Genomic DNA, 57,671 nt, shown 5'->3' on the forward strand with positions numbered 1-57,671 from the left:
CGTCAAGATTAAATTCCGAAACCCCTATCTGCGCATGCAGGTAGGGGTTTTGTTTTTGGCGCCCCACCCCCCCCTGTAGGAGCGAGCTTGCTCGCGAAAAACCCGAGAGCGCCGCGGGCTACCAGACTTCCCGCGTCATCGTTAACCTCCATCGCGAGCCAGCTCGCTCCTACAAGGTCAATTGTGAAAGAAATCACACGAACCTGACTCCACGCTTTTGCTAAGGTGCAGCTCATTTTTAACGGACTGAGTTTGCGCCCACGGATCGGCATTCTTTTCAAAGAGTTGCTGTAGAAATGCCCGAACCGATTCCCATCAAGGACCACGAAAAAGAAACACGCCTGGTCAACAAGAGACTCATGGCCTGCGCCTTGTTCGTTGCCGCCATTACCTGCGCTCTGGTGGTACGCCTGTACGTCCTGCAAGTGGTCGAGTTCGACTATCACTCGACCATCTCCGAAAACAATCGCGTCCATGTCCTGCCGATTACGCCTACCCGCGGATTGATCTATGACCGCAACGGCGTACTTCTCGCCGACAACCGTCCCAGTTTCAACCTGACCATTACCCGCGAGCGCGCCACCGATGTGAACGCCGAACTCGACGAAGTGGTCAATCTCCTGCACTTGCCTGCTGAAGACCGCTCGCAGTTCGACAAGGTGATGAAGCAGGCACGTCACCCCTTCGTACCCGTAACGCTGTTCTATGAACTGAGCGAAGAACAGATCGCCGTGCTTGCCGTTAACGAGTTCCGCTTGCCGGGCCTCGATGTCGAACCGCAATTCGTTCGACACTATCCGTTGGGCGCACACTTCGCTCATTCGGTCGGCTATGTCGGACGAATCAACGAGAAAGAATCAAAGGCGCTGGATACGATCGAGTACCGAGGCACCCAATCCATCGGCAAGACCGGGATCGAGAAGTTCTACGAGGCGCAACTGCACGGCCATGTCGGTTATGAGGAAGTCGAAACCAACGCCCAGGGGCGAGTGCTGCGCGTGCTCAAGCACACTGACCCGGTGCCCGGCGAAAACATTGTCCTGAGCCTCGACGTCAAGCTTCAGGAAGCCGCCGAGCAAGCCCTGGGCGATCGTCGTGGCTCTGTGGTCGCGCTCGATCCGTCGACCGGTGAAGTGTTGGCCATGGTCAGCAACCCGAGTTTCGATCCCAATCTGTTCGTCACCGGCATCAGTTCCAGGGAATACTCCACGCTACGCGACTCCGTCGACCGACCGCTGTTCAACCGTGTGCTGCGCGGGCTCTACGCACCCGGTTCGACCATCAAGCCGGAAGTGGCCATCGCCGGCCTCGATGCGGGTGTCGTCACGCCACAGACCCGTGTGTTCGACCCCGGTTATTACCAACTGCCGGATTTCGATCACAAGTACCGCAACTGGAACCACAGCGGCGACGGTTGGGTGGATATGGACGCGGCGATCATGCGTTCCAACGACACCTATTTCTATGACCTCGCGCACAAGCTTGGCATCGATCGCCTGCACGACTACATGGCGATGTTCGGACTGGGTGAGAAAGTCTCCCTGGACATGAATGAAGAATCCCCCGGCCTGATGCCATCCCAAGCCTGGAAGCGCGCCACGCGTCGTCAGGCCTGGTTTCCTGGCGAGACGGTGATTCTCGGTATCGGCCAAGGCTACATGCAGGTCACGCCACTGCAATTGGCCCAGGCCACGGCGCTGATTGCCAACAAAGGCGTGTGGAATCGCCCGCACCTGGCCAAGACCGTGGACGGCGTCGCGCCAGTAGATGAGCATCCGATGCCGAACATTCTGCTCAAGGATCCACGCGACTGGGAACAGGTCAACCATGGCATGCAGATGGTGATGCACGACGCCCGCGGGATTGCCCGGGCCGCAGCCGCGGGTGCGCAGTACCGTATTGCCGGCAAGAGTGGTACCGCGCAAGTGGTGGCGATCAAGCAGGGCGAGCGCTACAACCGGGAGAAAACCCGTGAGCGTAACCGCGACAATGCCCTGTTCGTCGGTTTCGCACCGGCCGAGCACCCGAAGATCGTGATTTCGGTGATGATCGAAAACGGCGAGGCGGGTGGTCGAGTCGCCGGGCCGGTCGTACGGGAAATCATGGACGCCTGGCTACTCGATCAGGACGGGCACCTGAAGCCGCAGTACGCAGCGCCCAGCAAGGCGCCAGGCGATCCACACGTCTGAATCATCATGGTTCACAGCACAGGCTCATGGATGCCGGGCACGTGCTGGAAGTTCTCGAGGAACACCGTTTCGACCGGGCCGGTGGCGACCATCGGCACGCTCCGGTCGGCGCGCCTGCAAAAAGCGTCATGCGTAGGCGATGGCTTTTTCTTCCAGCAGTTCCTCATACAACGTCGTCCATTTGCGACCCATTTCATCCGCCGTAAACAGGTTTTGATAACGGGCCTGCGCCTTCTCGCCCATTTGCGCCGCCAGCGCCGGGTTTTCCCAAAGCGTGCGCATCGCCTCGCGAAACGCCGACGGATTGCTCGGCGGCACCACCAGCCCGGTCTCGTCATGGATGTTGATGTAACTGGTGCCCGTGCCAATCTCACTGGAGATCATCGGTTTGCCATACATCGCGCCTTCAAGCAGCGAAATGCCGAAGGCTTCGGAGCGCAGGTGCGACGGGAACACGATGGCGTAGCTCAGTTGCAGCAGCGCTACCTTGTCCTCGTCCCCCAGGCGTCCGAGGAAGTGCACATTGCGTAGACCCAAGGCGGCCGCCTGGGCATGCAGTTCTGCTTCCAGTGGGCCGGCACCGACAATCACGGTCGGGTAGTCCAGGTCCTTCAGGGCATCGAGCAGGATGTGCAAACCTTTGTAGTAGCGCATCACACCCACGAACAGAAAGAACTTGTCGCCCAGCTTTTGCCGCCAGTGAGCCATTCGATCGCTGTCCGGCAGTGGGTAGCCTGCCTTGTTCAATCCATAGGGGATCACTTGGGTCTTGTGCTGAAACTGTTGCAACACATCACTGGTGTGCAGGTAATTGGGCGATGCAGCGACAATCCGGTCGGCGCTGTGCAGAAAGCGATTCATCAGCGGCCGGTAAAGCCTGAGCAGGTGTTTCTGGCGGATGATGTCCGAGTGGTACGTCACCACGCTGGGTTTTTTCAGGTCGCTGGCGAAATGCACCAGGTCCATGAACGGCCATGGGAAGTGGTAGTTGACCACATCGGCCTCGGCCGCCAGCTCGCGAAACTGTTTGAAGACGCTCCAGGAAAACCCTGTGGAGGCGAACTGGATGTCGAGCCTGGCCCGATGGACTTCATGGTGAGCGATCTGCATCGCTGCGGGTGTCGGATCGGCACTGAGTGTCAGCACCTTGCCTTCAACGCCGTGCAGGGCTCCGCTTTCGCAAAGCTGGAATATTACCTGTTCGATCCCGCCGACCGAGTCAGGCAGGTACGTCTTGAAAAAATGAAGAACTCGCATTCAATCTCCCATGGCCTGGCGGTAAGCGCTGGCCGTGACTTGCGCGCAGCGTTCCCAGGTAAAAAGCCTTGCCTGTAGCAATCCGGCTTCCCGGCATGCCTGCCAATGCGCTGGATCCTCGATCAGACGGCTCATTGCATTGCGCAAGCCGTCGGGATCATCAGGTTCAATGTAGTTACCCGCAGGGCCTGCCACTTCGGGCATGGCCGAGCGTCGAGTCAGGATGACCGGCGTGCCGCAGGCCATGGCCTCCAGCACCGGCAGGCCAAAACCTTCGTACAGCGACGGAAAAATCAATGCCCGGGCGCCGGCCAACAATTGCGCAACGTGCTCGTCAGGCAGATAGCCCAGCAAACAGACGTGACCGCTGGCCAGGGCCTGGTGCAATTCTTCGCTGAACTGCTCGCGCTGCCAGCCGGCCATGCCGACGATCAGCAATGGAAAACGCTGACGGACCGATTCCGGCAATCGGGCGTGGGCGCGTAGGGCGAGGGACAGATTCTTGCGCGGTTCAAGTGTGCCGACACAGAGAAAGTATTCTCGCGCTTCGACGCCATGGGCCTTGAGTACGGCGTCGATAGCCTCCGGGGGGCGCGGGTGGAAACGCGCGGCTACACCCAGCGGCGCGACAACGAACCGCTGCGCCGGTAGCCTGAAATATGCCTGGGCTTCGTCGGCAATGTATTGCGAGTCGGTAAGGATCAGGCTGGCCTGTTGCACGCCGTCGGCCACGCGCCGCTCGATCTCTCGCAAGCGCGCCGGTGGCTGGGTTTCGGGATAGTGCAGGTGAGTCAGGTCATGCAGGGTGATGACGGTCGGGCCGTCGAACGACAGCGGCCACAAACTGGGTTCATGGTAGAGGTCGATGGCTTGCGCTCGGCCTTGATCGAAGCGTTTCTGTTCCAGCCACCGCCGGGCTTGATAGGCCCCCGGAATCTGCCGCAGCAAGGGTGTCAGTCGGGAGTAACCGGGCATGGCCGCTTCAGGCAGCACAGAGCTCCAGCCCCAGCCGTGAAACAGCGCCAGTTCAATATCCGGTTCACCCGCCAGGGCGTTTGCCAGTTCGGCGACGTAGTGGCCGATGCCGGTGCGCGGCGCACGCAGAATCCGGGCGTTAAGGGCAATGCGCATGTTGCCTCTCTTGTACGAGCGGCACGTCCGGGAGATTGCGCAGGGTGCGTTCGGCCAATTGCGCACTGGCTTCTCGCCAGCCAATCCAGCGCCATTGCGCGACGTCGCGAGCGGCCGGGAATTGGCCGCTGCTCTCGAAACGCATGACCAGGTCAGCCAGGCTCTGTGGCTCGGCCAGATCGAAGTACGCCATGAACTCGCCACCGATTTCGCGAAAGACCGCAATGTCGCTGCCCATGGCCGGCAGCCCACGCTGCATGGCTTCTACCAGCGGCAGGCCGAAACCTTCCACAAAAGACGGAAACACCAGTGAGCTGGCGTGGGTGTAGGCATGTTCGAGGCTGGTGTCGCTCAGGTCATTGAACATGAACAGTCGTTGGTTGAGCTGCGGGTGATTGCGTATCCGGGCCAGCAGTGCATCGCATTTCCAGCCGACTCGCCCGGCAATGCACAGGCGGGCATTGGAGCCTGCCGCCCAGGCCCGTTCGAAGGCGTCCAGCAGGTAGTCGTGGTTCTTGCGCGGCTCGATGGTACTGACCATCAAGAACACCGGTTCCGGCGTTGCGAATAGCCGGGCAAGACGCGGTTCGACGGCGGCGCTGACTTCGCTCAGATCGAGTTCGGAGCCCAAGTGGAAGTAATCGAACCACAAGGCATTGGCCTTGGCCGGGCCCAGGCGGCGCTGAACCTCTTCACGCACCTGGTCACGCACCGTGGCGGAAATGGCCACGTAGCCATCGGCGGTTTGCGTGATCCAGTCGAACCACTCGTTGAATACCTGCACCAGCCGTGTGTCGTAGAACTGCGGGTGAGTCAGGGGAATCAAATCGTAGATCACTGAAACGATGCCCACACCTTCACGCTTGAGCTGTTCGGCAAACGGGAAAAAGTCGGTGTGCCAGGACGAATCCAGCAACACCAGTTGATCTCCCGGTTGATGCTGCAACGGCGCGCAACGCTTGGGCAGTTGATACTGGTTGATGGCCTCGATCGCACGCAGCGGAAGGCTGAAACAGGTGAGCGCTGTCACCCGGTAGGCCACGTGCAGCAAACGCTTGACCAGCCGCGAGTTGCTTCGGTTGTGCAAGCGCTGATGCAGTTGCCAGAAGCGGTGGGACAAGCGCCCGAGTCGTCCACCAAAGATCATCAAGGCATCGAAAAACGGGATGTTCAGTGCGCCGAGTTTCAGTACCCGATAGAGTTTGCCCTGCAGCAACACAACCGGGATGCATTCAACACCGTCGACCGATTCCGGCAGCTGGTTGACGACGTTGCGCACGACCCGCTGAATGCCGGAATTGACCTTGGGGTGCTGGAATACGTGGGTGCATTCCACCAATAGACGCGTCATGGCGTACTCCCTGAGGTGACCGGCGCGTTCGAGCGCGTAACGGTGGTCTTCGCCGCCAGCCACGAGCAGCCGACAAAATCTTCCTGGCGGTTGTTGATCACATGGAACACCAACCCGTAATCGCGCCACTCGAAGTTGCGGTCCAGGTGCGAATCCAGGCGTGACAGGCTCAACGCCACGGAATAGTTACCCTTGCCCAGTCCCATGACGAAAGCAAAGCGATAGGTCACGCGCTCGCCGGCCTGCAGATCGGTCAGCGCCTGATCCTGGCGATGGGTGTTGATGCCATACATGGCCTGGCCCAGGCGATCCTTGATCATGAAGCCCAGCACCAGCCGCTCGATGTCCTGGCGAACTTCGACATTCACCTCCAGCACCACCGGCTGGCCGACTTCGGCGGCGTCGATGGACCGCTCATGTTTGTCGAGCAGGCGCACGTTGAGGATCCTGGCTTCACCCGTTCCTGAAATGGTACTGAGCTGGCCGCCAGCGAGAGCCTCCTGGCGCACGGTCTGTCCTTCACGCTCGGCGAGCAGGGCGTTGTAGTAATCCATGACGGCTTCGGGGCTGTCGTGCATGGCCATGTGGCCGTTTTCCAGGAGGATCGCCGAGTCGCAGATCGACTGAATCGCCGAGCGGTCATGGGAGACGATCAACAGCGTGGTACCGGCTTTGCGAAAGCTGCGGATGCGGTCGAAACTCTTGTGCTGGAAGTAGGCGTCGCCCACCGACAGCGCTTCGTCGACGATCAGAATATCCGGGCGCCGCGCAGTGGCCACGCTGAACGCCAGGCGCATTTGCATGCCGCTGGAATAGGTGCGCACCGGGTGGTCGATGGCGTCGCCAATTTCCGCGAAACGTTCGATTTCCGGCATCAACGCTTCGATCTCTTCGACCTGCATGCCCAGCAGCTGCCCGGCCATGACCGCATTCTGCCGGCCGGTGAAGTCCGCGTGAAAACCCATGCCCAATTCCAGCAGGGCGGCGACGCGGCCTTCGAGCTCAATGCTGCCGCAGGTGGGTTGGGTGGTGCCGGTGATCATCTTCAACAGGGTGCTTTTACCGGCGCCGTTGACCCCGACGATCCCTACCGATTCGCCGGGGGCGATCTGGAAGCTCACGTCCTGCAGCACCCAGTGCTGGCGATGGCGGATCGGCGAGAACGGGACCAGCCATTCGACCAGTCGACTCCAGCGGGTCGGGTATTGTTTATAGGCCTTGCCCAGGCCGGTGACGCGTATGTGCCCCATCAGAGTTCATCCACCATTTCACCGACCCTCTGCCGAAACAGCCGCAGCCCGATGACCAGGAGCAATACGCTGGCGATCATGATTGGCAGCAGTGAACTCCAGACGGGCCATTGGCCGTACAGGAAGATGTTCTGGTAGCTGGCGATCAGGTTGGTCAGGGGGTTGAGTTGCAGCAGGCGCTGCACCCAGTCGGGCAGGATGCTCATCGGGTAGACGATGGGCGTCAGCCAGAACCAGAATTGCAGGCAGATGGCGAAAAATTGCCCGACGTCGCGAAAAAACACATTCAATACGCCAAGAATGATCCCCAGCCCGGCACAGAACATCACCTGTAACGCCAGCAACGGAATAAGCGCCAGCAGCGCCAGGCCCGGCAGACGACCGGTGATCAACAGAAAGCCGAGGAACAGGGCAATGATGATCGCGAAGTTGATACCGGCATTCAACAGCACGATCACCGGCAGGCAGATCCGTGGAAAGCTGATTTTTTTCAGCAGGTTGGCGTTATCCAGAAACATGTTCTGGCTGCGCACCGTGATTTCTGCAAACAGGCCCCAGGTCAGCAGCCCGGCGCAAAGGTAGATGCTGTAGGCCATGCCGTCTTCGACCCCAGGCAGGCGCGCGCGCATGATCTGGGAGAAAATCACCGTGTAGACAATGATCATCGACAGCGGATTGAGCACGGTCCACAGGGCACCGAACAACGAATTGCGATAACGCGCCTGAAACTCCCGCTGGACGCTACCGAGGATGAACCCTCGATAGCTGCCCAGCGTGCGGTAAAGGGAAAGCAGCATTCAAACCGTCCTGCCGTATTGATCTTCGAAGCGGACGATGTCGTCCTCTCCCAGATATTCGCCGCTTTGCACTTCGATGATCACCAGGTCGATCACGCCGGGATTCTCCAGGCGATGCTTGTGACCGGCAGCAATGAAGGTCGATTCATTCTTGGCCACCAGGTGAGTGCCGGTGCCGTTGTTGGTGACCTTGGCCATGCCTTCGACCACCACCCAGTGTTCATTGCGATGGTGGTGCATCTGCAACGACAGCTTGGCGCCGGGCTTGACCACGATGCGCTTGATCTTGAAGCGCGGGCCTTCCTCAAGCACGGTGTAGGTGCCCCATGGTCGACTGACCGTACGGTGCAGGCGATAGGCCTCGTGCTCCTTGTCCTTGAGTTGCCTGGCCACCCGGCGCACGTCCTGGGCGCGGTCGGCGTGGGCCACCAGTACCGCGTCGGCGGTGTCGACGATGATCAGGTTGTCCACGCCCACGGTCGCGACCAGGCGGTTGTCGCTCTGGACGAAATTGTTGTGGCTGTCGATGAAAATCGACTCGCCGACGGCGCGATTGTTCTGTGCATCCGCCGGTACCAGCGCGGCCACCGCCCCCCAGGAGCCGATGTCGCTCCAGTCGAAACGGGCGGGCACGACGACCACCTTGTCGGAGCGCTCCATCAAGGCGTAGTCGATGGAAATGTCCATGATTTCGCCAAACAGGGCCGGTGACAGTTCCTGTTGCACGCTCCCGGCGTTTTCCACGGGGGCGCTGGCGGCCATGCAGGTTTGCGTCTGCTCCAGCAAAGCGGGCGCATGGATTTGCAGTTCGGCCAGCAGGGTGGCGACCGAGAAGCAGAACATCCCGGAGTTCCACAGGAAGTTGCCGCTTTCCACGTAATGAGTCGCGGTTTGCAGGTCGGGTTTTTCGACGAAACGCCGCACACCGGCAGCGCCCTTGTCGTCCAGTGGTATGCCGGCTTCAATGTAGCCAAAACCGGTTTCCGGAGCGGTCGGTACCACCCCGAAGGTGACCAGGTGACCGCGCCGGGCCAATGTCACGGCATGCCCGACCGCGTCCTTCAGTGCGTCGACATTGACGATCAGATGGTCGGCGGGCATGACCAGCATGATCGCATCATCGCCATGCAGGGCCTGGAGCGAGAGGGCGGCGGCGGCAATGGCCGGTGCCGTATTGCGACCGGTCGGCTCCAGCAGGAAGTGACCGCGATGGCGGCCAAGGTGCGCGTCCCGAAAGTGATCCTTGCTCTGGAAGTAGTACTCGCGGTTGGTCACCGTGACGATATCGCCCCAGCCGTCGAGCAGGTCCGCAGCACGCCGATAGGTCTTGCCCAGCAGCGACTGGCCGTCAGGCAATGCCATGAACGGTTTGGGATGGCCTTCACGCGACACCGGCCACAACCTTGTCCCGGCACCGCCGGAGAGAATCACGGGAATCAGCATGGCCTACTCCTTGGCAACGCGTTTCATGTCCGCATCCATCATCATGCGGATCAAGGCATCCAGATCGGTTTTTGGCTTCCAGCCCAGCACACGCTGGGCCTTGGCCGGGTTGCCGAGCAATACTTCCACTTCGGCCGGGCGGAAGAACGCCGGGTCGATCTTCACGTAGTCGCGGTAGTTCAGGCCGACATGATCGAAGGCGATCCGGCACATCTCGCGCACGGTGGTGGTCACGCCGGTGGCCACCACGAAGTCGTCGGGTTTGTCCTGTTGCAGCATCAGCCACATGGCTTCGACGTAATCGCCGGCAAAGCCCCAGTCACGCTTGGCGTCGATGTTGCCCAGGCGCAGTTCCTGCTGTTTGCCCTGCTTGATCCGGGCGGCGGCGTCGGTAACTTTACGCGTCACGAACTCGATGCCGCGCAGCGGTGATTCATGGTTGAACAGGATCCCGCTGCTGGCGTGCAGGTTGAAGCTTTCGCGGTAGTTCACGGTGATCCAGTGGCCATACAACTTGGCCACGCCATAAGGGCTGCGCGGATAGAACGGTGTGTTCTCGTCCTGCTGTTCAGCCTGGATCAGGCCGAACATTTCGCTGGTGGACGCCTGGTAGAAACGCGTGTGCGGACTGAACTGGCGGATTGCTTCGAGCAGGTGGGTAACGCCCAGGCCGTCGACGATGCCGGTGGTCACCGGCTGATCCCAGGAAGCCGCGACAAAGCTTTGCGCGGCGAGGTTGTAGACCTCGTCCGGCGCCGACTTGATCACTGCGCGCTGCACTGAGCAGGCGTCGGCCATGTCGCCGTCCAGGTAGACGATGTCCGCTTCGACCCCCATCTCACGCAGACGCCAGCGCGAGTCGCTGCTGCGACGCGCGACCAGACCGTGGACTTTGTAACCCTTGTCGAGCAGCAGTTTGGCCAGATAAGCGCCATCCTGGCCGGTGATACCCGTGATCAATGCACTTTTAGTCATTCTTGTCGTACTCGCTTCTCCCAGTCGGACAGGATCGCCCGCAGGGATTGTTGTGTTGTGATTTCAGGCTTCCATCCGGTGATCTCGCTCAGCCTGGCAGGGCTGCCGCACACCCGACGCTGATCGGCGCGGCGAAGTCGCGCAGGGTCCTGGACGAGTTGCAGGTCGACCTCGGCAAGATCTGCCAGTTGTTCGATCAAACTGCGAATGCTCTGCTCGTGCCCCGAGCAAATGTTGTAGACCTGCCCCGGCGTGCCTTTTTCCAGCAAGGCCAGGTAGGCCGAGACCACGTCCCCGACATCGAGGAAATCGCGCGTGACGTCGATGTCCCCGACTTCCAGTTGTGGCGCTTGCAGGCCTTGTCTGATCCGGCAGATCTGACGGGCGGCGCTGGCGATGACGAAGCTGTCTTTCTGCCCGCTGCCGATGTGGTTGAACGGGCGGGCGACCAGTACGGGCCAGCCTTCGCTCAGGCCCCACTGCAAACTCAGGAACTCTGCCGACAGTTTGCTGACGGCATAGGGATTGCGCGGGCAGGGTGGCTGCAATTCGGTGATGGGCAGATCGGTTTCAGTGACCTGGCCATAGACATCACCGGAGCTGACGTACAGAAACGTGCCGGTGAATCCGCGTGCCTTGAGGGCTTGCAGCAGGTTCAGGGTGCCCAGCAGGTTGGTATTGAGGGTGCCCGCCGGATCACTGAAGGCTTGCGGGACGAAAGTCTGGCCGGCCAGGTGAATCACCGCATCGGGCATGTCCGGCCACAGGCCTTCGAGACTGTCCGGCGCAGCGAGATCGTAGCGGCAAGGAGCAGGCAGAAGCTCCCATTGCGAAGCATCAGCCTGCAAACGCGATTGGATGTGTTGTCCGACGAATCCGGTCAGACCCGTGACAAACAGACGTCTTTTCAAACAGCGACCCCTTGGTCATGCATTTCATCCAGTTTCCACAGGCTTTACGGAAAGGTTTCACGAGCCGATAGGATCGCTCGAAAGTCGGGTGAAATGTTTGTTGTAGTTGTTTGGTAGCCAATCTGTGCCATTTGCTCGGCAATTTCAACAGGTCCAATCGTGACCGGTCAGTTCTCGTCGGCGTAGCCCGATTTATTCTCGTCGGGCGGTTCACGAATCCTCGACGGATGTGGTTAGAATGCCCCTCGTCACGATTATCCGGGGTTCGGCAGCGTCGCTTCGAAACTGCGGGAAACTGACCACTAAAACAAGAACGAAGGCGGGCAGGAAGACGATGGGCGAGCACCAGTAGACACTGGCTCGAACCGTATCCTCCCCGTCATGGCGTGAGGCTGCCGGGATGGTGGCGTCACCGTGGGATACCATGAATTTTATTCTTTACTCCGACGTCAACGACAGCTCCATCAGCCAGAGTCTCGGCCGTCCCGAGTACAGTTACTACTTCGTGCTCAAGGCGTATCGCCCTGTGCTCGAAAGCCTTGGGCGAGTGCATGTGGTGTCCTCCACCGCCGAGGTCGATCCGCTCTACAAACAATTGCTGGCCGCCGGCGAAGACAGTCTGTTCCTGTCATTTACGCCACCGCAGAAAACTCCGAACGACCTTGAGTGCCCGACGATCTGCGTGGTGGCCTGGGAGTTCGACTCGATTCCCGATGAACAATGGGATAACGATCCGCGTCAGGACTGGACGCAAATGCTGGCGCGGCATGGCCGGGTGATCACACTCTCCAGTCATACCGCCCGGGCGATTCGCCGGAGCATGGGCGAAGACTTCCCGGTATTGGTGTTGCCGACGCCGTTGTGGGAAAACTTCGCCGACATTCGCAGTCGCCACACCAGCAGCCCGATCAGCGCCGGCTCGACCCTGGACATCAAGGGTTGCATCTTCGATACGCGCACGCTCGGGCTGAGCGCCGATGCCCTGATTCCCGTCGTGCCGACCGCCGAGGAACTGGCGGCACTCGAGGCCGAGCTGGAGGCATTGAAACCGCCACCGCTGACGCTCAAGCGCCGCTTCGTGATTGCTCGCCATTACCTGCATATGTGGCGCCTGGACAAAGGCAAATCGCTGCCGGTTCCGGTGCATCGCACTCATTTTCTCAGCCAGTGGTATTGGGAAGGGATTCGCGACCTGTTGTCGCAAGCCGCCCATGAGCGTCTCGCTGAGTGGTTGCCGGCCATCGCCGGCCCGCAGACGATTGCCGTACCCGAGCCAGAACCGCGCAAGTGGCCGGACACCACCGCCCAGGTCGAAACGCAGGTTGACGGTGTGGTGTACGTCACCGTGTTCAACCCGCGTGACGGTCGCAAGAACTGGCATCAACTGATCAGCGCATTCTGCTGGGCGTTCCGCGAAACGTCTGACGCGACGCTGGTGCTGAAGATTACCCAAAGCGATCTGTCGTCCTACCACGACGAACTGATGACGTTGCTCGCGCAGCTTTCGCCGTTCGCCTGTCGGGTGGTGGTCATGCACGGCTACCTGGACGACCCGCAATACGCCCGGCTGTATGAAGCAGCCAGTTACTACGTCAATGCCTCGCGCTGCGAAGGGCTGTGCCTGCCGCTGATGGAGTTCATGGCCAGCGGCAAACCGGTGATTGCCCCGGATCACACGGCCATGGAGGACTACATCGACGAGCGTGTGGCGTTTGTGGTCAAGTCCAGCGAAGAGCTGACCATCTGGCCGCAGGACACTCGCATCCTCTACCGCACCCTGCGTTACCGGCCGGATTGGGGTTCACTGAAAACCGCTTACGAAAACAGCTACCGCCTGGCCAGGGAACAACCGCTGGAGTATCAGCGCATGTCCCGCGCCGCTGTCGAGCGCATGCACGATTACTGCGCTTTCGCCCCGGTGCAAAAACGCATGGCGGATTTCTTCGGGCTGGCGCCACAGGCTTTGCCGACAGCAACCGTGACGGATAACGCCCCATGCTGATCATCATTCATTCGGAAACCAACCAGCACACCATTGCCCAGAACCTTGGCCGCTCGGAGTACAGCTATTACTTCGTGCTCAAGGAGTACCGACCGGTGCTGGAACGGCTGGGGCGTGTGGTAGAAGTCAGCGACCCGCAGACCGAAGTCGATGCCCTGTACCTGGACTGTCTGTCCCGTGGTGAGGCGTGCGTGTTCCTGTCGTTCTCGCCGCCGCATCGTACGCCGGTCAATCTCGCCTGCCCGACGCTGCCGGTGTTCGCCTGGGAATTCAGCACCATTCCCAACGAACCCTTTGCCGGTGACCCGCTCAATGACTGGCGCACGGTGTTGCGGGCAGCAGGGGCGGCAATTACACATTCCAGCTACACGGTGAATGCGGTGCGCGAGGCGATGGGCGCCGACTATCCGATCATTGCGGTACCGGCCCCGGTTTGGGACCGGTTTTCCGAGCGCGGCGCCCACTTGCAACGCCAGCCCCTGGCCAGTCAGGTACGGTTGAAGCTCAAAGGGTTGCTGGCAGACAGCCGTGAACTCGACTTGCGAGCTTTCGGCCCCGTGGCAACTCGCGAAGGTGTGGGGATTGATTTCCAGGCCCCGCCGAGTGAACACGAACTGGTCCTCGATGGCGTGATCTACACCTCGGTGTTCAACCCCGGTGACGGACGCAAGAATTGGGAAGACATGCTCAGCGCCTTCTGTGTGACCTTTCGCGAGGTGGACGACGCTACGCTGGTGCTCAAGTTGACCCACCACGATGCCGAAGAAGCGCTGACGGACATCCTTCACCACTTGTACAAAAACCAGTCCTACCGCTGCCGGGTCGTGCTGATCTACGGCTATCTGGCTGACGCCGACTATGAGCAGCTGGTGCAAGCCACGAGCTACGTGGTCAACACCTCCTATGGTGAAGGCCAATGTCTGCCGCTGATGGAATTCATGTCCTGTGGCAAACCCGCCGTGGCGCCACGGACCACGGCGATGATCGATTATCTGGATGCCGACAATGCATTCCTGATCGACTCCACCGATGAACTGACGGCCTGGCCGCATGACCCGCGCCGGGCGTTTCGGACCTTGCGCTACGTCACCAATTGGGCGTCGTTGTGCAGGGCTTACCAGGCAAGCTATGACGTGGCCAAGGGTGATCCCTCGCGTTATGCACAGATGTCCGTGCACGCAGTGGCCAGCCTCCGGAAGTTCTGCAGCCAGGCCACCGCCGAGCAGCGGCTTGGGGTATTTTTCGAGCGCCTGTTCGAGCGCGGCGCCGTGGAAACCCCCGAGGCATGATTCGCGCATTGGTCAGACGTTTCTTCCCAGAGACGAAACCCGAGTCCCGGCCCGCGCCGTTGCCGGTCGAGCCATCCCCTGTGTCGCCAAGGGATGTGGGCTTGCACGATGCCATGCATGACGGCTGGTTTTCGGGCGACAGCGGCGAATTGCTCAAGGGCTTTGCCATCACCGCCGACGACACCTTGCTGGATGTCGGTTGCGGTGAAGGCGTGGCGACGTTGTTCGCGATCCGCCAGGGCGCATCGGTGATCTTCACCGACAGTGAGTACGACAAGGTCCGCGAACTTGCCCGGCAAGTGGCCGCACAATCGGACAAAGCCAACCTGGGGCTGGTCAGCAACAGTTTGCCGCTGCCATTGGCCGCGGGCTGCGCCAGCAAAGTCGTGTGCATGGAAGTGCTCGAGCACATCGATCAGCCAGAACCCTTCATGGCCGAACTGGTGCGCATGGGCCGCCCCGGTGCGCTGTACCTGCTGAGCGTGCCATCCCCGGTGGGCGAGCATTTGCAGAAAGGCATCGCCCCGGCCAGCTATTTTCAATCGCCCAATCACGTACAGATTTTCAGTCCCGAGCGCTTCGCCGCGCTGGTGGAAGACGCAGGCCTGGTCATCGAGCATCGCCAGGCATCCGGGTTTTTCTGGGTCATGGGCATGATCTTTTTCTGGGCCAGTGAGCGAGCCGCCGGCCGGGATCTGGGCGGTGCGGTGCGCGACCGGATCCAGGCGCCGTACCCGCCGCTGATGGAGAGCTGGGCGAGAACCTGGCAGGACTTGCTGGCCCAGCCCGACGGATTGGCGATCAAGCGGATGCTGGATCAGTTCATGCCCAAGAGCCAGGTGATCATTGCTCGCAAACCTCACGTCCAGGAGGGCGAATGAGTCACGAAAAACGGATCATGGACATCGAGTTGCTGCGCGGCATTGCGGTGCTGGGCGTGCTGTTTCATCACCTGCAGGACAGCCTGTTCGCGGCGGCCGTGCCATTGCTGCAGAACATCACGCTGTACAACCAGCCGTGGTGGGGCGTGGATCTGTTTTTCGCGATTTCGGGCTTCGTCATTGCCCGCAGCCTGATCCCGGCCTTGCGTCGCTGCACAACGCGTGGGGAATATTGGCAACAGACGCGCAATTTCTGGTTGCGCCGGGCCTTTCGTTTGCTGCCATCGGCCTGGTTATGGCTGGCGCTGATGTTGCTGGGGTGTGTTTTTCTCAACCGCTCCGGCGCGTTCGGCACGTTGCACGCGAACATTCAGGCGACCCTGGCCGGCGTCGCGCAGTACGCCAATTTCCGCTTTGCCGACAGCTTCTATCACTACGAGTACGGCACCAGTTTCGTGTACTGGAGCCTGTCGCTGGAAGAGCAGTTCTACCTGCTGTTTCCGTTGTTGATCGTGCTGTTTCGCAAGCACCTGGTGTGGGCCTTGCTGGCGCTGGTTGCCGTGCAGCTGTTTACCTTGCGCACGCCGATCCTGATGGTGGTGCGCACCGACGCGCTGGCCCTTGGCGTGCTGTTGGCGATGTGGAGCGTGCAGCCTTCGTACCGGCGCTGGGAACCGACCTTCCTGCGTCGCCCATGGGCCGGCCTGTCGGCACTGGTCATGATTTCCCTGGTGCTCGGTTTCATGGCGACGGACCGCTTCACCTTTACCCATTACCGGATCGGTGTGATTGCGCTGTTGTGCGCACTGCTGGTGTGGATCGCGTCCTACAACCGCGATTACCTGCTGCCCAAGGGCGCGTTGAAGAACGTGATGACCTGGATCGGTAGCCGCTCCTACGGCATCTACCTGATCCACATTCCGGCCTATCTGCTGGTCCGCGAATTCACCTTTCGCTTGCAGGCAGCCAACCTGCCGAACCCGGCGGGTCATCCGCTGCCGACGTTGCTCATCGCGTTCGGACTGATCGCCCTGTTGAGCGAACTCAACTACCGCTTCATCGAAATGCCCATGCGTCAGCGCGGTGCCTCGCTGGTACAACGCCTAAGCCCGTCCCGTATCGCCGTCCCATCCTCTGGAGCCACCTCATGCTGAGCCTATTGAAGAAACTCACGGCGGGCACGCCCGCGCCTGTGCAGCCAGAGACACCGCCTGCGCCAGCCGTGGCGGAGAAAGTCGACCCCTATATGCTCGGCCTGCACGACGCGATGCTCAGCGGCTGGTTCAATCAGCAAACCGGCGAACTGTTCACAGGGTTCCCGGTGACCCCTGAGGATACGTTGCTGGATGTGGGCTGTGGCGACGGCGGCAACGTGCATTTCTGCGGGATGCGCGGGGCAAAGATCATCATTGCCGATATCGACGCGGCCAAGGTCGAGGCGACCCGCCAGCGCCTGAGCGATACACCGGCCCGCGATGTCGAATGCCACGTCACCGACTGCAACCCGCTGCCGATTGCCGATGCGACCGCCACGCGGGTGGTGTCGACCGAGGTCATCGAGCACGTGGACGATCCGGCCCAGTTCCTCGCTGAACTGGTGCGCGTCGGCAAACCGGGCGCCTTGTACCTGCTGAGCGTCCCGCATCCCAGCTCCGAAGACCTGCAGAAAGACATCGCCGCGGCCGAGTATTTCCAGAAACCCAACCACATCCGCATCATCAGCGAAGAGCAGTTCAAGGCCATGGTCAGCGATGCCGGCCTGGAAGTGATCAGCCACAGCCAGTACGGATTCTACTGGTCGATGTGGATGCTGTTGTTCTGGGAAGCCAAGGTCGATTTCAGCAACCCGGACCACCCACTGCTGAACCACTGGGCAGACACCTGGCAGGCGATCCTGGCCTCGCCACGGGGCACCCAGATCAAGCAGGCGCTGGATGCCGTGGTGGCGAAAAGTCAGGTGATCATTGCGCGTAAGCCCTGATCAGCGTGCACACCTGCGTGGTTCTGCCCAACGGTCATGGTGTTCATCCCGTGCGTGGGTGGCCTGAGCCACAACGAAGTCGAAGACGTGCTTCCCGAAGATGTGCGCCAGGGTGCGGATGTGTTGCTCAATGCGGTGCTGGCGCGCGCGCTAAAAACTGAATAGACACAATCCCCTGTGGGAGCGAGCCTGCCCGCGATGAACGATAACGCGGCCCACAAGCGCCGTAAGGCACTTGCCATAGCCCTTACGTTAACGTAAAGATTGCGGCAGGGCGCCGACGTATGAAGGCGCAGGGCGGATGACCCGGAGCGCTTGATGACGCTAATAAAAACAAACTCCCCCAAACTGCATCGCGAAGCCCGGCTGGCCCGGGAAAAGCTGCACCTGGAAGGCGAAGTGCCGGATGGCGTCCTGCGTGCGGAAATCGATGCCTCGTGGCGACGCAGCCTGAGCCATGGCGTGCATTTCAATGCCAAGCACGAGCTGGCGCTGGAATCGAGTGCCAGCCTCGACGTGCTGCTGGCCAGCAACCGCTTGCTGATCGATGCCGCGTTGCCGTCGATCGATTACCTGGCCGAGCGTCAGGGCAAGGAAGGGCTGATCATCCTCGCCAACTCCGATGCCACCATCCTCGCCGTCGAAGGCCGCGCCGACCGCCTCAAGGGCAGCGGCTTGCAGGACATCACCCTCGGCGCCTGCTGGAGCGAAGCCGTACGCGGCACCAACGCCCTCGGCACGGCACTGGTGGAAGCCCGGCCGACCCTGATCGATTGCGGCGAACATTACCTGGATCGCCTCAGTGATTTTTCCTGCACTTCGGTGCCGATCCATTGCCCCCAGGGCGACATTCTTGGTGTCCTCGACCTGACCCGCGAAGGCCCGCTCGGCCGCGCCCACGACAGCACCGCGCTGCTGGCGATGGCGGTCAGCCAGATCGAAAGCCGGGTGTTCAACGCCAGCTATCCGGACGAAATCGTCCTGGCCTTCCACAGCCGCCGACAATATCTGGAATCGCCGTGGCAAGGCTTGCTGGCCGTGAGCCTCGGCGGGCAGATCCTCGCGGTCAGTGCCCAGGCCTGCCAGTTGCTCCACGCCGAGCGCTCGGCCCTGGTCGGCCGGCGTTGCGAGGAGTTTCTCGGCGTCGATGGCCTGCAGCTGTTGGCGCGCCTGCATCAGGGCGGGACCGGCAGCCTGCAAACCGCCAAGGGCGAATTCTTCTACAAGACCCTGCGTGCGCCGCAACGCACGATCAACGTCGGCAACCCGCCGCGCACTGCCGCGAAACCGGCCAAGGCGCAACCGGACCTGGAAGCGCTCGCCGGCAGCAATACCCGCTACGCCCGTGCCTTGCGCATGGCCCGGCAAGGCCTGGCCAATGAACTGCCGGTCTTGTTGTTGGGTGAAACAGGCACCGGTAAAGAGGTGATCGCCCGCGCCTTGCACATGGCCGGAACGCGCTGCGATAAACCCTTCGTGGCAGTGAACTGTGCGGCCATTCCCGAAGGCCTGATCGAGTCCGAACTGTTCGGCTATCGCGAAGGCGCGTTCACCGGTTCACGCCGGGGCGGCATGGTTGGGCGCCTGCAACAGGCTCACGGCGGCACCTTGTTCCTCGATGAGATCGGCGACATGCCATTGGCCTTGCAGGCCCGGTTGTTGCGGGTGTTGCAGGATCGCAAGGTCGCGCCCCTGGGCGCTGGCGAAGAGCAGGACATCGACGTCGCGCTGATCTGCGCCACCCACCGTGACCTCAAGCGTCTGGTGGAGGAAAAACACTTTCGCGAGGACCTGTTCTACCGGGTCAACGGCATCAGCGTGATGCTTCCGGCCCTGCGCGAACGCGAAGATTTCGCCGCGCTGGTCAGTCGCATGCTGACGACACTGGGTGCACCCACCGTGGTCCTGCACGACGATCTGAATCGCTTGCTCGGCGGTTATCACTGGCCGGGCAACATCCGTCAGCTGGAGATGGTCCTGCGCACCGCACTGGCCATGCGCGAACCGGGTGAAACCGTGCTGACCCTCGACCACTTGCCCGACAGCATGCTCGACGAATTGACCGCCAGCGAACGGCCCCAGGCCGGCAGCATCCGCGAAAACGAACTGGAGCTGATTCGCCAGTCCCTGGACACCCATCAGGGCAACGTCTCGGCCGCCGCCGACGCCCTGGGCATCAGCCGCGCGACCCTGTATCGCAAGCTCAAACAGTTGCGCTCGTGATGCAACGCCTGATCGTTCGGCTGATCGACAGCCAGAACCCCGAGGCGCTGCAAGCGTCGCTGCGCTGGCTGTACAGCTTCGTACGCCCTCATCGGTTGGCGATTGCCGGGCTGCTGGGTTTGTCGGTCTGCGCTTCAGCGTTGGTGCTGGTGCAACCCTGGCTGACCAAGCTGCTGATCGACGACGGCCTGCTGGCGCGCAACTTCCCGATGCTGGTCATGATCGCCGGGCTGATGATCGTCGCCGGGTTGCTGGGCACGGCGCTGTCGGGCATCAACCGCTACCTGCACACGCGCCTCTCCGGGCGCATGCTGTTTGCCCTGCGCGATGACCTGTATCGGCATCTGCAAACGCTGTCGCCGGGCTTTTACGGGCAGCGGCGCATCGGCGACCTGATGTCGCGCCTTGATGGCGACGTCGCGGAAATCCAGCGGTTTGCCGTGGACTCGCTGTTCTCGGCGGTGTCGAGCGTGATCGGCCTGGTGGTTGCCATTGCGATGCTGTTGACGTTGTCCTGGAAGCTCTCGTTGCTCGCCCTCGTGCTGATTCCCCTCGATGTCCTCTGGCTGCGCTGGATGCGGCGCAAGGTCGAGCGCGATGTGCGGCAGTTGCGCGAGCGTTCGGCGGACATGTCGTCGTTCATGGTCGAGACATTGCCGGTCATGAAGTTCATCCAGTCCGCCGGCCAGCAACAGCGCGAAGCACGGCGCCTCGAGACGCTGGGGCAGGGCTACATGAGCCAGTTGCTGCGCCTGCAGGTCACCGAGTTTTTCACCCAGGCCGTGCCCGGTACGCTGACCTCGCTGTCCCGGGCCTGCGCATTCCTGATCGGCGGTTACTGGGTGGTGCAGGGTACCTGGCAGCTCGGTGCCCTGATTGCGTTTTCCACCTACCTGGGCATGGCCGTGGGGCCGGTTCAGAGCCTGCTCGGGCTCTATGTCGCGATTCAGCGGATGACCGTCAGCCTCGGCCGGGTCATGGAATTGCGCGGCGAACAACCAACCGTGTTGACGCCTGCCACGCCCCGCCCGATGCCCCCTGGCGGCGATCTCTGGTTCGACAGCGTGCACTTCGCCCATCCCGGGCGCCAGTCGACCCTGCGTGGCATCGAAGCGCGGATTCCCTACGGTTTGAAAGTGGCCCTCAGCGGCGGCTCGGGCGTGGGTAAATCGACCCTGATCGATCTTTTGCAGCGTCATCACGATCCGCAATCGGGCCGGGTGCTGCTGGGCGACGTCGATGTGCGCGAACTGGACCTGTTCCAGTTGCGTCGGCGCATTGCCGTCGTCAGCCAGGACATCGTGCTGTTTCGCGGCAGCCTCGCCGACAACCTGGCCTATGCGGTGCCGGACGCCAGCCGCGAGGCGATTGCCGAAGTGGCGCGGCTGGCGCAACTCGACAGCCTGATCGAGTCCTTGCCCGAAGGCCTCGACAGTCCGTTGGGCGAGCGGGGCCAGCAGTTGTCCGGTGGCCAGAAGCAGCGCATCGCGATTGCCCGGGCGCTGTTGCAGGACCCTTTGATCCTGGTACTCGATGAAGCCACATCCGCGGTGGACGAAGCCACCGAGCGCGAAGTCATCGACGCCATCGACCGTTTGTTTGCCGCACGCACGCGCATCCTCATCAGCCATCGCCCTTCAACGCTGGCCGATGCCGATCTGCGTTTCGAGCTGCTCGACGGTGTACTGACCTCGAAAACGGTGCTGCATGAAACCTGAGTTGCGCATTGGTGTGGTGGACAGCGGCCATTCGGCGGCACAACGGCTGCAAGTGATCGCCGGTCGGCGTTTTTCGTTACTTGAAGACGGCCTGGCCGAAGGCGACTTGCGCGACGATCCGCTGGGGCATGGCAGTGCGGTGATCGAGGCCATCGGCCGGCGTGCACCCTCGGCGCTGTTTTGCGTGGCCCAGGTGTTCGACCAGCGGGGCGTCACCAGCGCCCTGCAGATCGCCACGGCGATTGACTGGCTGCTGACGCAAAACGTGCGGCTGATCAATCTGAGCCTTGGCTTGCGTCAGGATCGCAGCCTGTTGCGCGCGGCTTGCGCGGCGGCGGTGGCCCGGGGCGTGTTGCTGTGTGCGTCGAGTCCGGCCCAGGGCGAAGGAGTGTTTCCGGCCAACTATCCGCAAGTGTTGCGGGTGACCGGCGATGCGCGGTGCGCCGAGCAGGAATGGTCGTGGCTCAACAGCGCCCAGGCGGATTTCGCCGCGTGTGTGCAGGGCACCTATCCGGGGCAATCCGGGGCGAGCCTCGGTTGTGCTGCGTTGAGCGGACACATCGCCAGTTTCCTCGCCGAACAGCCCGGTGCCAGTAATGAACAAGTCATCGAGTGGTTGCGTGAACAGGCCCGTTACCGTGGCCCCGAACGGCGATTCGGGCCATGACCGACATCGTCATTCTGGGTGCCGGGCCGGCGGGGGCCGCAGTTGCGCTTGGGCTTCGGCGACTGGGCCATGGTGTCACGCTGATCAGTGAATGGCGCCGGTTTGCGGCGCTCGAAGGTGTGTCCGTGCGGGTGCTGGAAGCCTTGCGCAGCGCGGGCCTGCAGCACGCAATGGCGGATGCGGCGCTGCCGTCCCAGCGCCAGGTCTCGTGGAATGGCCAGCAGCATGCGCAGAACGTTGAGTACTTGCTCGACCGTCCGGTGTTTGACCGGGGCTTGCGCGAGGATTTGCGCCTGGCAGGGGTTGAGCTGATCGAAGGCCGGGTGCTGACGGTTCAATCATCGGCCAACAGCCATCGAATCGAAATCGACGGCCGCGAACCGCTGTTCGCAGCGTTTCTGGTCGAAGCCCGCGGACGGCAGGCTCCGGCTCTCGGCAAAGGCTTGCGCGGCCCCGAGACGGTCAGCTTGCTCAATCGCTGGCAAGGATCGCCAGGCAGCACCGCCAGCGCCGTGGAAAGCCTCGAGGACGGTTGGGCGTGGATGGCGCGGCGCGCCGACGGCCAGTGTTACTGGCAATGGACGGTGGACGTGGCCAGTGCCGGGTTGCCGGGCAAGGCGCAATTGCTCGATTACTGTCGGCAGCGGCGCCATGCATCGACGCTGGCCAACGCATTTTTTGCAGGCCTGGCGGAAGCTGATCTGCAACTGCACGCCCGCAGCAGCACGGCGATCCTGAGCCCGCAGGTGTGTGGCGAAAACTGGATTCGGGTCGGCGATGCGGCAATGGCCGTCGACCCGCTGTCGGGCAACGGCATCTTTCAGTCCCTGTCTTCGGCATTGCAGGCGCCGGTGGTGATCAACACGCTGCTGTGCAAGCCCGAACGAGCGGCCCTGGCCCAGCGTTTCCACCAACAGCGGGTGGAACAGTTGTTCTTGCGTTTTGCGCGGATCGGCCGGGATTTCTATGCCGATGAACAGCGCTGGCCGCAGCAGCCTTTCTGGCAGGCACGACGACACTGGCCTGATGCCGAAGTGGCCCATGCCGAGGCAGATTTCAATGCGCTGAAGATCGAGCGGGCGCCGGTGTTGCGTGATGGCCTGGTCGACGAGGCCGAGGTGGTGATCACGGTGGATCAGCCGTTGGGCATCTGGCATGTGCAGGGGGTTGAGGTGGCGCCGTTGGTGCGGCGGTTGATGCGCAGTGAGCCGGCGGATCAGGTGTTGGCCGGGTTGACGGTGGAGCAGGGGCGGATGGTTCGCGGGTGGTTGTTGGCTCAGGGATTCAAGCCCTGATAGTTGCGGTGACAGGTCTGGCCCCTTCGCGAGCAGGCTCGCTCCCACATGGGAATGCGTTCCACTGTGGGAGCGGGCTTGCCCGCGAAGGCGGCCTAAAGAGCGCTACAAATCACAACTTGATCAACACCGACTTAAGCTCAGTGTAATGCTCGATCGCCGCATACCCCATCTCACGCCCGACCCCGGACATCTTGTAGCCGCCGAACGGCAGCGCCGGGTCCAGGGCGCTGTGGCAGTTGACCCACACCGAGCCTGACTTGATGCGCGGAATCATCCGGTGCACCGCCGCCAGGTCATTGGACCAGATGCTCGCCCCCAGGCCGTAGGGGCTGTCGTTGGCCATGCGCAAGGCATCGGCTTCATCGTCGAACGGAATGGCCACCAGTACCGGGCCGAAGATTTCTTCCTGCACCAGCGAGTGCTTCTGGTCGACGTCGACAATCACCGTCGGCTTGACGAAGAACCCCGGGCCGAACTGCTCACCACCGCAGGCGATGGTCGCGCCGCTTTCCCGGCCCTTTTCGATGTACCCGTAGACACGCTCCTGCTGCCGCGCCGAGATCAACGGCCCCATTTCAACGCTCGGGTCCAGGCCGTTGCCGAGTTTCATGGCATTGGCGATATCGCTGATGTCCGCCACCACATTGTCGAAATGCTTGCGCTGCACATACAGCCGCGAGCCCGCGCAGCAGACCTGGCCCTGATTGAAGAAAATCGCACTGGCGGCCCCGGCTGCGGCGGTCTTCAGGTCGGCGTCGGCCATGACGATGGTCGGCGATTTACCGCCCAGTTCCAGGGTGACCCGGGTCATGGAGTCCATGGCGATCTTGCCGATCTGCTTGCCCACGGCGGTGGAGCCGGTGAAGGTTAGCTTGTCCACCAGCGGGTTATGGGTCAGGGCCGAACCTGCGGTGATACCGGTGCCGGTGACCACGTTGAACACGCCTTCGGGATAGCCGGCTTCCAGCACCAGCTCGGCGAGTTTCAGTGCGGTCAGCGGGGTTTCGTCGGCGGGTTTGAGCACCACGGTACAACCGGTGGCCAGGGCCGGACCGAGTTTCCAGCAGGCCAGCAACAGCGGGAAGTTCCAGGCGACGATGGCGCCGACCACGCCCACCGCTTCGCGACGGATGAAGCTGTGGAACTGGTCGTTGGGCATCAGCGGTGCCGATACGTCGACCGTGGAACCTTCGATCTTGGTCGCCCAACCGGCCATGTAGCGCAGGAAGTCGATGGACAGCTGCACGTCCATCACCTGGGCCACGGCCGCGCTTTTACCATTGTTCAGGCATTCCAGTTGCGCCAGCAGTTCGGCGTCGCGCTGCATCAGGTCGGCGAGTTTCCACAGCAGGTTCTGCCGCTCCCGGGGGCGGGTTCGGGTCCAGGCCGAATCGTCGAACGCCTGGCGGGCGGCGAGTACCGCGCGGTCGACATCTTCTGGCGTTGCCCGTGGCACCACGCACAACACCTCACCGGTGGCCGGGTTGTGCAGGGGCATGGTCTGGCCGTCGGCGGCCTCGACCCAGTCACCGCCGATCAGCATGCGCGGGGCGCGTTGGATGAATGCCGAAGTGGCGGGAAGCACGTTTGGGAGCGACATTGGCGAGGCCTCTTGTTGTTCGTGAGAACCGGGCTTTCGCAATGGCTGTGCCAAGTCCTGCAAAGCGCCGGTCGGCCTTTGCCGGGCGGGTTTTTCCGGCGGCTGGTGCAGGCGGGCGTGCGGGGTGTTTGTCGCAATTCGCGACACCCGGTGAGACGACGAGCAACCCGTTTGCGATCTTGAGAGCACCCCCGGCGAGGACTAGAATTTTCTGGTTGGGCGGGTGAAATGACGGAGCATTTTCCCGGCAGTACCTCTGGCGTGAGGGAGACAGCGATGATCCTTTCAACTCTGGAAATTCAAAACATCATTGAGCACAGTTTTCTGCCATCGATATGCACCTGCAGCGTGGCGCCGGATCAGTCCCTGACCATTCGCGTGTGCGATTGCATGACCGGCAAGGTGGACCTGGTGGCGACCCGCGTTCCGCTGTGGGAGCTGGACACGCCCCACGCGATTGCGACGCTGGTGGTGCAGATGCAACAGGAAATCAACGCGCACAAAGGCGTGCAACCGACGTTCTTCAGTTGAACCGAGCACATGCCGCGCCACGCAGGTGGTGCGGCGCTCGCCCTGGAAAAATCCTCCCCCGGCATTCGCCCGACATACTTTCCTGCTGGCTGGACAAGCCCCGTCGATCGGCGGGCGCCGAGCCGATTCTGGCCGGGCAACTATGCTGTCTCAGACTGCAACAGCTGTCGCGAAACTAGACGCCGTTCATCGCGTCCAGGCATGGCCCAATGCGGTCAAATCAACGCAAGTGATTGATAAAAAAGCTTATCGGCAAGCTGGCACGCTCTGTGTATTGCACATCTCAGACGTTTCTCTTGCCTCCGTCGGCGAATCAAAGCCGACGGCAGAAACCATAAAAACGATAAGCCACAACAATAAGAACGCACCGTGCGAGGTTCGACGTTGATGAAGAGAAAACTCCGATCAGGCATGAGCGCCAGCCTGCTGGCCGTAGCCGCTTGTGTAGCGCTGCATTCGCCTCATAGCCTGGCAGCCCGCGACGCCCAGACCATCCTCAAGGAAACCTGTCAGGGCTGTCACACCCCCGAAGCCGATAACGCCCTCAGCCGCATCAGCCACCAGCGCAAGTCGCCGGAAGGCTGGCTGATGAGCATCGCCCGTATGCAGACCATGCACGGTTTGCAGATCAGCGATGACGACCGTCGTACGCTGGTCAAGTACCTGGCCGATACCCAGGGCCTGGCGCCGAGCGAAACCGACGGCGTGCGCTATGCGCTGGAGCGGCGGCTCAATACCGTCGAGCACTTCGATGACCAGACCAGCCAGATGTGCGGCCGCTGCCACTCCGGTGCGCGGGTGGCCCTGCAACGGCGTCCGGCCCAGGAGTGGGAACGCCTGGTGAATTTCCACCTCGGTCAGTGGCCGTCCCTGGAGTATCAGGCGCTGGCCCGGGACCGCGACTGGTTCGACATCGCCCGCAAAGACATGGTGCCGCTGCTGGCCAAGCGTTATCCGCTGGACAACCCGGCCTGGAAAAAATGGCAGAGCGTGGCGCCCAAGGCCGATGCGCTGGTGGGCGGCTGGAGCTTCAGCGGTCACTTGCCGGGCAAGGGTGAACTGGCCGGTGTCATGACCGTGAGTGCCGATGGCAGCGACACCTTCAAGGTCAGCGTCAAAGGCCAGTACGCCGACGGCAGCCCGTTCAATGGCGACGGCAGCGCGATTCTCTACACCGGCTATGAATGGCGCGGCAACGTGACCATCGATGGCGTGACCATGCGCCAGGTGTTCGCCGCCCAGGGCAATGCGATGCAGGGCCGGATGTTCGAGGCCGAGCACGACGAGCGCGGCCTGGACTTCGTCGCCGCCAAGCAGGGTTCCCAGCGTTTGCTGGCGGTGCAACCGGGCTACGTGAAGGCCGGCAGCGAAACCGAAGTGACCCTGATCGGCAGTGGCCTGACCGGCAAACCGAACTTCGGCAAAGGCGTGGAAGTGGTCGAAGTCATCTCGCAGAGCCCGGAGCAGATCAAAGTCAAACTCAAGGCTGCGGCCAATGCCCAATCGGGGGCGCGCGCGGTCACTGTCGGTACGCTGAAAGGCCCGCAGCTTTCGGTCTACAGCAAGATCGACGCGGTCAAGGTCGTGCCGGAGTTCTCGGTGGCGCGGATTGGCGAGGGCGGCGGCTCGACGCCGAAAGTCCAGGGTCGCTTCGATGCCGAGGCCTGGGGCAAGGGCGCCGACGGCAAGCCGTATCGCATCGGCGTGTTCCCGGCGCAGTGGAAGGTCGAGGCCTTCGACGACCGCGCCAAGGAAGATGAAGACGTCAAGTTCGCCGGCACCATGCAGGCTGACGCCGGCGTATTCACCCCGGGCGATGCCGGGCCGAACCCGGCGCGCAAGATGTCCACCAACAATGCCGGCAACCTCAAGGTGATCGCCGCCGTCGACGACGCAGGAAAATCCCTGACTGGCGAGGGCCACATGATCGTGACCGTGCAACGCTGGAACAATCCACCCATTCCGTGATGTTGAAACGTGAGCTTGGCTGACAACGTTTTCAGACACTTTTCGGAATGACCGCAAGCCCCGCAAAACGGGGCCTGCACAGGAGGTTTGCCATGGGCGCTATCTTGAATCTGGTCGAACGCAACCTGCACGAAGTGCAGGTCGATGCCGACCGCATGCTGTTTCACATCCCCAGCAGTTCGCTGTTCGCCAGCGATGAACTGACGGGTACCATCATCGATACCCTGCGCGGTCCCGGCTGTTCTTCGGACGACCTGATCCAGCGTCTGGACGGGCGTTTCAACGGCGAGGAAATCACCGAGACCCTGCGCGAGCTGATGGCTCTGGAACTGGTCAGCGACGGCTCGCCGCTGACCCCGGACATCGCGACCAAACGGGTCGAGCGCACGGCGATCAACACCGTGGTACTCAACGTCAACACCGGCTGCAACCTGAGCTGCACCTACTGCTACAAGGAAGACCTCGACAAGCCGTCGGCCGGCAAGAAAATGGACGTCGAGACGGCGATTGCCTCGGTGGAAATGCTGCTGCGCGAATCCCCGGACGAAGAGCGTTTCACCGTGGTGTTCTTCGGCGGTGAACCGCTGAGCAACCGCAAGCTGATCGAGTACATGGTCGATTACTGTGAGAGGCGTTTTCGCGAGGCCGGCAAGTTCGTCGAGTTCGTGATGACCACCAACGCCACGCTGCTCACCGAAGAAACCGTGGACTACCTCAACGCCCACCGCTTTGGTTTGTCAGTCAGCATCGACGGGCCGAAAACCGTGCACGACCGCAACCGCATCACCGTGGGCGGGCAGGGCACCTATGACGTGGTGCGGCGCAAGGCCGAGATGCTGCTGTCGCGCTACAACAGCCGTCCGGTGGGGGCGCGGGTGACCCTGACCACCGGCGTGACCGATGTCGAAACCATCTGGGACCACCTGTTCAACGAACTGGGGTTCGCCGAAGTCGGCTTTGCCCCGGTGACCTCCGGCGACATCAGCAGCTTCAACCTCACCAGCGATGAACTGGTGCAGGTGTTCGCCAACATGAAAAAACTCGGCAAGCGTTACCTGGAAGCGGCACTGGAGCACCGCAACATCGGCTTCTCCAACCTGCACCAGTTGATCACCGACATCCACGAAGGGCACAAGAAAGCCCTGCCGTGCGGCGCGGGCCTGAAGATGCTGGCGGTGGATCACAAGGGCGAGCTGAACCTGTGCCACCGTTTTACCGGTTCGAGCCTGCCGACCTTCGGCAACGTGCACAGCGGTGTGAAACAGGTGGAGTTGAACGACTTCCTGTCCCAGCGCCTGGACCGCACCAACACTGGCTGCGAAGACTGTCAGATCCGCAACCTGTGCTCCGGTGGCTGTTACCACGAGAGCTACGCCCGCTACGGCGATCCGACGCACCCGACCTATCACTATTGCGAACTGATGCGTGACTGGGTCGACTTCGGCATCGAGGTCTACACCCGGATCATGGCCAATAACCCTGCGTTCATCAGCAGTTACATCACTCCGCGCAAGGCTCACTGATATGAAACATCTCAAGGCAATCAATAACAAAGCGTTGAAGCTGGATCAGGCCGCGGACGAGAACCGCATTGAAGAAGTGGTGGCCATGAGCTCGGTGGCGGGCTGTGCCTCGACCACCGACCCGGGCTGGGAAATCGATGCGTTTGGCGGTGTGTCGTCGCTGTGCCAGCCGATGGAAGCTGACTTGTATGGCTGCTCCGACCCTTGCTGGTGGCCGGCCCAGGTGCCCGACATGATGAGCACCTACCCGGACTGGAACAAGGATGCGCAAGCCTCCAACGACAACTGGCGCAACCTCGGCACTGTCTTCCCGAAAGACAAGTGATCAGATAAGAAGAAGGATTCCAGCATGCACAGCATCAAAGCCTGCGGCCTGGCCGCGTTCGCCGTCCTGAGCACCTGTTCGGTCAATGCTCTGGCTGATGAAAACACTGCTCTTCAGGATGGTCACGAGTACATGTTGACCACCAATTACCCGAACAACCTGCACGTGATCGACCTGGCCACCGACACCCTGTTCAAGACCTGCAAGATGCCTGACGCCTTCGGCCCCGGCACCGTGCAACTGTCGCCGGACCGCAAGACTGCCTACGTGCTGAACAATCACTATGCGGATGTCTACGGTGTCGAACTGGACAACTGCAAGCAGGTGTTCCACGCCAGCATCACCCAGAAGCCGGGGGAGAAAGCGCGGTCGATGTTCGCCTTCACCCTCAGCCACGACGGCAAGGAACTGTTCACCGTCGCCAACCCGACGCTGATGATGAACGATCACTATGAAGTGCAGCAGCCTCGGCTCGATGTGTACAAGACCGACGGTGGCATGGACGCCAAGCCCGTGCGCAGTTTCCCGGCGCCGCGCCAGCTGACCATCATGCAGAGCGGCGACGATGGCACGCTGTACGTGGCGGGGGCGGATGTCTACAAGGTCAACGTGCAGACCGGCAAGTTCGACGTGCTGATCCCCAGCCGGCACTGGAAACGCCCGAACTACAGCGCGCCGGACGTGCTCTACGTGTGGAACCAGCAGACGTACCGGCATGACTTCTCGTTGCTGTACACCGCGGCGAAGTTCAAGGACAAGAAACAGGATCCGGCCACCGCTGAATACCTGTACGGCCTGTTCAGCGTCGACCTGAAGACCGGCAAGACCGAAACCACCGATTTCGGCCCTTTGACGGAGATCTACTTCAGCGGCATGCGTTCGCCCAAGGACCCGAACCTGATGTTTGGCGTGCTCAACCGACTGGCCAAGTACGACATCAAGCAGAAGAAAATGCTTCAGTCCGCCACGCTCGATCATTCCTACTACTGCATTTCCTTCAACAAGGACGGCAGCAAGATCTACCTGGCCGGGACGTTCAACGACGTGGCGATCTTCGATGCCGACAGCCTCAAGCAGATCGGCAGCATCAAGATGCCGGGCGGGGACATGGCGATTACCACGGCGCAGGTGTTTGTCCGGTAAATCGTGGCGTCTGAACTGACGCTATCGCGGGCAAGTCGAATCGTCGCACCGCCGCCCCCACAGGTTTTGTGGTGAAGCTGCAATCTTTGGCATCACACAAACCACTGTGGGAGCGGGCTTGCCCGCGAAGAGGCCCTCAAGAACACCACAAAATCAAACCCCCGGCACCGGACACCCCAGATCCCCCTCCTGACACTTCAGGTAAGTCTTGAGCGTCTGCACCCGCGCCCTGGTCAATTCCGTCACGCAATTGCCGTAGATCAGCGGATACACGCTCCCGCCTTCCACCCCGGACGCCGAGAACTTGCACTCGGCATCGCGAAACGCAATCCACGACCGCTGGGCCCCCACCAGCAACTTCTTGCTGTCGGGATTGCCCTTCAGGCGCGCAGTGATTTGCTGGTAAAGCGCATTCAACTCCTTGTCCGCCGCCGCATGCTGCTGCGCCGCGCACTGGTTCATCGTGGACTGGTCGGTGGCGTTGTCGCAGTTCACGGCAGCATCGGCCAGGGAGGTGAACAACAAAGGCGTCAGCGCCAGGAGAAAACGTATGTGCATGGCAGAAGCTCGCTGTGACAGGGGAAGTTTGGGGGTGCAGTGTAGCGCTGTGAAAAATTCAGCCATCTACGCCAGCCATGTCGCTATCCTTTTCGATGCTGTTTCGAAGGAGAACGTTAGCAGCTTCGAGGTTCTGATTTTATGAATGTCCCAGAACTTATCCCTGCAAATGCAACCGAATATCTCGGGCATGGTTGATTGCACATCCCGATTGATACAACTTAAGGGTTGGTCTTGTGGTCTTACTGACCTACTGTTCAAGTACAGGAGGTGACTTATGAACCCAGCATCTGATCGCATTGAAAGGAAAGTCCTGCTCAAGGCCAAGCGTTCACAGGTCTGGCGTGTGCTGGCCAATGCCGAAGTGTTCGGACAGTGGTTTGGCGTGGCGCTGGAGGGCAAGCGCTTTGTGGCAGGCGAGTGGACCCAGGGGCAGATTACCTATCCCGGTTATGAGCATTTGCGCTGGAATGTGCTGGTGGAACGGGTCGAACCGGAACGGCTGTTTTCGTTTCGCTGGCATCCGTATGCGGTAGAGCCTGATTTCGATTACTCCCAGGAGCCCACCACACTGGTGAAATTCGAACTTGAGGATATGGACAACGGCACGTTGCTCCACGTCTCCGAGTCCGGTTTCGACCACGTTCCCCAGCATCGTCGCCTCAAGGCATTCCGTATGGACAGTCGCGGCTGGGATGAACAAATGAGCAATATCGAACAGTTTCTACTGGCCAAGGCACACGAACATCAGGGTGTTTGAGCGAAACCCGCGGCCTCCGAGCCTGAGGCGTCTAAGGGTTTTCGGAAGGTTGCTTATAGCGAATGTCTTACACGCGATGGTAGTGATATCGCCTGTTACAAATTGGATCCGATGCGTATTCTGGCCTCACCCACTGAAGCACAGGATGTGCTCAGGATCATGGATGATCGACCATATGCAAGGAACGCTGCGACAGGGAGTCGTCATGGTCTTGGAAAAACCCGCTTCGGCGGGTTTTTTTGTGGGCGCAGGAAAGGTCGTGGCGGCGGGAACCGGGTTCCCGCCGCCATTTTTTCACTGGCGGTCGAGTTTCGCCGCCGCGCGCTCGGTGATTTCCGCCCGCAGCTTCAGCGAGCTGGCAGCCCGCTGGCGAGCCTCATCCAGCACACTGGCCGGGGCCGTTTCGGGGCTGCCAGCGGTAAATGGCGGGGCCGGGGCGTATTCCAGTTGCAACTGCACCAGCTCGGCAGTGGCCTGGTCGAACAGTTCGGCGGCCAGGGTCAGGGCGAAGTCGATACCGGCGGTAATGCCGCCTCCGGTAAACAGATTGCCGTCACGAACCACCCGATCGTTCACCGCGATTGCGCCCAGCGGCTTGAGCAATTGGTGATACGCCCAGTGAGTGGTGGCGCGTTTGCCTTTGAGCAATCCCGCCGCGCCCAGTACCAGCGAACCGGTGCACACCGAAGTGATGTATCGGGCGTTGGCCGCCTGAGCCTTGAGAAAGCCCAGGGTGTGGTCATCTTCCATCAACGGCCCGACGCCACTGCCGCCGGGCACGCAGATCACGTCCAGCGCCGGGCAGTCTTCAAAAGTGGTGGTCGGTTTCAACAGCAGTCCGGTGCTGGCGGTGACCGGCATCAGGTCTTTCCAGACCAGATGCACTTTCACATCCGGTAGAGAGGCCAGTACGTCATAAGGGCCGGTCAGGTCCAGTTGCTGAACCTGTGGAAACAACAGAAAACCGATCTGCAACGTCATGGTGTTTTTCTCGTGAAGTGGGTGGACGGTTTGACTGTAGGCCCGTAGGCTTTGGCGTATACGCCAATCTCCCCACGAATTACGCCAAATGTCGAAAACCATCCATGTGCTCGCTTTCGCCAATGTGCAAATACTCGACGTCACCGGGCCGTTGCAGGTTTTCGCGTCGGCCAACGACATAGCCCGTCAGCAAGGCCGGCCGCCGCCCTACGCACCGACCGTGATTGCCAGCGGCGGCGGGGCGGTGATGTCGTCGGCGGGGTTGGCGCTGTTGGCCGAACCGTTGCCGGATGAGGGCACCGATACCCTGATCATCGCCGGCGGCTGGGGTGTTTACGCAGCGGCGCAAGATGCGCCGTTGGTCGCCTGGGTGCGCGAGCATGCCCGTGGCTGCCGGCGGGTTTCTTCGGTATGCACCGGTGCGTTCCTGCTGGCGGCCAGCGGCTGGCTTGATGGCCGGCGCGTGGTCACCCACTGGACCCGCTGCGAGCAATTGGCGCAGCAGCACCCGCGACTGCACGTCGAGCCCAACCCGATCTTCATCAATGACGGCCCTGTCTGGACCTCGGCCGGGGTCACGGCCGGCATCGACCTGGCGTTGGCCATGGTCGAAGAAGACCTCGGGCGCAGCATGGCCCTGGAAGTCGCCCGGCAACTGGTGGTGTTTCTCAAGCGTCCGGGTGGCCAGTCGCAATTCAGCGTGACCCTGTCACTGCAACAGGAAGGCAGCCGTTTCGACGAACTTCACGCCTGGATCAGCGAAAACCTGACCCAGGATCTTGGCATCCCGACCCTGGCCTTGCAGGCCGGCATGAGCGAACGCAGCTTCGTGCGCCACTACCGCGCCGACACCGGCCAGACCCCGGCCCGGGCCATCGAACTGATCCGCGTCGAAACCGCGCGGCGTCTGCTCAACGATACCGGCGTGCCAATCAAGCGGGTGGCGGTGCAATGCGGCTTCGGCAGCGAAGAAACCCTGCGCCGTAGCTTCCTGCGGGCCATGGGCGTGACGCCGCAGGCTTATCGGGAGCGGTTTTCGGTCAGTGTTGCAGCAGATACAGTGGAGCGTTGAACCGTTTTATGCCTGAGTCCGATGCAATTGCCCCACCGGCCAATATCCAGCCCAGTACCGGCAACTCGCCGGGCAGTCAGAGTTCAGGTCTGGTAGCGACCACTGTGCCGATGCCACTCCAGACTGCCCGCCACCCAGCTTTTTACCCCGGCCAGATAACGCTTGAGCAGCGGTGAGGCGTCCGCGAGCACCTCTTGTTCGGCAGCTTCATACAGGCGCATCACGTCATCGTGGATAGCGACGCTTTGCTTCATGGCGTGCTTGATCGAACAGCCCGGTTCATTCGCCAACAGCAACGGCAGATTGAAGTCACCGACTTGAGCCCGGCTTTCCTTGGGGGCCGAGTACAGGTCATTGGCGATGATCGTCGCACTGGCAGCGAGCGTCGTGACTCGCCGCACGGCGGGTGAGGAGTAGACATTGGCCGGCAATTCATAGCCACCGATGACGTCGATCAACGACATGCAAGGCAGGAAACTATTGATCTGGCGCTGGGCCAGGTACTCCCAGAGGGCCGGGGTAATGCCATTGATGCGCCAGGCGGCTTCGGCAGTCATCGTGACGAACATGGCGATGATTTCATGGCGGACCCTGGCGATCTGGGCAGGCGTGGCGAACTCGGTGACACGTGTCATGTACGCGCTCAGGCCGACCAGCACGGGGTCGCTGGCCAGGGCCAGTTCCAGATCCGCACGATGAGGCTCGATCAAGTGCGCGGGCTCGAGTGCGGCGAGCGCGACGGACAGCCTGGGACCAACCAGTGCGGGTATCGATCCGGTGCTTTCGTCATCGCAGTAGTAGTCATCCACGGCGAACAGTGCGGCAATGCATTGAGCGGATAAAAGCAGGCGATCCGGATCGTCGGTGTCCGTGTGGCACAACATGGCGAAGCGCCCGAAACCCGAGGCGCGAATCTTTTGCTGCTGGCCGGCGAAGATGCCGGTTTTTTCAATCCAGCGCATCAGCCGGTCATCGACCTCTGAGGCGAGCGCTTCATCGATCCGACATGGCGCTGGGCAATGCAGTGGAGGTACATGCCATTGTGATCCTGTCGGGCTTCGCCGCGTGGCATTCAATGCAAGGTCATGCCATTGCTGTACGCCGTTCAAGTGGAATATCTCGAAGATCTTCAGAAACCATGTGGTGAACGTCTGCGGGGCAGCGTCGATGGCCGCGCAAATCTGCGAGAGTGCCAGCCACTGCCAGCTCAGGGCCTCATCGGGGTTAGCGACCGGGTCCGTGTCGCAGATGCCTGCGAATACATGATCGTATTCGTGCTCGATCAGATCGTCGGTAACGGGTTCGTGATAAAGCAGCGTCGAGACTTTGATCAGCTTGCAGGTCATTCCCATTTCTTCGCGCAATCGCCGTTGTGCTGCCGCGACAGTTCGTTCACCCGGACGAGGATGACCGCAACAGGTGTTGGTCCAAAGCCCCGCGGAATGGTATTTGCCAAGCGCACGCTGTTGCAGTAGCAAGCGCCCATTGCGATCGAAAATAAAAACGGAAAATGCGCGGTGTCGCAGGCCTTGGCGGTGCACCTGCATTTTTGGGGCATGGCCGGTCTGGCGATCTGTCGGGCTGACCAGTATCAGTAACTCTTCCATAGCAAGACTCCATTATGTCTTCGCTACTGGACATGACTGCGGACCAGACTTCGTAGTGAACGCCAGACGTGTGGTTGTGTGAGTCAAAAATCTAGTTCAACTGCAGTACCGTCGCAAGCTGCCGCAGTGGCTAACGTTGCAACCCGTGGAGCTTGCGAGATGGCCCACGCGTTCCGCTCGCTGGCATACCTGCAGGGCGCTTGAACAGGTGCTGCCGGGAAGATCTTCTGCAGCCTGTATCGGCTATGTATTATCGGCATCGGCCCGATACTGTCCGCTCCTCGCTCCTACTGGAAAAGGCGAATGCATCTCCACTTTATTGATCGGCCGCTTTGAACCACGACGATTCGCCCCGGGTATAAAGGATGGACACGCTATGACCACGCAGAATACTTCGCTTCAAGACATCGCCGCGCCCGAAGGCGTTTGTTATGGCTGCGGCAGCCAGAATCCGCACGGGCTGCACATCAAGAGCTACTGGCATGAAGACGGGGTGCATGTCATGGCGGAGCATATGCCCGACGACAAGTATTGCGGCTGGCCGGACCTGGTCTACGGCGGTTTGATCGCGATGCTGGTCGATTGCCACTCCAACTGGGCGGCGATGGCTTATCACTACCGGGCAGAACAGCGCGAGGTGGGGAGCCTGCCCCACGTCACCTGTGTCACCGGTAACCTGGGCATCAAGTTCATCAAGCCCACCCCGATGGGGGTGCGCCTGACGCTGCGTGCAAAAGTCGAGGGCGAAGTCGGGCGTAAAAGCCGGGTCATCTGTGAGGTGTTCGCCGGGGATGTCCTGACCGCTATAGGGGACTCCATCTTTGTCCGCGCCGATACCGGGCAACTCAGGGCCGCCGCGCAAGCAGAAAACAAAACCGGACCACTGTAGGAGCGAGCCCGCTCGCGATGGACTCGAGAGCGCCGCGTTTAACCAGTAAATACGCGTAATCGTTGACGACCATCGCGAGCAGGCTCGCTCCTACAGGTGGAAGCAGTCAGCCATCAGGGCCGCCGCGCAAGCAGAAAACGGAACCGGTCCACTGTAGGAGCGAGCCCGCTCGCGATGGACTCGAGAGCGCCGCGTTTAACCAGCAAATACGCGTAATCGTTGACGACCATCGCGAGCAGGCTCGCTCCTACAGGTGGAAGCAGTCAGCCATCAGGGCCGCCGCGCAAGCAGAAAACGGAACCGGTCCACTGTAGGAGCGAGCCCGCTCGCGATGGACTCACAGGCGCAGCGTTCAACCAGGAAACACGCGTTATCGTTAACGGCCATTGCGAGTGGAAGCAGCAAGTCATCAGTACTGCGCGCGCAGGCTCAGGGTCACGGTGCGCGGGTCACCGTAGAAGTTGGTGCCCCAGGAGGCATCGACGCGGTCGTAGTACTTGCGGTCGAACAGGTTGTTGGCGGTCAGTGTCGACGACAGGTTTTCGTTGAACCTGTAGCCGACCTGGGCCGTGGTGACGGCATAGCCGCCTTGCTGGAACTTCACGTCACGCTGGTAGTAGGTGTCGCTGACCACGCGCACGCCACCGCCGACGCTGAAGTCCTTGAGCGGGCCGTCAGTGAACTCGTACCTGGTCCACAGGTTGTAGTTGTGCTTGGGCGTGATCGTGCTGAAGGTCTTGCCTTTGGTGGCCTGGTCGCCGTCCAGGAACTGGGTGGAGGTGTAGGCGTAACCGGTGACGATGCTCCAGTTATCGCTCAGGTTGCCGCTCAGCTCGGTTTCCCAACCTTCACTGCGTGCCTTGCCTTCGGTCATGTAGGCACCGGAGTTGTTGTCGTACTCGGCGCGGTTTTCATCGTAGATGCGGAAGGCGGCGATGCTGGCGTTCAGGCGGCCTTCGTAGAATTCGCGCTTGAGGCCGATCTCGTACTGCTTGCCTTCACGCGGGCCGACCGGCTCGCCGTCCGTGCCGATTTCGCTCTGCGGTTTGAACACGCTGGTGTAGCTGAAGTAGGTCGACAGTTGCGGGGTGATCTTGCCGATGACAGCGCCGTACGGTATGACCTTGCGGTTGATGCTGGTGTGGGCCTGGCCGAAGTTGTTGAAGAAGGCGTTGGCGTTCTTCGCGTCGCTTTCGTACCAGGTCACGCGGCTGCCGCCGAGGACATCAAGCCAGTCGGTGACGTTGAACCTGGCGCGGGTGTAGACGCCGTACTGATCGTACTTGGACCAGTTGCCGTTGACGTGCGCATAGTCATTGCGGGGAATGTCGATGCTGCCCGGATCGAACACGTTGATCGGGAAGTACTCGCCGCCGCCGTAGGTGAAATCCTTGTCCAGGTGCTGGTACTCGGCGCCCAGGGTGAACTCGTGCCGGCGATTGGCGAACTCGAACGGCGTGGTCACGAAGCTGTCGACACCGATGGTCTTGATGTGGGTGTAGTAGTCGTAGGCCACGGCCCAGCTGTCACCGGTGGCCGGGTCGACCGTGCCGTCGGCCCAGGTGAAGTTACGCTCCGGGGTTTCGGCGTCACGGTAGGTCAGGGTGGTCTTGAACTGGCCGCCGTTGTCCAGCTCGTGGTCGAGTTCGGCGAAGGTTTCCCAGACTTTTTCGTTGAGGGTGTTCCACTTGGCATCGACGAAGGTCGAGCGGGTAATGTCGAGCAACGAGCCGTCGGCGTAGGCCGGCAAACCGAACGCCGGGGTGGAGTTGTTCTTCTGGTAGGCGCCGCCGACCGACAGGGTGGTGACCGGGTCGAGGTCGAATTCCAGGCGACCGTAGACCATCGGGCGTTCATTCTTCGCGTAGTCGACGAAGGACTTGTTGTTCTCGTAGGCGGTGATGAAGCGACCGCGCACGTTGCCCTCGTCGTTCAACGGGCCGGTGACGTCCACCGAAGAACGGTAGCGATCATAAGTGCCGGCGGCCAGTTCACCGCCGAGGGCGAATTTGCTCAGGGCGCGCTTGCGCACCACGTTGATCGTGCCGCCGGGTTCGCCAGCGCCCTGGTACAGGCCCGCCGGGCCACGCAGCACTTCGATGCGGTCGTACATCGCCAGGTCGAAACTGGTGGCCATGTCGCCCTGGCCGGTCGGCTGCGAGACGCCGTCGACCTGCACCTGGTCAACGAGGAAGCCGCGCATGTAGATGTCGTTGAGGCTGGAGCCGGAGTTGTAGGTCTTGATGGTCACGCCGGTGACCTGGCGCATGGCGTCCTGCAGGCTGTTCAGATTCTGGTCGTCCATGCGCTGGCGCGTGACGACGGACACCGACTGCGGGATGTCCTTGAGCTTGATGTTGCCCTTGCCGATGGTGACTTCATTGGTGGTATAGGAGTGCGAGCCTTCGGTGGTCGGCCCCAGCGCCAGGCCGGTAATGGCCGTCGCACCCAGCTGCAATGCACTGGAGTCACCGGCCGATGGCACCAGCGACACGGTGTTGCCATTCAACTGAAAATGGATGCCGCTCCCCAGCAGCAAGGTTTTCAGTGCCTGTTCCGCTTCCATGCTGCCGGACACCGCCGTGGACTTGATGCCGTTGACCATGTCCTGGCTGTAGAGAATCTGCAGGTTGGTCTGCTGGCCCAGTTGGCGCAATGCACTGGCCAGCGACTGGGACGGCACATTGACGTTCACCGGAGCCGCCTCGACCTGGGAGGTTCCCAGCAACAACAGGGTCAACAGCGCGCCCGGCACAACCGTGCGGAACCTCTTTTGCCGTTCGATGGCGAGTGCCAGCGGCGCGCGGGACAGGGTAGGGCTTTGCATTGCTCGAATCGCTCCGGAATGGTGTGTGCAGTTTTAGTTAATGATAATTATTATTAGACGCACCACTTTGGCTAAACCGGAAAACAAACTTCAAAAAACAATGATTTGCGCGCGGCACTCAACGTCAGACCGTTGCGCGCTCGTTGACGTCCATCGCGAGCGAGCTCGCTCCTGCACGGGGTTCGTGACTAAATGCCGGGCAAGTTGAAGCAGTACTTTAAATCTATATGAGAATTACTATAAATTACGCGACTCGAACTGCCACTATCGTGCCACTGCTTGTTTCAGCGGTCGTACAAAGGGCTCAAGGAATGAAACCGCACCCCCGTGCGGACGGGAGTCATGTTGGAAAACTACTATCGCGAGCTGGTGTGTTTCCTCAACGCCAGGCTGGGCAACCGCCAGGTGGCCGAAGATGTGGTTCATGACGCTTATCTGCGCGTGCTGGAACGGACCAGCGATGCGCCGATCGAGCAGCCCCGTGCCTTCCTTTATCGCACCGCATTGAACCTGGTCATCGATGACCACCGGCGCAACGCCTTGCGTCGTGCCGAGCCGCTGGAGGTGCTCGACAGCGAAGAACGCTACTTCACGCCCTCGCCGCACAAGGTCCTCGATCACGGCCAGCGCCTGGACATGCTCCAGCGGGCCTTGGCGGAGTTGCCACGGCTGTGCCGCGAGAGTTTCCTGTTGCGCAAGATCGAGGGCCTGTCCCATCCGCAGATCGCCGAGCAACTGGGCATTTCCCGTGCACTGGTGGAAAAGCACATCGTCAATGCCATGAAGCATTGCCGTGTGCGGATGCGCCAGTGGGAAGGCCAGTGATCCCCGGATTCATCAAACAGGCCAGCCACGGCTTGAGCGACTCCTTGTTGTCGGTCCTGCCGATTCGCGCCGATGAGATTGCCGCCTCGCTGTACGAGCATGGGCGGTCGGTGGTGGATCTGTTGTTGGCCATGGCCAGTTGAGTCAGTAAAGGCGTCTTCGCGAGCAGGCTCGCTCCCACACCGGCAATGTAAAAACAGGTCCATTGTGGGAGCGAGCCTGCTCGCGAAGAGGCCAGAAGCAACACAGCAAATCCAGAATCCTGAACCCTTCCTGAAGAACCCAGCATTTCCCCCGGCAAGATTTTGTAACGGGTTTACTCTCCAAACATCGGGGCGTAAGCTTCGCGCGTTTTCATCCATTACGGAGACCCACAGTGGGTACTTGTTCGAGTGACAGTTGTCGGCCGGTCTCGGTAACCGGCATTTTCTCGGCAAGATAACGCGCAGTCTCCTGTGCCGTTGTCTCGCCGAAAAGCGAGCAGCGGCATCCTGATCACGGCCATTCCCGGCCGTGTCCCGACGTCCCTCTCATCGACGCTGAACAGAGCGTGGTTTCGACTTTTTTTGTCGTGGCCGCCGCCCTATCGACACGCCTGTCATTCGTGACCGGCGCGCCAGGCCTTGCTTTGCCGGTTGTTCCGGCGGCACAGGTATGGACTTGCCTGCTCGACGGTTTCCCGGCTGACCAAAGGGGCACCAGCCATGAAACTTACCCTCAAGGAATTCTTCGCGGGTTTCCTGCGTAACCGCCATATCGCCCGGCACTTCCGTCGCCTGGCGTTGCTGGAAACCTTCACCGACACCACGGTCAGCCGTGAAGTCCCGCCGACCCTGGCGCAAACCCTGGTGGCCGCCGCCGGTAGCGATACGGGTCAATTGCTCAACAAGCTGGGCAGTCACACCGACGGCCTGAGCGAACTTGAAGCCGATGCCCTGCGCGAGCAATTCGGCCTCAATGAAGTCGAGCACGAACAACCGCTGCCCTGGTGGACGCACCTGTGGCACTGCTACAAAAACCCGTTCAACCTGCTGCTGACGCTGTTGGCGGTCATCTCGTGGCTGACCGAAGACATGAAAGCCGCCATCGTGATTTTCTCCATGGTGGTGCTCTCGACCTTGCTGCGCTTCTGGCAGGAAACCAAGTCCAACCAGGCCGCCGATGCCCTCAAGGCCATGGTCAGCAACACTGCCACGGTGATGCGCCGGGACCTTGAGGACCTGAGCGCGCAGCGTATCGAATTGCCGATCAAGCAACTGGTGCCGGGCGACCTGATCGTGTTGTCGGCCGGTGACATGATTCCGGCCGATTGCCGGGTGCTCAGCGCCAAGGACCTGTTCGTCAGCCAGGCGGCGATGACCGGTGAATCGATGCCGGTGGAAAAATTTCCCCGTCAGCAGGACCGCAACACGTTCAACCCCCTGGACCTGGACAACATCCTGTTCATGGGCACCAACGTGGTGTCCGGCACGGCCATGGCGGTGATTCTCACCACCGGTAACAGCACCTATTTCGGCGCCCTGGCCCAGCGGGTCGGCGCCACTGACCGGGCGCCGACCTCGTTCCAGACCGGGGTCAACAAAGTCAGCTGGCTGTTGATCCGCTTCATGTTCGTGATGGCGCCGCTGGTGTTGTTCATCAACGGTTTCACCAAGGGCGACTGGACCGAAGCGCTGCTGTTCGCGCTGTCGATTGCCGTGGGCCTGACCCCGGAAATGCTGCCGATGATCGTCACCTCGACCCTGGCCAAGGGCGCAGTATTCCTGTCGCGCAAAAAAGTCATCGTCAAACGCCTCGACGCCATCCAGAACTTCGGCGCCATGGACGTGTTGTGCACCGACAAGACCGGCACCCTGACCCAGGACAAGATCTTCCTGGCGCGCAACGTCGATGTCTGGGGCAACGACTCCGATGACGTGCTGGAAATGGCCTACCTCAACAGCTACTACCAGACCGGCCTGAAAAACCTGCTGGATGTGGCGGTACTCGAACACGTCGAAATCCATCGCGAATTGAAAGTCGGCACGGCGTTTCGCAAGGTCGACGAGATTCCGTTCGACTTCACCCGGCGGCGCATGTCGGTGGTGGTTGCCGAGCGCGATCAACCGCACCTGCTGATCTGCAAGGGCGCGGTGGAAGAGGTGCTGGCGGTCTGCTCGCGGGTGCGTCACGGTGAAGTCGATGAAGCCTTGACCGAAGCATTGCTGGCGCGCATTCGCCAGGTCACGGCCATGTTCAACGCCGAGGGCTTGCGTGTGGTGGCGGTAGCGGCACGGCCGATGAGCGAAGGACGCGACACCTACAGCCTGGCCGATGAGCAGGCACTGACGCTGATCGGCTACGTGGCGTTTCTCGACCCGCCCAAGGAAAGCACTGCCCCGGCGCTCAAGGCGCTGGCTGCCCACGGCGTGGCAGTGAAAGTGCTGACCGGCGACAACGAACTGGTGACGGCGAAGATCTGCCGCGAAGTCGGCCTGGAACAACAGGGCCTGCTGATGGGCAACGACATCGAGCGCATGACCGATGCCGAGCTGGCGAAAGCCGTGGAAACCACCAATGTCTTCGCCAAACTGACGCCTTCGCACAAGGAACGCATTGTCCGTCTGCTCAAGGGCAACGGCCATGTGGTCGGTTTCATGGGCGACGGCATCAACGATGCCCCGGCCCTGCGCACCGCCGACATCGGCATTTCCGTGGACAGCGCCGTGGACATCGCCAAGGAAGCGGCCGACATCATCCTCCTGGAAAAAAGCCTGATGGTGCTGGAGGAGGGCGTGCTGGAAGGCCGCCGGACCTTCGCCAACATGCTCAAGTACATCAAGATGACCGCCAGTTCGAACTTCGGCAATGTGTTCTCGGTGCTGGTGGCCAGTGCGTTCATTCCGTTCCTGCCGATGCTGCCGATGCACCTGCTGGTGCAGAACCTGCTCTATGACATTTCGCAGATCGCCATCCCGTTCGATAACGTCGATGACGAAATGCTCAAGCAACCGCAGCGCTGGCAGCCGGCGGATGTCGGGCGCTTCATGCTGTTTTTCGGGCCGATCAGTTCGATCTTCGACATCACGACGTTCGCCTTGATGTGGTACGTGTTCGATGCCAATACCCCGGATCACCAGACCCTGTTCCAGTCGGGCTGGTTCGTGGTCGGGCTGCTGACCCAGACACTGATCGTGCACATGATCCGCACGCCGAAGATCCCGTTCCTGCAGAGCCGCGCGGCCATGCCGTTGCTGGTGATGACCGGGCTGATCATGGCCGTGGGGATATTCCTGCCGATGGGACCGCTGGCGCATTACTTCAAGCTGCAGGCATTGCCGTCGCTGTACTTCGTGTTCCTGCCGGTGATCCTGCTGGCGTACATGGCGCTGACCCAGGCGGTGAAAGGGTTCTACATCCGGCGGTTTGGCTGGCAATAAAGCCACAGTACAACAATGCCCTTGTGGGAGCGGGCTTGGTCCGGGCGGCGTTCCGACGAATGCGATGCATCAGTCACCATCATCATCGACTGACCCACCGCTTTCGCGAGCAAGCCCGCTCCCACAAGGGGATTGTGGGTTTTTCAAGGAATTTTTATGCAAGCCATCAATAACCTCAACCTGACGTCACTGCTCGACACCCTGGTCAGCCTCAGCGCGGCCTTCATCCTCGGTGGCCTGATCGGTTTCGAGCGCCAGTACCGGCAGCGCACCGCCGGCCTGCGCACCAACGTGCTGGTAGCGGTGGGCGCGGCGATTTTCGTCGACATGGCCAACCGTCTCGGCGGGGCTGAAGGTGCCGTGCGGGTCGTGGCGTATGTGGTGTCCGGTATCGGCTTTCTCGGTGCCGGGGTGATCATGCGCGAGGAGGGCAACGTGCGCGGCCTCAACACCGCCGCGACCCTCTGGACCTCGGCGGCAGTCGGTGCCTGTGCCGGTGCCGACCTGCTGGCCGAAGCGTTGCTCGGCACGCTATTCGTACTCGCGGCCAACACCTTGCTGCGGCCGATCGTCAACAACATCAACCGTCAGCCGCTGGATGTGATTTCGACGGAAGTCACCAACATCGTCTATGTCATCGCCCGGCGTACGCAGCAAAAAACCGTGCTGGCCCTGCTCGAAGCCGAGCTGGAGCGCAGCAACTATCCGGCCAGCGATGTCGATGTGCATGCCTTCGGCACGGATGAAATTGAAATCGAAGCCACCCTGGCGACCACCTCGGTCGATGGTGATGAACTGGATGCGCTGGTGGCGCGGATTTCGATGTCGACCCTGGTGGTGCAGGCGTTCTGGAGTCCGAGTACCACGGAGTAAAGGCCAGGGCTTCCCTGGCAATAGTCAGACTAACCCACATAGATTTAGGAATATTCCTACATAAACCTAAGAACGTCTTCCGTAGGCTGTGCGACCTCTTGAAACCGACATCCTTTTGGAGGTCACCTTGCCGAACAAATCCTTGCGCATCCTGATTGCCGATGCGCAGCACTTCAATCGCCTGCGGATCGAGCGGCTGCTCAACCAGCTCGGCTACTTTCGGGTGGCGCCGGTGCAGAGCCTCGAAGAACTCCTGCCACTGGTGGAGTACGGTTGCGAGCCTCTGGACCTGGTGCTCATCAATGGGGCGATGGCCAACGGAGCGCTGGACCTGTTCAGTTTTCTTGCCGACAACTCGCAGGTTCATCACGGGTTCATCTTCAATGAACAGCAGGCGCCTTTGCCGCCAGCTGGGGGCAAAGTCCAGGTCAGCCAGGTCGCTCTGCCTGACCTGGCGTCAATCACGCAGTTGATGAGCGCCGTCGATCATCGGCGACCGTTCGTCGGAACTGTCATTTCTGTCAGGTAGTCCTTTTCAGCCTTCCATGCAAGAGTCTATGCGCAGCGTTGTGCCCAACCGCTGCGTTGCCTGGTGGGCTTTTTTTGCCCGATCGTGTTGTTTTGCACGGGAGTTGTCATGAAGTCAGCACTGATTGTGGAAGATCATCCGGTGGTTCGCTCCATGATCAAACTCGTACTCAAGGGTGAAGGATTCAAGCGGATTTACGAGGCCTCCCGTGGCGATGAGGTGTTGTCGTTGATCCGGGAGCATCAACCGGATGTCATGTTGCTTGACCTGGGCCTTCCGGGCGTGGCGGGGCTTGAGGTGATGGACCGTATCAAGGCGGAAAACACACGATGTCGCGTGGTGGTGTTCACCTCGCTGGAGGCCCAGTTTTATCAGGATCGCTGCATGCGGGCCGGGGCCGTTGCCTATGTTTCCAAGAGCAAGGACCTGGACGACTTGAAGGCCGCGGTGAACTCTGTGATGTCCGGCTATACCTATTTCGCCCAGATCCCCTCGAGTTCCGTGTCGATGGGGGATTTGCAACGCAGTGAAAAGCAGTTGATCGACAAGCTTTCCAATCGTGAGTTGACCATTCTGCAGTACCTGGCCCGGGGCTCGAAAAACCTGGAAATCGCCGAGACCATGCACCTGAGCTACAAGACTGTCAGTACCTACAAGACCCGACTCACCCTCAAGCTCAACGTGAACTCGTCGGTGCACTTGAGGGATTTCGCCCTGCGCAATCATCTGATCTGAATGAACGCACTCCGGCGACTGGCGGGTGGGGTGCTGATTGGCCTTCTTCTATGGACATCGACGGTCTGTGCCCAGCAGCCGCTGACCTTGTTGGGACGTTCGAGCATCGAAGGCATGAGCGCCAGGTTGTCGGAAACCGAGTCGCGCTGGCTACAGCAGAAGGGTCGATTGGTGCTGGCTGTCTCGGCGCCGGACTATCCTCCCTTCGAGTTCAATACGGCGGGCAAAGTGTTCGAAGGCGTGACAGCCGATTACGCCGGGTTGCTCGAACAGATGTTGAACGTCGTCATTGTGGTTCAACGTTATCCGTCGCGGGCTGACGCGGTGCAGGCCATCAAGGAAGGGCAGGCCGACCTGCTGGGAACGGCCAATCGATTTGAAGCCGAAGATCCGCAGTTGCAGATGTCCAGCGCCTACGCCGTGGATCAGCCGGTGCTGGTCACGCGTACCGATTTTCCCCCGGTGCTTGACCCGACACTGGCCGGCAAGCGGCTGGTGATGCTGTATCACTACTTGCCCGAATACAGCGTGCAACAGTTCTATTCCAGGGCGCAGGTCCAGCTGTTTCCCTCGACACTGGCAGCGATGGGCGCGGTGGCATTCGGTCAGGCCGATGTCTATCTGGGCGATGCGATCAATGCCCATTACCTGATCAGCAGGAACTACCTGAACAACGTGCAGTTGACGGACTTCTCGCCCATGGAGTCCGGGCGATTTGCCTTTGCGATGACCCGCGACAACGTTGCGTTATTGCGCATCGTCAACAAGGCGCTGGCGGCCATCACCACCAATGAACAAATGAATATCCTGCGTCGTTGGGGGGCAAACGGGGTCTCTATCCCGGGCACCCAGTCATTGCAATTGAGCGTGGCCGAACAGCGCTGGCTCGAACGCCACCCACGGGTAAAGGTCGCGATCAACGAAAATATTCCGCCCATTACATTCATCGACAGCGAAGGCAAGTTTCGCGGGATTGGCGTCGATGTGCTGACGAAAATCAGTTCGCGTACCGGGCTGCAATTCGACATCCGGGGCATGAAGTCGATAGCCGAGATGATGAGCGGCGTCACCAGCGGGCAGATCGATGTGCTGGCCGGTATCGGCCTCAGCTCCCAGCGTGAAGATGAACTGCTGTTCACCCGCTCGTTTCTGAGCAGCCCATCGGTGCTGGTGACTCGTGCAACCACGGACAGCCCCAGGACGCTGGATGACATGGCGGGAAAAAACCTGGCGCTGACCCAGGGCAACATCGCCGGCGAGTACATTCGCCAGCATTACCCGCTGATCCGGCTGGTGGATGCGCCATTGTCCACGGACGCCATGGAAATGGTTGCCCAGGGCAAGGCCCAGGGCAGCATCAATTCGTTGATCAGCGCCCGTTACCTGATTTCCCGGCAGTACCGCGATCGCCTGCAAGTGACCAGCACCGTGGGCACCGACCCTGCGCGAAGCACCCTGGCAACCAGTCGTGAGGCCAGCGAACTGCATTCGATTCTGGACAAGGCGCTGTTGAGCATTCCTCCCGAAGAAATCGACGAGCTGACCCAACCCTGGCGCTATGACTCGATGGTCGAGCAGAGCTACTGGCTGCGACACCGGCAGGCAATCGTGCAGGCGTTTGCGGTGGCGGGTGCCTTGCTGTTGCTCGCCTTGGCCGGGATCGTCTGGCAGCGGCGGCAGATTCGCCAGCGCCAGCAATTGCTCGGGCAATTGCAGGAAGCCAAGGACGCGGCGGACGACGCCAACCGCGCCAAGACCACGTTCCTGGCCACCATGAGCCACGAAATCCGTACACCGATGAACGCCTTGATCGGCATGCTCGAACTGGCGTTGAAACGGGCCGATGAAGGCGTGACCGACCGCGCCGCCATCGAGGTAGCGTCCGACGCCGGGCAGCAATTGCTCGATCTGATCGGCGACATTCTGGACGTCGCCCGCATCGAATCCGGGCATTTGTCGCTGGCGCCGGAACGGGTCAACCTGCACGCGCTGGTGACGTCCGTCTGCCGGGTTTTCGAAGGGCTGGCGAAGCAGAAGAATCTGCAGTGGCGGGTCGAACTCGACGAACACAGTGACCGTGACGTGATGCTCGATCCCACACGCTTCAAACAAGTGCTGTCCAATCTGCTGAGCAATGCGATCAAGTTCACCCGTGAAGGCCGGGTGAGCCTGACACTGCGGGCGCAACCTCAAGCCCCGGCGCATCTCGCCGTCAGCGTGCAGATCGAGGACAGTGGCATCGGTATCAGCGCTTTCGACCAGCAACGCCTGTTCAGCCCTTTCGTGCAGGCGGGCAACAGCCAGCAGAGCGCCCGGCAAGGTTCCGGCCTGGGCCTGGTGATCAGTCGTACCCTGTGCGAAACCATGGGCGGCCAGTTGCAACTCGACAGTGAACTCGGGCGCGGCACGCGGGTGGACATCAGCCTGCTGCTGCCCGCCCTGCAAGCGTTACCCGCAGGGGAGATGCCCCGGGATCCGGCGCAGCTCACGACCCGGGCGTTGTCGATTCTGGTGGTCGACGATTATCCGGCCAATCGCCTGTTGCTCTCGCGGCAGTTGAGCTACCTGGGCCATCGCGTGGTGCTGGCCGAAGACGGTGCCCAGGGGCTTGAACAGTGGCGCACCGACGGGTTCGACCTGATCATCACCGACTGCAACATGCCGCTGCTCAGTGGTTATGAACTGGCGGGCGCGATACGTGAGCAGGAGCGGGTGCAGGGGCTGTCGTCAACGCTGATACTGGGCTTTACCGCCAATGCGCAGCCCGAGGAGAGGGCTCGGTGTCAGGCCGCGGGCATGGATGATTGCCTGTTCAAGCCGATTCGCCTGGTGGATTTACAGGCGTGGTTGGCCCAGCGGTTTTCCAGCGCAACACCAGCGGCACCTGCCGACCGTGGTTTCGCCGAATTCGATTTGAGTGGGCTGGAGCGCTATGCGGATTCGGACCGTGAGCTGTTCGATCAACTGATGCACGATCTGGCGCAGAGCAATCGCGAGGACCGCGTACATTTACTGGCCTTGCACGCTGGCGGCAATCGTCCCGGATTGCTTGAACTGGCACACCGGATCAAGGGCGGGGCGCTGATGGTGCGAGCGCTTGGCCTGGTCGCGTGTTGCGAACGACTGGAGCGGGCGTGCCATGACGGCCGTGCGGTACTGGTCGACGCCGCCGTCGACCAGTTGCAGCAAGCCATGACCCGCCTGGACCAGAGTATCGAGCAGGATTGAGGCTCAATCCCAGATCGGCGCGATGCCTTTGGGGCTGGTCAAGCGATGGCCGCGATCCAGCGTTGCGATCAACGCCATGTCGGCCTCGCTCAAGGTCAGCTCGCGCGCCTTCAAGTTGCTTTCCAGGTTGGCCCGGCGTGTGGAAGAGGGGATCACGGCGTAACCCGATTGCATGGCCCAGGCCAGGGTGACCTGAGCCGGGGTTGCTTGCAGGCGTTCGGCGATCTGCTGGATGAGCGGGTCGTTGAGGACTTCACCGTAAGCCAGGGTCATGTAAGACGTGATGCCGATGCCCTGGCTCTGCGCGAACGCGACGACGTTGCGGTTTTGCAGGTACGGGTGCAGTTCGATCTGGTTGGTCGCGATGTGCTCGGCACCGATGGCCGCTATCGCTTGCTGCATCAGGTCGATGGTGAAGTTGGACACGCCGATCTGGCGGGTCAGGCCCAGGCGCTTGGCTTCGAGCAGGGCGCCCATGAACGCTTCGACCGGCACCTGGTCTTCCGGCGACGGCCAGTGGATCAGGGTCAGGTCCAGGTAATCGGTCTGCAGTTTGCGCAGGCTTTCCTTCAGGCTGTCGATCAGGCGATCACCGGCCAGGTTGGCGACCCAGATCTTGCTGGTGATGAACAGTTCTTCACGGGCGATGCCGCTGGCTGCGATAGCCTCGCCGACGTCGGCTTCGTTCTCGTAGATTTGCGCGGTATCGATCACCCGGTAGCCGAGCGCCAGGCCGGTGCTCACCGAATCGATGACCACCTGGCCTTGCAAGCGAAACGTACCCAGGCCGAAGGCGGGAATGGACATTGATGACTCCAGTGGTTGCAGTGGGAATGGGCGGCAGTATCCGCGCCTGCATCCGTGAGAAAAACCGCTGGAGCGGCAAAGCAATGTTTACCGCAAATCATGAATCATCGGCAGTCCGGTTGGGTAATGGTGTCTGATCCGCCGCCTTCGCGAGCAAGCCCGCTCCCACAGGGGCAATGCATTCCAAATGTGGGAGCGGGCTTGCTCGCGATGGCGGCGACTCGGTCCAAAGCCTTACCCCGGCCCCTAAGCAATATCACTGCGGCTGAATTCTTCCCCGAGAAAGTCGATCAACGTGCGCACCGATGGCAGCAACCCCCGACGTGAAGGGAAGATCGCATGGATGACACCGCTTTTCGGCGCCCAACCCGGTACCAGCTCCACCAATTGCCCGGCGGCAATTTCGTCGCGCACCACCACGCTGGGCAGGTGCACGATGCCGATCCCGGCGACCGCCGCATGGCGTAACGCCAACAGGTCATCGGTGACCATTCTCGGTGCATGGCGAATCATCGCCGTGCTGCCATCGGCGCCGAACAGTTCCCACTGATATTCGCGCTGCGCCGCGCCCCAGTGCAGGCTCGGCAAGCCGCTGAGGTCGGCGGGGGAGGCCGGTGTCGACAGGTGCGACAAAAAGGTCGGGCTGCCGACCACGCTCTGGGTGCTGTTGCCCAGTACCTTCATCACCATGTCGGTGTTTTCCAGCGGCGGAAAGCGTACCCGCAACGCAATATCGAAGCCTTCGTGAATCAGGTCGACCCGGCGATTGGTGCTCTCGATGAACAACTCCACCAGCGGATACTTGAGCATGTAGCGGGTCAGCATCGGCCCGACCCAGGAGTTGAGCAGCGCCGTCGGGCAACTGACACGCACCAGGCCTTGAGGCTCGGAGCGATTGCGCTCGATCAGTTCGGCGGCACTTTCCGCCTCTACCCGCATGGCCAGGCAGCGCTGGTAGTAGGCCTGGCCGATTTCCGTCAAAGAGCAATGCCGGCTGGTGCGGTGCAGCAGGCGCACACCCAGTCGCTCCTCGAGTTCGGCGATGCGTCGGCTGAGCTTGGACTTGGGCATGTCCAGTGCCCGCCCGGCCGCGGCGAAACCGTGATGTTCCACCACCTGGGTGAAGTAGTAGAGGGTGTTGAGGTCTTCCACCATCGTTCTCCAAATAGAACGCTAAAGCTGATTTTTGCAGTCTAGCGCAGCAAAGGTCACGGTTTTAAGCTTTGTCCATGGCTTCACTCACCTCACCAGGAGACACCATGAAAAACATCATCGGTATCTACACCAGTCCACGGACCCATTGGGTCGGCGACGGTTTTCCGGTTCGCACGCTGTTTTCCTACGACAACCTGGGCAAACACATCAGCCCGTTCCTGATGCTGGATCATGCCGGCCCCGCTGAATTCACCCCGACCACCGAACGACGTGGCGTTGGTCAGCATCCGCATCGTGGCTTCGAAACCGTGACTATCGTTTACAAAGGCGAACTGGAGCACCGGGACTCCACCGGCAGTGGCGGCAAGATCGGCCCCGGTGACGTGCAATGGATGACCGCCGCCTCGGGCATCCTGCATGAAGAATTCCACTCCGAAGGATTCGCCAAAAGCGGTGGCACCCTGGAGATGGTGCAGCTGTGGGTCAACCTGCCGGCCAGGGACAAGATGGCCGACCCCGGCTACCAGACGATCCTCGACCAGGACATCCCGAGCATCGCCTTGCACGACAACGCCGGCAGCCTGCGCCTGATCGCCGGTGAGTTCGCCGGCCGCCAGGGCCCGGCGCGCACCTTCACCCCGGTCGACCTGTGGGACATTCGTTTGAATGCCGGCAAGTTGCTCACCCTGGATCTGCATGAAGGACGCAACACCGCACTGGTGGTTTTGCGCGGCACGGTTCAGGTCAATGGCCTGGAGTCTGTGCGCCAGGGGCAATTGGCCCTGTTCGATCGCAAAGGCGATCAGCTGACCCTCGAAGCCAGCGAAGACGCGGTGGTGCTGTTGCTCAGCGGCGAGCCGATCGATGAACCGATCGTCGGTCACGGGCCGTTCGTGATGAACACCGAGCAGGAAATCCACCAGGCCTTCGCCGACTTCCAGTCCGGTCGCTTCGGCCGGATGCACGCTTAACCCGCTTCGTTTCAACAACCCGCTCTACACAGGATGCGTAGGCCGGTCCGAGGCCAGGGATGGCTGTTGCCTGCAAGAAAGAGGAAACGCCTATGAATACCGTCAATGCTGCCAACTTCGATGGCCAGAAACCCACCATCGACCCCAACGACGCCGCCATGTTGCTGATAGACCACCAGAGCGGACTGTTCCAGATCGTCAAGGACATGGACGTGCACCAACTGCGCGCCAGCCGCATTATCAATTGCTGATCGAGAGCTACCTCAAGGCCCAGCAAGTGGCGAACGAACACGAAGTGCTGGACTCCCGGCGCTAAACGGTTACCCCACGCCGGGATTCACTCGGCATCGATAACACACGAGGACTACTGCAATGACCACTTCCTACAAGCGTCTCGACAAGGACAACGCCGCCGTGCTGCTGGTGGATCATCAGACCGGCCTGCTGTCACTGGTACGCGACATCGATCCGGACCGTTTCAAGAACAACGTGCTGGCCCTGGCCGACCTGGCCAAGTACTTCAAGTTGCCGACCATCCTTACCACCAGTTTCGAGACCGGTCCCAATGGTCCGCTGGTGCCCGAGCTCAAGGCCCAGTTCCCGGACGCGCCGTACATCGCCCGCCCTGGCCAGATCAACGCCTGGGACAACGAGGATTTCGTCAAGGCGATCAAGGCCACCGGCAAGAAACAACTGATCATCGCCGGTGTGGTGACGGAGGTGTGCGTAGCGTTCCCGGCCCTCTCGGCGCTGGCCGAAGGCTTCGATGTGTTCGTGGTTACCGACGCATCCGGCACCTTCAACGAGCTGACCCGCGAATCGGCGTGGAGCCGCATGACTGCTCAGGGCGCACAACTGATGACCTGGTTCGGCCTGGCCTGTGAACTGCACCGCGACTGGCGCAACGACATCGAAGGGTTGGGCACGCTGTTCTCCAACCATATTCCGGATTACCGCAACCTGATGACCAGCTACAGCACGCTGACCAACAGCAAGTAATCCAGGCAACACGCTTGCCTCTGTGGGAGCGAGCCTGCTCGCGAAAGCGTTCTAACAGTCAACGCATAGGTTGAATGTCAAGTAGCCTTCGCGAGCAGGCTCGCTCCCACATTTGTTTTTGTGGCGGTTGCACAATCCAGCGAAATCAATTGCTCCTACACTATGGCCAATTCGTGCGATCTTCGCGTTATTGGCCCTGGCTGGAGTTGCTTGATGCTGTCGTTGCTCACTGAACACCCGCTGATCTGCGCAATGGCGCTGATCCTGATCGATCTTGGGTTGTGGTATTTGCTCAGTGCCCTTGGCATTGGGTGGAGGCTGTTGGTGCGGGTGGTGATTTTTTCGTTGTTCAGCCTCCTGCTGTTCAATGAAGGCCTGAACCCGATGGAACCGCCGCCCTGGGCCGACAACGTACCCTTGCATCTGGCGGCCACCGGTCTGCAGATCGGCTGGTGGTTGTTCGGCGCGCGGACCCTGACCGTGCTGATCGGCGCAGTGATGATGCAGCGGGTCGGGCATACCGGGCGGTTGCTTCAGGATCTGCTCGGCGCGGTGATTTTCCTGATCGCGATCATTGCCGCCCTGGCCTATGTGCTCGATCTACCGGTCAAGGGCGTGCTGGCGACGTCCGGTGCATTGGCGATCATTGTCGGTCTGGCCTTGCAAAGCACCCTTAGCGACGTGTTTTCCGGGATCGTCCTGAACACCACCAAACCCTACCAACTGGATGACTACATCTCCATCGATGGCATGGAGGGCAAGGTGACCGATATCGACTGGCGCGCCACGCGCCTGCAGACTTCCCAGGGTTGCATGGCGGTCATCCCCAACTCCCTGGCGGCCAAGGCCAAGATCATCAATTTCAGCCGGCCGAGCGATATGTTCGGCATTTCCGTCTCGCTGGAAGTGAGCCCGCACGCGCGGCCCAACACGGTCATCGAAGCCCTGGAGCGGGCCATGCAGGGTTGCCGCTTTTTGCTGGAGACTCCATCGCCGAGCGTCGGCCTCAAAAGCGCCAGCAACACCGGTGCGGTCTATGAAATCAACGGGTTTGTCGCGTCGATGGACGAGAAGCGTTCGGTGCGCAATCAACTGTTCGACCTGGCCTACCGCCACTTGCAGGCGTCGGGCGTGAACCTGCTGTCGAGCGTGGAGCCCAATCCGCCGGGCAACCTTTCACGGCCCCGGGCATTGCTCGACAGCTCGCCGATTTTCTCCACCTTGCGCAATGAAGAGAAAGACACCTTCAGCCAGAACATGTCGCTGCAATCGTTCCGCGCCGGGGACACGATCCTTGAGGCGGGGGAGGTCAGCGATCATCTGTTCATCATCGAGTCCGGGGTGGTGACGGTGACACTGACCCGCCACGGCGTGCCGTTCGAGTCCGGGCGCATGGGACCGGGTGAAGTGATCGGCGAGGCAGGCATTCTGACCGACAGTTCGGTGCCGGCGAAGTTTGCCGCGAAGACTTACTGCGCCATGTACCGCATCGAAAAGTCATACCTCAAACCGTGCCTGGATGCCCGTCACGACATCAACGATGCGATGAAGGCCTTGCTCGATTACCGGCTGCACAAAGCGAAAACCCTGACTCAGGACCTGCCGGTGGCGGTGGAGAAAAAGGGCTTCCTGCGATGGTTGCGCAGTCGGGTGTGAATGGCCGCTGCGCGGTTCGCGAGCAGTTCTCGAAAAGCCCTTTGTTTCAAGGAGGCACTGCCAGTGGCCTCCTCGACTTTTGAAAAATTGGCTATTTGTGTAAACCGGGCGCGGGACTAACGTAGTCACACACTCACTTGCCCTGGAGCACGCCATGAAACCCCGTATCGATTTCTACACCGCCTCGCCTGACGCCCTCAAAGCGATGATCGCGTTGGAAACAGCGGTTTCGAAATTGCCGCTGGAAAAAAACCTGATCGAACTGGTCAAGCTGCGTGCCTCGCAAATCAACGGCTGCGCCTTCTGCATCGACATGCACACCGCCGATGCGATCAAGGGCGGTGAAACCCCGCGGCGCCTGTTCGCCGTGACAGCCTGGCGCGAAGCACCGTTCTTCACCGAGCGCGAACGCGCTGCGCTGCTCTGGACCGAATCCCTGACCCAGCTCAGCCTGACCCACGCTCCGGATGAAGACTACGAAGTGGTCAGCGCCCAGTTCTCGCCCAAGGAAATGGTCGACCTGACCGTGGCCATCAGCACCATCAACAGCTGGAACCGTCTGGCCGTAGGTTTCCGCAAAACGCCTCAGGCCTGACCCGCACACGCATCAATGCGCATCGGCGCTTGGCGCGGCCGGTGGTTGCACCTTGCGCATCAAGGGCACCATCGCCGTGGCGATGATGAAGCAGACCATGATCATCAAGAACGCGTCGCCGTAGGTTTGTGTCTGGGCTTCGCGGTAGGTCAGCAACCATAGCTGATGCAGGCTGGCGGTGACCCCGGCGTCACCGCTCTGGCCGAGGGCGGCGAAGTTGTTGCCGACCTGGGACAGCCATTGGTTGAGCGCCTCGTTGGTGCTGTTGAGGTTCTCCGCCAACCGGGTGAAATGCAGGTTGGTGCGGTCATTGAGAATGGTCGCGCAGGCGGCGATGCCGATGGCCCCACCCAGGTTGCGCATCAGATTGAACAACCCCGACGCATGTTTGAGCCTTGCCGGCGCCAGGCCGCCAAGGGTCAACGTCACGGCCGGCGGCACCGCCAGTTGCTGGGCCATGCCGCGCAAGGCTTGCGGCAACATCAATTCCCTGGCCCCCCAGTCATGGGTGATCGGGCTGAAATCCCACATCGACAAGGCGAACAGCCCCAGGCCAGTCATCATGATCCAGCGCAGGTCGACGCGGTTGGCCAGAAAGGCATACAGCGGAATCGCCATGATCTGGAACACCCCGGTGGAGAAAACCGCCAGACCAATGTCCAGCGCACCGTAGCCGCGCACCCGGCCGAGGAACAGTGGCGTCAGGTAAATGGTGGCGAACAGGCCGATGCCGGTGACGAACGAGAAGAAGCAACCAAGGGCGAAGTTGCGATCCTTCAAGGCGCGCAGATCGACGATCGGATTGGCCACATGCAAGGTCCGGCCGATGAACGCCAGCCCGGCAACGCCGCTGATCCACGCCGTGGTCAGGATCGTGCGGTCGCTGAACCAGTTCCAGCGCGGGCCTTCTTCGAGGGTGTATTCCAGGCAGCCGAGGAACAGCGCCAGGAACACCATGCTCAGGTAATCCGCGCCCTTGAGCAGCGACAGTTCCGGCTGGTCGATTTTCACCAGCATCGGTACGGCCACGGCGACAAAGATGCCGGGGACCAGATTGATGTAGAACAGCCAGTGCCAGGACGAAATGTCGGTGATCCAGCCGCCGATCACCGGCCCCAGGGTCGGTGCCAGGGACGCCACCGCGCCGATGGTCGCGGCGGCGATGACCCGTTGCTTGCCGCTGAAGAACACGAAGGCCGTGGTGAACACCATCGGGATCATCGAGCCGCCCAGAAAGCCTTGCAGGGCGCGGAAGGCGATCATGCTCTGGATGTTCCAGGCCACGCCGCACAGCAGGCTGGTCAGGGTGAAGCCCACGGCCGATGCACAAAACAGCCAGCGCGTGGAAAACACCCGGGAGAGCCAGCCCGACAGCGGGATCACGATGATCTCGGCGATCAGGTAACTGGTCTGTACCCACGCGGTTTCATCAGTACCGGCGGAGAGCCCGCCGCCGATGTCACGCAACGAAGCCGAGACAATCTGGATATCCAGCAGCGCAATGAACATGCCGATGCACATGCTGGCAAAGGCGAAGACCTTGGTCGCCGTCGCCATGTTCGCGGCATTGAACGGTTGCGCCAGGGCGGTGACGGGGCGGTTCATGGCGCGCTGGCCACGGCTGGCGCTTCAGGCTCCTTGCGCGTGTCCACTTCGGCGGTGACCGACAATCCCGGGCGCAGGTGACCGAGCACACTGTCGGCCGGGTCGAGGTGGATGCGCACCGGCACCCGCTGCACGATCTTGGTGAAGTTGCCGGTGGCGTTTTCCGGCGGCAACACGCTGAATTGCGCACCGCTGGCCGGGGCGAGGCTGTCCAGGTGACCGTGGAACTCCTGGCCCGACAGCACGTCGGCATGGATCACCACCCGTTGCCCCGGCAGCATGCGTGCCAGTTGGTCTTCCTTGAAGTTGGCATCGACCCACAGGCCGCTGGTCGGCACCACCGAGAGCAATTGCGAGCCGGCCTGGGCATAGGCGCCAACCCGGGCCCGACGGTTGCCGATGACACCGTCGACCGGTGCCTTCAGTTCGGTGTAGCCGACATTCAATTGCGCCAGATCGCGCTCGGCCTTGGCCTGGATCAGGGCGGCCCGGGCCTGTTGTTTCTGGGTGTCGATCACATTCAACTGGCGTTGCGCGGCCAGCAATTCAGCCTGGGCGCGGTTGCTCTGGGCCTGGGCCGTCTTGAACGTGGTATTGGCGCGCTGGGCGCTTTCCACCGAAACGGCGTTGGTGATCACCAGTTTTTTGTAGCGGGCATCGTCATCCCGCGAACGGGTGGCTTCGGCACCGGCGGCGTCGATGCCGGCGCGGGCCTGGCCGATGACGGCCTGTTGCAGTTGTTCGGTGGCGTCGAGGTTGGCCAGCAAGGCTTCCTGGGCGGCCACTGCGCCTTCGGCCTTGGCCAGGTTGGCACGGTAGTCGCGCGAATCAAGACGGATCAGCACATCGCCTGCCTTGACCTTCTGATTGTCGGTCACCAGCACTTCGTCGATATAACCTGCGACTTTCGGCCCGATCACCGTTACGTCGCCACCAATATAGGCGTCATCGGTTTCTTCGATAAAGCGCCCGGCGCTCCACCAATGCGCGCCATACACACCGGCCAATACCAGCGCCGCGATACCCACGGAGAGCAACAGCAGGCGTTTGAGCAGGGGAGGTTTGGCGGCAGTCACCGGGGCAGCCAGGTCGGGTTCAACGGTGGGCATGCTGGTCATGGAGGATTA

Annotated in this window: 45 protein-coding genes and 3 pseudogenes; 31 read left to right on the forward strand and 17 right to left on the reverse strand. The window is 61.3% G+C overall.

Annotated features, from left to right (window positions below; translation table 11 throughout):
- Positions 1-296 precede the first annotated feature (296 nt).
- Complete coding sequence (mrdA, locus tag ACLD1X_RS05480) at positions 297-2,189, forward strand: penicillin-binding protein 2 (RefSeq protein WP_429366465.1); 1,893 nt, start codon at positions 297-299, stop codon at positions 2,187-2,189.
- Between the two features lie 126 nt (positions 2,190-2,315).
- Here mrdA and ACLD1X_RS05485 read toward each other — a convergent pair whose 3' ends face one another.
- Genes ACLD1X_RS05485 through ACLD1X_RS05520 form a run of 8 tightly spaced genes read right to left on the reverse strand, consistent with a single transcriptional unit; the run spans position 2,316 to position 11,304 of the window.
- Entirely contained in the window at positions 2,316-3,446 is a 1,131-nt protein-coding gene (locus ACLD1X_RS05485; RefSeq protein WP_429366466.1) for a glycosyltransferase family 4 protein, read from the reverse strand.
- Complete coding sequence (locus tag ACLD1X_RS05490) at positions 3,447-4,577, reverse strand: glycosyltransferase family 4 protein (RefSeq protein WP_429366467.1); 1,131 nt, start codon at positions 4,575-4,577, stop codon at positions 3,447-3,449. It lies immediately after the preceding gene.
- On the reverse strand, positions 4,561-5,928 hold the full coding sequence (locus ACLD1X_RS05495; RefSeq protein WP_429366468.1) for a glycosyltransferase family 4 protein: 1,368 nt from the start codon (positions 5,926-5,928) through the stop codon (positions 4,561-4,563). Before ACLD1X_RS05495 ends, ACLD1X_RS05490 begins: the two co-directional genes overlap by 17 nt.
- Entirely contained in the window at positions 5,925-7,178 is a 1,254-nt protein-coding gene (locus tag ACLD1X_RS05500) for an ABC transporter ATP-binding protein (protein WP_429366469.1), read from the reverse strand. The genes ACLD1X_RS05495 and ACLD1X_RS05500 overlap by 4 nt, the downstream gene beginning before the upstream one ends.
- Positions 7,178-7,975 (reverse strand): ABC transporter permease, encoded by a 798-nt coding sequence (locus ACLD1X_RS05505; protein ID WP_429366470.1) that lies wholly within the window; start codon positions 7,973-7,975, stop codon positions 7,178-7,180. Before ACLD1X_RS05505 ends, ACLD1X_RS05500 begins: the two co-directional genes overlap by 1 nt.
- Positions 7,976-9,418, reverse strand: a complete 1,443-nt coding sequence (locus tag ACLD1X_RS05510) for a mannose-1-phosphate guanylyltransferase/mannose-6-phosphate isomerase (protein ID WP_429366471.1) — start codon at positions 9,416-9,418, stop codon at positions 7,976-7,978.
- A 3-nt stretch (positions 9,419-9,421) separates the two neighbouring features.
- Positions 9,422-10,393, reverse strand: a complete 972-nt coding sequence (gmd, locus tag ACLD1X_RS05515) for a GDP-mannose 4,6-dehydratase (RefSeq protein ID WP_015094126.1) — start codon at positions 10,391-10,393, stop codon at positions 9,422-9,424.
- On the reverse strand, positions 10,390-11,304 hold the full coding sequence (locus ACLD1X_RS05520; RefSeq protein WP_429366472.1) for a GDP-mannose 4,6-dehydratase: 915 nt from the start codon (positions 11,302-11,304) through the stop codon (positions 10,390-10,392). The genes gmd and ACLD1X_RS05520 overlap by 4 nt, the downstream gene beginning before the upstream one ends.
- 424 nt (positions 11,305-11,728) lie before the next feature.
- On the opposite strand from ACLD1X_RS05520, the gene ACLD1X_RS05525 reads away from it, so the two are divergent.
- From ACLD1X_RS05525 to qhpG, 10 genes and pseudogenes are all read left to right on the forward strand, one after another.
- Positions 11,729-13,306 (forward strand): glycosyltransferase, encoded by a 1,578-nt coding sequence (locus ACLD1X_RS05525; protein ID WP_429366473.1) that lies wholly within the window; start codon positions 11,729-11,731, stop codon positions 13,304-13,306.
- Positions 13,300-14,595 (forward strand): glycosyltransferase, encoded by a 1,296-nt coding sequence (locus tag ACLD1X_RS05530; protein ID WP_429366474.1) that lies wholly within the window; start codon positions 13,300-13,302, stop codon positions 14,593-14,595. Before ACLD1X_RS05525 ends, ACLD1X_RS05530 begins: the two co-directional genes overlap by 7 nt.
- On the forward strand, positions 14,592-15,476 hold the full coding sequence (locus ACLD1X_RS05535; RefSeq protein WP_429366475.1) for a class I SAM-dependent methyltransferase: 885 nt from the start codon (positions 14,592-14,594) through the stop codon (positions 15,474-15,476). The genes ACLD1X_RS05530 and ACLD1X_RS05535 overlap by 4 nt, the downstream gene beginning before the upstream one ends.
- The gene (locus ACLD1X_RS05540; RefSeq protein WP_429366476.1) at positions 15,473-16,630 is read left to right on the forward strand and encodes an acyltransferase family protein; all 1,158 of its coding nucleotides are present in this window, start codon (positions 15,473-15,475) and stop codon (positions 16,628-16,630) included. Before ACLD1X_RS05535 ends, ACLD1X_RS05540 begins: the two co-directional genes overlap by 4 nt.
- Positions 16,624-17,457 carry a class I SAM-dependent methyltransferase gene (locus tag ACLD1X_RS05545; protein WP_429366477.1) on the forward strand — a complete coding sequence of 278 codons (834 nt, stop codon included), beginning with the start codon at positions 16,624-16,626 and terminating at the stop codon, positions 17,455-17,457. Before ACLD1X_RS05540 ends, ACLD1X_RS05545 begins: the two co-directional genes overlap by 7 nt.
- A gap of 15 nt (positions 17,458-17,472) precedes the next feature.
- Positions 17,473-17,622 (forward strand): annotated as a pseudogene (locus ACLD1X_RS05550) (Zn-dependent hydrolase); the annotation flags it as partial.
- A 153-nt stretch (positions 17,623-17,775) separates the two neighbouring features.
- Positions 17,776-19,680: a sigma-54-dependent Fis family transcriptional regulator gene (locus tag ACLD1X_RS05555; protein ID WP_429366478.1), complete on the forward strand. Its 1,905-nt coding sequence runs from the start codon at positions 17,776-17,778 to the stop codon at positions 19,678-19,680.
- Complete coding sequence (locus tag ACLD1X_RS05560) at positions 19,680-21,398, forward strand: ABC transporter ATP-binding protein (RefSeq protein WP_429366479.1); 1,719 nt, start codon at positions 19,680-19,682, stop codon at positions 21,396-21,398. Before ACLD1X_RS05555 ends, ACLD1X_RS05560 begins: the two co-directional genes overlap by 1 nt.
- Complete coding sequence (gene qhpE / locus ACLD1X_RS05565) at positions 21,388-22,065, forward strand: subtilisin-like serine protease QhpE (RefSeq protein ID WP_429366480.1); 678 nt, start codon at positions 21,388-21,390, stop codon at positions 22,063-22,065. Before ACLD1X_RS05560 ends, qhpE begins: the two co-directional genes overlap by 11 nt.
- Positions 22,062-23,360: a flavin-dependent monooxygenase QhpG gene (gene qhpG, locus ACLD1X_RS05570; protein ID WP_429366481.1), complete on the forward strand. Its 1,299-nt coding sequence runs from the start codon at positions 22,062-22,064 to the stop codon at positions 23,358-23,360. The genes qhpE and qhpG overlap by 4 nt, the downstream gene beginning before the upstream one ends.
- A gap of 112 nt (positions 23,361-23,472) precedes the next feature.
- Here the strand turns inward: qhpG and ACLD1X_RS05575 are convergent, their stop codons facing one another.
- Entirely contained in the window at positions 23,473-24,963 is a 1,491-nt protein-coding gene (locus tag ACLD1X_RS05575) for an aldehyde dehydrogenase family protein (protein ID WP_429366482.1), read from the reverse strand.
- Positions 24,964-25,239: 276 nt separating this feature from the next.
- Between ACLD1X_RS05575 and ACLD1X_RS05580 the strand changes: the two genes are divergently transcribed.
- The 5 genes from ACLD1X_RS05580 (at position 25,240) to peaD (ending at position 30,453) form a co-directional block, all read left to right on the forward strand.
- Positions 25,240-25,494: a DUF1652 domain-containing protein gene (locus tag ACLD1X_RS05580; RefSeq protein WP_429366483.1), complete on the forward strand. Its 255-nt coding sequence runs from the start codon at positions 25,240-25,242 to the stop codon at positions 25,492-25,494.
- Between the two features lie 387 nt (positions 25,495-25,881).
- Positions 25,882-27,462, forward strand: a complete 1,581-nt coding sequence (gene peaA / locus ACLD1X_RS05585) for a quinohemoprotein amine dehydrogenase subunit alpha (protein ID WP_429366484.1) — start codon at positions 25,882-25,884, stop codon at positions 27,460-27,462.
- A 92-nt stretch (positions 27,463-27,554) separates the two neighbouring features.
- Positions 27,555-28,985, forward strand: coding sequence for a quinohemoprotein amine dehydrogenase maturation protein (gene peaB, locus ACLD1X_RS05590; RefSeq protein WP_429366485.1), 1,431 nt, complete (start codon positions 27,555-27,557; stop codon positions 28,983-28,985).
- A gap of 1 nt (position 28,986) precedes the next feature.
- The gene (gene qhpC, locus ACLD1X_RS05595) at positions 28,987-29,310 is read left to right on the forward strand and encodes a quinohemoprotein amine dehydrogenase subunit gamma (protein WP_008016081.1); all 324 of its coding nucleotides are present in this window, start codon (positions 28,987-28,989) and stop codon (positions 29,308-29,310) included.
- A 24-nt stretch (positions 29,311-29,334) separates the two neighbouring features.
- A complete protein-coding gene (gene peaD, locus ACLD1X_RS05600; RefSeq protein WP_429366486.1) occupies positions 29,335-30,453 on the forward strand; it encodes a quinohemoprotein amine dehydrogenase subunit beta in 1,119 nt (372 codons plus the stop codon).
- A 153-nt stretch (positions 30,454-30,606) separates the two neighbouring features.
- Here the strand turns inward: peaD and ACLD1X_RS05605 are convergent, their stop codons facing one another.
- A complete protein-coding gene (locus ACLD1X_RS05605) occupies positions 30,607-31,011 on the reverse strand; it encodes a lysozyme inhibitor LprI family protein (protein ID WP_429366487.1) in 405 nt (134 codons plus the stop codon).
- Between the two features lie 277 nt (positions 31,012-31,288).
- Here ACLD1X_RS05605 and ACLD1X_RS05610 point away from each other — a divergent pair, with 277 nt between their 5' ends.
- The gene (locus ACLD1X_RS05610; protein ID WP_429366488.1) at positions 31,289-31,771 is read left to right on the forward strand and encodes an SRPBCC family protein; all 483 of its coding nucleotides are present in this window, start codon (positions 31,289-31,291) and stop codon (positions 31,769-31,771) included.
- 294 nt (positions 31,772-32,065) lie between these two features.
- Here ACLD1X_RS05610 and inhA read toward each other — a convergent pair whose 3' ends face one another.
- Positions 32,066-32,752: an isonitrile hydratase gene (inhA, locus tag ACLD1X_RS05615; protein WP_429366489.1), complete on the reverse strand. Its 687-nt coding sequence runs from the start codon at positions 32,750-32,752 to the stop codon at positions 32,066-32,068.
- Positions 32,753-32,840: 88 nt separating this feature from the next.
- Here inhA and ACLD1X_RS05620 point away from each other — a divergent pair, with 88 nt between their 5' ends.
- On the forward strand, positions 32,841-33,824 hold the full coding sequence (locus ACLD1X_RS05620; RefSeq protein WP_429366490.1) for a GlxA family transcriptional regulator: 984 nt from the start codon (positions 32,841-32,843) through the stop codon (positions 33,822-33,824).
- Between the two features lie 83 nt (positions 33,825-33,907).
- On the opposite strand, the gene ACLD1X_RS05625 is transcribed toward ACLD1X_RS05620, so the two are convergent.
- Positions 33,908-35,431 carry a family 2 encapsulin nanocompartment cargo protein terpene cyclase gene (locus ACLD1X_RS05625; protein ID WP_429366491.1) on the reverse strand — a complete coding sequence of 508 codons (1,524 nt, stop codon included), beginning with the start codon at positions 35,429-35,431 and terminating at the stop codon, positions 33,908-33,910.
- Between the two features lie 376 nt (positions 35,432-35,807).
- Here ACLD1X_RS05625 and ACLD1X_RS05630 point away from each other — a divergent pair, with 376 nt between their 5' ends.
- Complete coding sequence (locus tag ACLD1X_RS05630; protein ID WP_429366492.1) at positions 35,808-36,320, forward strand: PaaI family thioesterase; 513 nt, start codon at positions 35,808-35,810, stop codon at positions 36,318-36,320.
- Between the two features lie 409 nt (positions 36,321-36,729).
- Here the strand turns inward: ACLD1X_RS05630 and ACLD1X_RS05635 are convergent, their stop codons facing one another.
- A complete protein-coding gene (locus ACLD1X_RS05635) occupies positions 36,730-39,147 on the reverse strand; it encodes a TonB-dependent siderophore receptor (RefSeq protein ID WP_429366493.1) in 2,418 nt (805 codons plus the stop codon).
- Between the two features lie 342 nt (positions 39,148-39,489).
- Between ACLD1X_RS05635 and ACLD1X_RS05640 the strand changes: the two genes are divergently transcribed.
- The 7 genes and pseudogenes from ACLD1X_RS05640 to ACLD1X_RS05670 all read left to right on the forward strand — a co-directional run bounded on the left by ACLD1X_RS05640 (position 39,490) and on the right by ACLD1X_RS05670 (position 48,756).
- On the forward strand, positions 39,490-39,972 hold the full coding sequence (locus ACLD1X_RS05640; protein WP_429366494.1) for a sigma-70 family RNA polymerase sigma factor: 483 nt from the start codon (positions 39,490-39,492) through the stop codon (positions 39,970-39,972).
- Between the two features lie 17 nt (positions 39,973-39,989).
- Positions 39,990-40,115 (forward strand): annotated as a pseudogene (locus ACLD1X_RS05645) (hypothetical protein); the annotation flags it as partial.
- A 561-nt stretch (positions 40,116-40,676) separates the two neighbouring features.
- On the forward strand, positions 40,677-43,391 hold the full coding sequence (gene mgtA, locus ACLD1X_RS05650; RefSeq protein ID WP_429366495.1) for a magnesium-translocating P-type ATPase: 2,715 nt from the start codon (positions 40,677-40,679) through the stop codon (positions 43,389-43,391).
- 156 nt (positions 43,392-43,547) lie between these two features.
- On the forward strand, positions 43,548-44,264 hold the full coding sequence (locus tag ACLD1X_RS05655; RefSeq protein ID WP_429366496.1) for an MgtC/SapB family protein: 717 nt from the start codon (positions 43,548-43,550) through the stop codon (positions 44,262-44,264).
- A gap of 127 nt (positions 44,265-44,391) precedes the next feature.
- Positions 44,392-44,793: a chemotaxis protein CheY gene (locus tag ACLD1X_RS05660; protein ID WP_429366497.1), complete on the forward strand. Its 402-nt coding sequence runs from the start codon at positions 44,392-44,394 to the stop codon at positions 44,791-44,793.
- A gap of 108 nt (positions 44,794-44,901) precedes the next feature.
- Positions 44,902-45,528: a response regulator gene (locus ACLD1X_RS05665; RefSeq protein ID WP_429366498.1), complete on the forward strand. Its 627-nt coding sequence runs from the start codon at positions 44,902-44,904 to the stop codon at positions 45,526-45,528.
- Positions 45,529-48,756: a transporter substrate-binding domain-containing protein gene (locus ACLD1X_RS05670; protein WP_429366499.1), complete on the forward strand. Its 3,228-nt coding sequence runs from the start codon at positions 45,529-45,531 to the stop codon at positions 48,754-48,756.
- A 3-nt stretch (positions 48,757-48,759) separates the two neighbouring features.
- Here ACLD1X_RS05670 and dkgB read toward each other — a convergent pair whose 3' ends face one another.
- Together dkgB and ACLD1X_RS05680 are read right to left on the reverse strand one after the other, a co-directional pair.
- Positions 48,760-49,563 carry a 2,5-didehydrogluconate reductase DkgB gene (dkgB, locus tag ACLD1X_RS05675; RefSeq protein WP_429366500.1) on the reverse strand — a complete coding sequence of 268 codons (804 nt, stop codon included), beginning with the start codon at positions 49,561-49,563 and terminating at the stop codon, positions 48,760-48,762.
- Between the two features lie 246 nt (positions 49,564-49,809).
- The gene (locus ACLD1X_RS05680; RefSeq protein WP_429366502.1) at positions 49,810-50,718 is read right to left on the reverse strand and encodes a LysR substrate-binding domain-containing protein; all 909 of its coding nucleotides are present in this window, start codon (positions 50,716-50,718) and stop codon (positions 49,810-49,812) included.
- Positions 50,719-50,822: 104 nt separating this feature from the next.
- Between ACLD1X_RS05680 and ACLD1X_RS05685 the strand changes: the two genes are divergently transcribed.
- From ACLD1X_RS05685 to ACLD1X_RS05705, 5 genes and pseudogenes are all read left to right on the forward strand, one after another.
- Positions 50,823-51,689, forward strand: a complete 867-nt coding sequence (locus tag ACLD1X_RS05685) for a pirin family protein (protein WP_429366503.1) — start codon at positions 50,823-50,825, stop codon at positions 51,687-51,689.
- Positions 51,690-51,781: 92 nt separating this feature from the next.
- Positions 51,782-51,928 (forward strand): annotated as a pseudogene (locus tag ACLD1X_RS05690) (hydrolase); the annotation flags it as partial.
- Positions 51,929-52,061: 133 nt separating this feature from the next.
- Positions 52,062-52,688 carry an isochorismate family cysteine hydrolase YcaC gene (ycaC, locus tag ACLD1X_RS05695; RefSeq protein WP_007977984.1) on the forward strand — a complete coding sequence of 209 codons (627 nt, stop codon included), beginning with the start codon at positions 52,062-52,064 and terminating at the stop codon, positions 52,686-52,688.
- Between the two features lie 213 nt (positions 52,689-52,901).
- The gene (locus ACLD1X_RS05700) at positions 52,902-54,344 is read left to right on the forward strand and encodes a mechanosensitive ion channel domain-containing protein (RefSeq protein WP_429366504.1); all 1,443 of its coding nucleotides are present in this window, start codon (positions 52,902-52,904) and stop codon (positions 54,342-54,344) included.
- 154 nt (positions 54,345-54,498) lie between these two features.
- Entirely contained in the window at positions 54,499-54,939 is a 441-nt protein-coding gene (locus ACLD1X_RS05705; RefSeq protein ID WP_008017565.1) for a carboxymuconolactone decarboxylase family protein, read from the forward strand.
- Positions 54,940-54,951: 12 nt separating this feature from the next.
- Here ACLD1X_RS05705 and ACLD1X_RS05710 read toward each other — a convergent pair whose 3' ends face one another.
- Positions 54,952-56,544 (reverse strand): DHA2 family efflux MFS transporter permease subunit, encoded by a 1,593-nt coding sequence (locus ACLD1X_RS05710; protein ID WP_429366505.1) that lies wholly within the window; start codon positions 56,542-56,544, stop codon positions 54,952-54,954.
- Positions 56,541-57,662, reverse strand: coding sequence for an HlyD family secretion protein (locus ACLD1X_RS05715; RefSeq protein WP_429366506.1), 1,122 nt, complete (start codon positions 57,660-57,662; stop codon positions 56,541-56,543). Before ACLD1X_RS05715 ends, ACLD1X_RS05710 begins: the two co-directional genes overlap by 4 nt.
- Positions 57,663-57,671: the final 9 nt, after the last annotated feature.

This window comes from Pseudomonas sp. 18173 (assembly GCF_050432945.1).
In the GTDB taxonomy this organism is placed as follows: Bacteria; Pseudomonadota; Gammaproteobacteria; order Pseudomonadales; family Pseudomonadaceae; genus Aquipseudomonas.

Coding starts and splice junctions, on each gene's coding strand:
- mrdA (WP_429366465.1), top strand. CDS start 297: ATGCCCGAACCGATTCCCATCAAGGACCACGAAAAAGAAACACGCCTG.
- ACLD1X_RS05485 (WP_429366466.1), bottom strand. CDS start 3,446: ATGCGAGTTCTTCATTTTTTCAAGACGTACCTGCCTGACTCGGTCGGC.
- ACLD1X_RS05490 (WP_429366467.1), bottom strand. CDS start 4,577: ATGCGCATTGCCCTTAACGCCCGGATTCTGCGTGCGCCGCGCACCGGC.
- ACLD1X_RS05495 (WP_429366468.1), bottom strand. CDS start 5,928: ATGACGCGTCTATTGGTGGAATGCACCCACGTATTCCAGCACCCCAAG.
- ACLD1X_RS05500 (WP_429366469.1), bottom strand. CDS start 7,178: ATGGGGCACATACGCGTCACCGGCCTGGGCAAGGCCTATAAACAATAC.
- ACLD1X_RS05505 (WP_429366470.1), bottom strand. CDS start 7,975: ATGCTGCTTTCCCTTTACCGCACGCTGGGCAGCTATCGAGGGTTCATC.
- ACLD1X_RS05510 (WP_429366471.1), bottom strand. CDS start 9,418: ATGCTGATTCCCGTGATTCTCTCCGGCGGTGCCGGGACAAGGTTGTGG.
- gmd (WP_015094126.1), bottom strand. CDS start 10,393: ATGACTAAAAGTGCATTGATCACGGGTATCACCGGCCAGGATGGCGCT.
- ACLD1X_RS05525 (WP_429366473.1), top strand. CDS start 11,729: ATGAATTTTATTCTTTACTCCGACGTCAACGACAGCTCCATCAGCCAG.
- ACLD1X_RS05530 (WP_429366474.1), top strand. CDS start 13,300: ATGCTGATCATCATTCATTCGGAAACCAACCAGCACACCATTGCCCAG.
- ACLD1X_RS05535 (WP_429366475.1), top strand. CDS start 14,592: ATGATTCGCGCATTGGTCAGACGTTTCTTCCCAGAGACGAAACCCGAG.
- ACLD1X_RS05540 (WP_429366476.1), top strand. CDS start 15,473: ATGAGTCACGAAAAACGGATCATGGACATCGAGTTGCTGCGCGGCATT.
- ACLD1X_RS05545 (WP_429366477.1), top strand. CDS start 16,624: ATGCTGAGCCTATTGAAGAAACTCACGGCGGGCACGCCCGCGCCTGTG.
- ACLD1X_RS05555 (WP_429366478.1), top strand. CDS start 17,776: ATGACGCTAATAAAAACAAACTCCCCCAAACTGCATCGCGAAGCCCGG.
- ACLD1X_RS05560 (WP_429366479.1), top strand. CDS start 19,680: ATGCAACGCCTGATCGTTCGGCTGATCGACAGCCAGAACCCCGAGGCG.
- qhpE (WP_429366480.1), top strand. CDS start 21,388: ATGAAACCTGAGTTGCGCATTGGTGTGGTGGACAGCGGCCATTCGGCG.
- qhpG (WP_429366481.1), top strand. CDS start 22,062: ATGACCGACATCGTCATTCTGGGTGCCGGGCCGGCGGGGGCCGCAGTT.
- ACLD1X_RS05575 (WP_429366482.1), bottom strand. CDS start 24,963: ATGTCGCTCCCAAACGTGCTTCCCGCCACTTCGGCATTCATCCAACGC.
- ACLD1X_RS05580 (WP_429366483.1), top strand. CDS start 25,240: ATGATCCTTTCAACTCTGGAAATTCAAAACATCATTGAGCACAGTTTT.
- peaA (WP_429366484.1), top strand. CDS start 25,882: ATGAAGAGAAAACTCCGATCAGGCATGAGCGCCAGCCTGCTGGCCGTA.
- peaB (WP_429366485.1), top strand. CDS start 27,555: ATGGGCGCTATCTTGAATCTGGTCGAACGCAACCTGCACGAAGTGCAG.
- qhpC (WP_008016081.1), top strand. CDS start 28,987: ATGAAACATCTCAAGGCAATCAATAACAAAGCGTTGAAGCTGGATCAG.
- peaD (WP_429366486.1), top strand. CDS start 29,335: ATGCACAGCATCAAAGCCTGCGGCCTGGCCGCGTTCGCCGTCCTGAGC.
- ACLD1X_RS05605 (WP_429366487.1), bottom strand. CDS start 31,011: ATGCACATACGTTTTCTCCTGGCGCTGACGCCTTTGTTGTTCACCTCC.
- ACLD1X_RS05610 (WP_429366488.1), top strand. CDS start 31,289: ATGAACCCAGCATCTGATCGCATTGAAAGGAAAGTCCTGCTCAAGGCC.
- inhA (WP_429366489.1), bottom strand. CDS start 32,752: ATGACGTTGCAGATCGGTTTTCTGTTGTTTCCACAGGTTCAGCAACTG.
- ACLD1X_RS05620 (WP_429366490.1), top strand. CDS start 32,841: ATGTCGAAAACCATCCATGTGCTCGCTTTCGCCAATGTGCAAATACTC.
- ACLD1X_RS05625 (WP_429366491.1), bottom strand. CDS start 35,431: ATGGAAGAGTTACTGATACTGGTCAGCCCGACAGATCGCCAGACCGGC.
- ACLD1X_RS05630 (WP_429366492.1), top strand. CDS start 35,808: ATGACCACGCAGAATACTTCGCTTCAAGACATCGCCGCGCCCGAAGGC.
- ACLD1X_RS05635 (WP_429366493.1), bottom strand. CDS start 39,147: ATGCAAAGCCCTACCCTGTCCCGCGCGCCGCTGGCACTCGCCATCGAA.
- ACLD1X_RS05640 (WP_429366494.1), top strand. CDS start 39,490: ATGTTGGAAAACTACTATCGCGAGCTGGTGTGTTTCCTCAACGCCAGG.
- mgtA (WP_429366495.1), top strand. CDS start 40,677: ATGAAACTTACCCTCAAGGAATTCTTCGCGGGTTTCCTGCGTAACCGC.
- ACLD1X_RS05655 (WP_429366496.1), top strand. CDS start 43,548: ATGCAAGCCATCAATAACCTCAACCTGACGTCACTGCTCGACACCCTG.
- ACLD1X_RS05665 (WP_429366498.1), top strand. CDS start 44,902: ATGAAGTCAGCACTGATTGTGGAAGATCATCCGGTGGTTCGCTCCATG.
- ACLD1X_RS05670 (WP_429366499.1), top strand. CDS start 45,529: ATGAACGCACTCCGGCGACTGGCGGGTGGGGTGCTGATTGGCCTTCTT.
- dkgB (WP_429366500.1), bottom strand. CDS start 49,563: ATGTCCATTCCCGCCTTCGGCCTGGGTACGTTTCGCTTGCAAGGCCAG.
- ACLD1X_RS05680 (WP_429366502.1), bottom strand. CDS start 50,718: ATGGTGGAAGACCTCAACACCCTCTACTACTTCACCCAGGTGGTGGAA.
- ACLD1X_RS05685 (WP_429366503.1), top strand. CDS start 50,823: ATGAAAAACATCATCGGTATCTACACCAGTCCACGGACCCATTGGGTC.
- ycaC (WP_007977984.1), top strand. CDS start 52,062: ATGACCACTTCCTACAAGCGTCTCGACAAGGACAACGCCGCCGTGCTG.
- ACLD1X_RS05700 (WP_429366504.1), top strand. CDS start 52,902: ATGCTGTCGTTGCTCACTGAACACCCGCTGATCTGCGCAATGGCGCTG.
- ACLD1X_RS05705 (WP_008017565.1), top strand. CDS start 54,499: ATGAAACCCCGTATCGATTTCTACACCGCCTCGCCTGACGCCCTCAAA.
- ACLD1X_RS05710 (WP_429366505.1), bottom strand. CDS start 56,544: ATGAACCGCCCCGTCACCGCCCTGGCGCAACCGTTCAATGCCGCGAAC.
- ACLD1X_RS05715 (WP_429366506.1), bottom strand. CDS start 57,662: ATGACCAGCATGCCCACCGTTGAACCCGACCTGGCTGCCCCGGTGACT.